The sequence below is a fragment of the Acinetobacter sp. GD03645 genome (genome assembly GCF_029845285.1).
Lineage (GTDB): Bacteria > Pseudomonadota > Gammaproteobacteria > Pseudomonadales > Moraxellaceae > Acinetobacter > Acinetobacter corruptisaponis.
Window position 1 is genome coordinate 1 of the sequence record NZ_JAOCLL010000009.1, and the last position, 57,671, is coordinate 57,671.

A 57,671-nucleotide genomic window follows, 5' to 3' on the forward strand; every position below is an offset into this window, starting at 1 on the left:
ATTCGTATTATGGAAATATCGGCTTAAACAAGATTCGGGTTACTAAAGTATAATTTAAAATAATAAAAAATTGTTTTTATTTCAATAAAATAATGTAGTTAATTTTCTTGTTGGTTAAAAAATACTTGAGTGTTTTGATCGGTAATAATATTAAATTAAATAGAAAACAATAGGTTAATTCTTTTTGAGTGAAAATGTTTAAAATCTGACAAAAATGCTGTGTTTTTATTTAAAAAATTTGTCGATATGATGTTTTTATTCACTAAATAACGTTGGTTTTCAGGTGGGGTGTGGGGATGAAGTGGTCTGTCGAATATAATACTGGAATAGACGTCATTGATGATCAGCATCGTCGTATTCTGGATTATATTAATGAAATTGCTGATTTAAAATATGCCAGTGATCGGGTAAAGATGAAAGGGATTCTGGATAATATTATTGATTATACCCAGTCACATTTTATCTTTGAGGAAAGCTTGCAGGAAGAGGCAAACTATAAATACCGTATACCACACAAACGTGTACATGACTTATTTATCAAGAAAATAGAGTCCTATCGAGAGCGTTTTGAGTTGGGGCATGACATTGACCAGGAACTGCATGAAGTCCTTTCAAAATGGCTGATTAACCATATTCGCCATGATGATGCGGATTATGTGGGTGCAGTCAAAGAAAATATGATGGGTATCATTAGGGAAAATGAAAAGAAAAAGGGGAAAAACTGGTTCTCCCGTTTCTTCTCATAATAATAAGACAATAAAAAAAGATCCCTTATGATAAGAAATAATAAGATGAATAGGCATGATAAATAAGGGATCGAACGAGTAAAATAATAAATGATGCGCAGCAAATCATCTGAATGGGTGATTTGCTTTTTTCTTTCGGCATCTTTTGTTTTGATTTTCAAGCTTGAGAAAGGCAAAATAGATTGAATATTTCATTGTAAGCTCCATAAAGAAGTGCAATGAGTTCAAGGATTTTTCAAGGAATGCATTATGCAGGACACCGCTCTGTCACGCTGGCTGGCTCCAGTGATGGCATTTTGCTTATCTTTTGTCATGATCACAACATTGGCCCCTACCGTTGGTATCCAGATTGATCGTCAATTTGACTTCTGGCTGTTGTGGTTGGGTACTATGTTTGTGTTGGCATTACCCATTGGCTATCTTGAAATTGCTTTAGCAAAGCGTTCACAGACCACAGCATTACAGGCACTTTCCAGCTTAACACGTGATGCGGATGCCTCACCTAGATGGCGTCTGGTTGGCTGGTTGGCTGTGATTTTTGTTCCCTTTTTTACAGGGAGTGTTTTAACCACAGCAACGCATGTGGTCGCTCTGCAACTTGCAGCAGATGTGTCCAGCCAAATTATTTTTGCGGTTTTGGCAATCATTGCTGTTGGCCTGTCCTTTATTCCACGTTTATTCTTAATTGCACTGACAGCAATTGGTGTGATTGCCGCATTTATCCTTGCCAATGTCATGGGAACCCAGTTACAGGCATGGCACTGGACGGGAGTCGAGTTTAGAGAATGGGGCAATGCAACCGTTTTGGCCCTGGTGGCCAGTGGTTTAGGTTTGGGGCTCTATTGGCAGAGCAGCCTATCTACAATTAAAAAGCAGGAAAATGCAACTTCAGCAACATTACCGATCTGGATAGCCCAGTTATTTGCCGTGATTGCTTTTGGATTCTTTTCAATTCAGGCCCAGCTTTCAGCTCTAGTTTGGGTATTTGCTGCAATCATGTCAGCCGCGTTATTGATTCAACTGGCGAAAGAACAGTTGGCACAACGTCAACTTGCGGTCATTGTGCAGTGGGTGATTATTGTTGCTGCCATTGCAGTTTGGATCATACCTCAGGTTGAGCAAATCTTTAATGTTTTACTGATGTTATGGGGACTGGTGATTTGCCTGATCTATGCCATTTTTGCAGGCTGGATCATGAAGATTAGCCATTTGCGTAAAGCCATGAATTTTAGCAATGAACTGTTTTATAACCTGTGGCGTATTGCCGTACGTCTGGTGTTGCCACTTTCCATTATTGTTGCGATGGTGGCCGTTATTGGACAAAGTCTATAATGGAACAGGGCAAGCAAGTCTGGGTTGCCTTTGCCAGCCCTGAGCAGCAATTTCATATCGCCGTTGCCTTTATTGAAGGCATGACTGCATTGCAGGCAATCCAGAACAGCGGCTTAGCTGATCAGGTCTGTTTACCTGAACCTTTGCAGTTGGGCGTTTTTGGTTCAAGAATTGAGGCTGAAACAATATTGCAGGCGGGGGACCGTGTTGAGGTCTATCGGGCTTTAACCATTAATCCCAAAGATATTCGACGTAAGCGAGCTGCAAAGAATCCAGTTGGTCGATTTGTAAAGGGTAATCGCTTTAGGCCATCACAGTCATAAATAAAACCCCTCACGAATGCTTCGATGAGGGGTTTTATTTTATGGGAAAGCGGTTATAGTGGGGGCGCAGTCAAGATGGCTTCTTTTGATGCTGGTAAACCAGGCTGTGATTCAGGGATGGTATCCAGGCCCTCAATACGTTGTACATTACCATTTTCGTCAAAGTAAACTTTTAAATGTTGGCCATGAGCTGCTGGTATTTTTGCTTTTTTTGCATAGGTACCTGGTATATAGTTGTAAATGTAGTCCCAGCGCTGTGGATTTAAAGGATCTGTCACAGTTGGACTACCCAGCAAGAAACGGACTTGCTGAAAGCTCATGCCGACCTGTACTTGAGATGCCTGTGCTTTGGTTAAGGGTGTTCCCTGTGGAATATCAACTTTATAAACACCAAAGACTGAACAACCGCTAAGTACTGAAGTGACGAACAACGCCAGCATGATTTTTTGCATTTTGCTACACTATCCTGATAAATGATGATGCATTTGATTCAAGGATAGATCATACTGCATCTAAACTCTATTGCCTATTCCAACTTAAGATTTGTTGAGAGACCTTTTTTCATGCCTATTTCCAACCAAGACTTACGTAAAGCTGGACTTAAAGTCACCCTTCCTCGTATTAAGATTTTGGAATTATTAGAAAATTCAAAGCAACACCATTTAAGTGCGGAAGATATTTATAAAACACTGCTAGAGCAAGGTGAAGACGTTGGTCTGGCAACGGTTTACCGTGTGTTAACACAATTTGAGGCTGCTGGAATCATTCAGCGTCACCATTTTGAAAACAACCACTCTGTTTTTGAAATTATGCAGGAAGATCACCACGACCACCTGGTATGCTTGAACTGCAACAAAGTCGTTGAATTTACGAATGATGTGATTGAAAAAGAACAACATTCAGTTGCAGATCAGCATGGTTTTGCCTTAACTGGACATTCGCTGAATTTGTATGGTTATTGTAGTGATGCTGAATGTCAGGAAGCTTTTCGTAAGAAATAAGTGTTCAAGCTTGTAAAGTTTTTTCAGCTAACCAAAAGCAAACAAATAAAAAAGAGAAAGTTGTTCACAACTTTCTCTTTTTTAATGAATTAAAAAATCGCTTATTGACCATCAAAGGTAATATTTTTGCTGGCACTGAGTAATTGGTCTGCACCTTCTTCTGAAAGTTTGATGGTGAGACGTAAATCGTTTGGCGAGTCTGCATGTTTAAGTGCATCTTTGTAGGTGATTTCACCTGCCTTATAAAGGTCAAATAAGGCTTGGTCAAAGGTCTGCATACCGAGTTCGCGTGAACGCTTCATGACATCTTTAATCTCATGAATTTCGCCCTTACGAATATAATCTGCCAATAATGGTGTATTGATCAAAATTTCAATGGCAGCACGGCGTGAATTACCGTCAGGGGTTGGAATAAGTTGTTGTGCGACCATTGCTCTCATATTCAGCGACAAGTCCATATAAAGCTGGCTATGGCGATCTGCCTCAAAGAAGTGAATGATACGGTCCAGTGCCTGGTTGGCGTTGTTGGCATGTAGGGTGGCTAATACCAAGTGACCTGTTTCCGCAAAGGCAATGGCATAGTCCATGGTTTCACGGGAACGAATCTCACCAATCAGGATGACATCAGGTGCCTGACGTAAGGTATTCTTCAATGCGATTTCAAATGAGTCAGTATCAATACCCACTTCGCGCTGGGTGATAATGCAGCCCGCATGTTGGTGTACAAATTCAATTGGGTCCTCGATGGTAATGATATGGCCTTTTGAATTGTGGTTGCGATAGCTAATCATGGAGGCCAGAGAGGTGGATTTACCTGTACCTGTTGCGCCGACAAAAATAATGATACCACGCTTGGTCATGGCAAGTTCTTTGAGCACTTCTGGTAGTTTCAGGTCTTCCATGCTTGGAATATGCGTTTCAATTTTACGCAGGATCATCCCAGGCATATCACGTTGCTGAAATGCGCTGACACGGAAGCGTGCTGTTTTTTCACGGTTGGTGATGGCAAAGTTACATTCACGTGTATCGGCAAATTCTTTACGTTGCTTGTCAGTCATCACTGAGTTGATCAGTTGACCGACAATTTCACCCGATAACTTGGTTTTGGCAACAGGCACAATTTGCCCGTTAATTTTCATCGACGGTTCAACATCTGCGGTGACAAACAGGTCCGATGCATTTTGTTGAATCATCAGATTAAGTAAATCATTAAAATCCATGTTATTTCTCTAATTCATTTATTTTTATAGGAATGATTCTGGCTGTTTTGCTGCGGTACGAGCAGTTTGAGTATTGATGATTCCCTTGGATACCAGTGTTTTCAGACTTTGATCCAGTGTGGTCATACCATAGTTTGCACCTGTCTGAATCGCAGAATACATTTGGGCAACCTTGTTCTCACGGACAAGGTTACGAATCGCTGGAATACCGATCATGATCTCGTGTGCTGCAACACGACCGCCACCATTCTTTTTCAAGAGGGTTTGGGAAATCACGGCTTGCAGTGATTCTGAAAGCATGGCACGCACCATGTCTTTTTCTTCAGCAGGGAATACGTCAATCACACGGTCAATGGTTTTTGCTGCTGAGGTGGTGTGTAACGTACCAAATACCAAGTGACCTGTTTCCGCAGCAGTCAATGCCAAGCGGATAGTTTCGAGGTCACGCATCTCACCGACCAGAATAATGTCAGGGTCTTCACGCAGTGCTGAACGCAGTGCTTCATTGAAGCCATGTGTATCACGGTGCACTTCACGCTGGTTGATCAGGCATTTTTTAGACTGGTGTACAAATTCGATTGGGTCTTCAACCGTTAAAATGTGGTCATAACGGTTTTCGTTGATATAGTCGATCATCGCGGCAAGTGTGGTTGACTTACCAGAACCTGTCGGTCCTGTTACCAGTACAATCCCGCGTGGATAATCACAGATTTCCTTGAAGATTGAACCAAGGCCAAGGTCTTCCATGGTCAAAACCTTTGATGGAATGGTACGGAACACCGCACCCGCACCGCGGTTCTGGTTAAACGCGTTCACACGGAAACGGGCAATGTTTGGAACTTCAAATGAAAAGTCTGTTTCCAGCTTTTCTTCATAGTCACGACGTTGTTTATCGTTCATGATGTCATACACCAGACGGTGTACATCTTTATGCTCAAGTGCTGGCAAGTTGATTCGGCGAACTTCACCATCCACACGAATCATAGGAGGCATACCCGCTGAAAGGTGTAAATCCGAAGCACCGTTTTTGACTGAAAAGGCGAGTAGTTCTGTAATATCCATAATTTCCCCGAAACAAACCAAAATGTCTCATTATTTTGTAGAATAATATACGGCTTTCATTCAGGCTTACCAACACCCTGAGTCCTATCAATGTAAAAAAAGATTTTACAAGTGAGAACTGTGTCAATGAATCAATCGCAACAATCCCGCCAATCCGTATTAGATCAGATTCAACTGGCGTGTGAGCGTGTTCAGCGTGATCCTGCATCAGTGCAGTTGCTGGCTGTTTCAAAGACCCATCCCAGCCAAAGCCTGCGGGATATGTATCAGGCTGGACAGCGTAGCTTTGGGGAAAACTATTTGCAGGAAGCGTTGACAAAAATTGATGAGCTACAGGATTTAGAGATCGAATGGCATTTTATTGGTCATGTACAGCGCAATAAAACCAAACATTTGGCGGAAAAGTTTGATTGGGTGCATGGGGTGGATCGCCTGATTATTGCTGAACGTTTATCCAGTCAACGTCTGGAAACGCAAGAGCCTTTAAATATCTGTATTCAGGTAAATATTGATTGGCAAGACAGCAAGGATGGCTGCCAGCCTAATGAGGTTGCTGAATTGGTTCAACAGATCAGTCAGCTTCCAAACATACGTTTGCGTGGGCTGATGGTGATTCCAGCACCAGAAAATAGTGCCGCATTTGCTGATGCAAAAACCTTGTTTGAGCAGGTTAGGTCACAACATGCACGGCCTCAAGATTGGGATACCTTGAGTATGGGGATGTCAGGTGATCTGGACGCGGCCATTGCAGCAGGTTCAACCATGGTCAGAGTCGGGACAGCGCTGTTTGGTGCACGGGACTATCATCATTAGAGCTTGGTAATTTGGGGTTTGATTTTGATCAGTTCGGCTGTTCCAAATAAAGAGGCAAAGGGTACATCTTTAGCATCCAGACCTGTACCAACCCTTACAAACTCATCAATCGCTCCCATATTTGTTGCATCAAACAGTATCCATTGTTGACCCAGATAAACTTCAAAAATGGCATGGAAATCAGGTAGTGCCTTGTAAAAAGGCATATAGCCAAACACGAAACGGGCTGGAATATTCAAGGCGCGGCAAATGGCAATACCTAAATGGGCAAAGTCACGACAGACTCCAGCCCGATTGATGAGAATATCTTTTGCAGAGGTTGTGTTGTTGGACGATCCAGATTCATAGTTAATATTGTTATAAATCCAGTCACAAATGGCCTGTACCCGTTGATAGCCTGTAGGGGAATTGCCAAAGGTACGGATAGCCATATTGACCAAAAGATCAGATTCACAAAAACGGCTGGGTGCAAGATAAAATAAGCTTTCAGCAGGAAGTTGAGCAATAGTATTTTCAACCGCATCAAGAGGACGTTGAGGAATGTTGGTTTCAACATGGGCGGTATAATGTAGGCGCACCCGACTGTTTTCTGCTGCTGAAATGCGTATTAATCGGTTGGAAGACTGATCCCGTTCAAAATGTTGTATGTTCAATTGAGCTGGTGTAATGGAAACATGCTCTGCAAGCGTATGTTGCCATTCATGTTGGGCTGCTTCGACTTGGAAAATAAACTCAGTGGCTTGAGAGACTGAATATTCAAGTAGGCAATCAATATGGAATTTTGACATAGTTAAATTCTAAAGTAATGAGCGAATCGTAACAGGTTAAGCTAAGCAAACAAAATGCCAAGTTGGATTTGCGAGTTTTTAAATCAAGCGTTGGGCTATTATTAACCCACCACTTCAATCCGACTTGAACCTGACCCGACAGGCTGGACCTGAATCTGTACAGGAATTCGTTCATGCATTTCCTGAATATGTGAAATTAAAATCACTTTACGACCCTGGCTTTGTAGCTGATCCAAGGCATTCATCACCATGTGCAATGAAGATGCATCCAGCGTGCCAAAACCCTCATCAATAAACAGTGATTCGATTTTCATGGAACCCGAAGCCATATTGGCAATCGCCAGTGAAATCGCAAGGGCAGTGAGGAAGGATTCTCCACCAGAAAGAGAAGCAACTGAACGGGTTTCGCCATCCATATCATGGTCAATAATTGCCAGACTGAGCGAGTTTTCCAGGCGCTTTAATGTGTAACGCTGTGACAGCATTGCCAATTGCTGATTGGCATATTCCAGCAAAATATCCAGATTATATTGTTGTGCCAAATCACGGAAATCTTTGCCTTTAGAATCGCCAATCAAGCTCGAAATCTTGTTCCAGCGATGTTCCTGCTGTTGCACCTGTTGAATTTGATCGGCAAACTGTTTTTGCTTGGCAAGATTTTGTTGATGTAATTCGAGTTGAACTTTATATTGATCGCGTTGTTCAAGTTGCTGTTGCAGTTTGTCCTGATTTGAATGAATCAGTTCGGTCAGTTGTTCATGTTGAATCTCAGGTTGCTGTTGCTGGTGTTCATTGAATAGCTGTTGCGCGGTTTTAAGCGCATAGGCGGCCTCACTCAAGACACGATCCGCATTTTGTAGCGTTAAGCGGATTTGCTGTTCCTGTGTGGAAGAAATGGCTAGCAATTGACTGAGTTGCTGTTCTTCAAAATGCACGTGCTGCGTCAACCATGCACTGATTTGTGTTGTGCATTGCGTGAATGCATGTTGATTGTGCTGGTGCTGTGCTTTGAGTTGCTCTAGTTCATTTTTTTGTTGCTCAAAGTTTTGTCGTGCCTGTTCGAAATTCTGTTTCACCTGCTGATATTGATGCTGCACTTGCTGACGTTGTTGATCATGTTGATGCAACCATTCATTGGCTTTCAATTCAGTTGAACCAGCCATTGCCAGAATGAGTTGATTGGCAGCCTCACTATTTTGTTGACCCTTTTTCGCAATTTCCTGCAATTGTTGATTCAGTTCAGTATGTTGTGTGCTTAAACTATTCAGATTTGATATTAATAAATTAAGCTGTTGTGAGCTGTACTGTTGTTGTTTGCTGAGTCCGTCCGCATGCTCAAGCTGTTGCAGGCGTTGTTTTAAACGTTGCACAATCTGTTGTGTTTGGTTAAGTGGTTGTTCCAGCCAAAGTGTTTTCTCATGTGAATCCAGACAGTCAACAATATGCTGAATCTGTCGTTGTAACTGCTGTATGGTTTCCAGTTGATAGGCCGTATTCTGGAGGGTCTGGTTTAAATGAAGCTGCTGTTTGCTGGCATGGCTGAGCTGTTGTAATTCCTGCTCAATCTGTTGTTTCGCTTGTGTAGATTGAGCGCTTAAGTGATGTAATACTGTCTCAAGCTCGTGTTGAGCTAAATTGAAATCGAGTTGAATATGACTTTGAGTCAAATATTGCTGTAACTCTTGTTGTTGAGCGTGTAATTTTTCCTGAGTTTGTTGCAAGACTGTTTGGCGCTGTTTTTGCTCAGATTGAAGTTGGGTAAATTGTTGCTGTGTATTCTGCCAAAGCTGGAAGCACTGTTGCTCTTGTTGTAGCGCCTGTTGTTCCTGCTGTTGCTGTAATGCATATAGGGCTTTCGAAACTGGACTTTCATCCTCACGATAGGGATGTTCAGTACTGCCACAGACCAGACACGCTTCACCTTGTTTCAGTTCAGCACGTAAATGTTCAATATTCTCTGCATGGAGTAAGCGTTGCTGTTGCAGGATGTGCTGCAATTGTTCCCGCTCGGTTTTTGCTGCCTGAAATTCACTTTCTGCTTTTTGAGTATTTTGCTCAAGCTGTTGATACTGGACTTCTATCGTATTTAGTGTGTGTTGCAGCTCTGCCACTTCTTTTTTTAATTGAAAATGATGTTGTAGTTTTTGTTGAATCACATCCAGTTGATTCAGCTGAGTCAACACTTGCTCTTTCTGTGCCTGTTTCTGCTCAAGGGTGCTATCAATCTGCTGCGTTGTACCAAACTGCGTGATTAATTGCTCAAGTTGGCTTTTATCTTGCTCAAGTTTGCTTTGAGCCTGTTGAATATTCCCCAGCGTATTTTCAACTTTTTGATAGTGTTGAATAAACTGCTCTAGTTGCTGCACATGGGCATACAGTCCCTTATCTAAAGCTGAAAAGTGGGCATTTTGCTGTAATTGCTCAAGGCAGGATGTCTGTTGTGTACTGATATTTTGTAGGTTCTGCTCAAGCTGTTGTTGCTGTTGTAGCAAAGGTTGTTGCTGGGTTTCGATGTGCGTCAGTCTGCTTTTGGTTTTTTTATAATCTTCGGCAATATAGTCACGTTCCTGAACGTATTTACGAACCTGACTCAACTCATCTTGATGTTGCAGCTCAAAATTCTGGAACTGTTGCAGCGCCGTTTCTGCTTGCGTATAGCGGACTTTTTCCTGCTCGAACTCTGTGGTTAAGCGACTAAAATGTTGCTGTTTTTGTTGAAGCTGTGGCTCAAGTTGTTGCAGTGTTTTTTGGATTTGCTGCTGTTGAAACACAACAGGACGAATCTCGGAAAAGATTTCCAATTGTTCAAGCAATTGACGATCTGTTGCGAGGGCCGTATGGGCATTGAGCTGCTTTTCATGCTGCTGTTGTTTGAAGATAATTTCACTTTCAAGCTTTTGTTGTTGCTCAAACCATTGCTGTTGTTGCTTGAGTTGTGTTCGCTCGGTTTCAAGCTGTTGGACCTGTTGTTGTGTCTGTTGAAATTGAGTTTGTAAGGCAGCAACTTCCTCATCGGAACGGATTTCGATATGACCTAAAACATTTTCCAGTTGTTTGCGCTGGTTGGTCATTTCACGGGTTTTTTCAAAAGCCAGTTGACCAATTTTGGCAAAGATACTGGAGTTGGTCAGGTATTCCAGCAATTCGCCTCGTTCAGTATCACGCGCCTTTAAAAAAGCGGTAACTTCCGATTGTGCCAGTAAAACGGCACGGGTGAATTGTTCAAAACTGAGCTGGGTAATTTGCTGGATATGGCTTTCGACGGCTTTGGTTTTATCTGCAACCACCACGCCATCGGTGAGGCATTTGAGCGAGCGCTGCACGCTTTGCAATTTACCACTGGCATTTTCACGGGCACGCTTAATTTCCCAACGGGCCTGATAATGTTTTTGGTCTTGTGCCACAAAACACAGTTCAGCAAAGCCATGTCCTGTACCGCGACGTAAAACGGTGAGGGGAGAGTTGGTCAGCAGTTCAGAACCGTCCACGTCCAGAAGCTTACCATCACTTTCTTTGAGGCGGGGAATTTTATTAAAGAGTGCCAGACACATGGCATCTAAAATGGTAGATTTACCTGCACCTGTTTTTCCGACAATCGCGATCAAGCCTGGATTGGCTAAAGGATCGCACTCAAAATCAATAAAGTGTTCACCTGCAAGAGATGCCAGATTTTTTAGTCGAATCGATAAAATTTTCATGGCATGTCCTTAGGAACTTTGATCATCTTCAAGTTTTTTCTGAGCTTCATTCACCAGACTTAAAAAATCTTTGGTGACTTCATCGTCTGCGTGATAACCCTTTTTCTCCCAGATTTGCTGAAATAATTTTTCTGGTGTGGGTGGCTCCAGGCTAATGCTCTGCTTGTTTTCAGCATTACTTTCATTCGATAAATATTGTCTGGAAATACGCACCAGACGGTAGCGATCCTTCGGCAAGGCATCTTCGAATTGTTGGCGCAAATTCGGCTGCGGGGGAATCGCGGTATGATATTCGATATCGACATATTCACGATGGTCGATATTTTCAATTGCACCCTGTGGTAGCTGCCGTAAACATTGCATGACTTCATTGAGCTCACCCTTGATTTTATGCAGTTGAATGCAACGGGGAATTTCAATGGCTTCAAAGCCACAGCAATTTTCCTGTGTTGATGGGTCAATAGTGACTTCAACCACTTGGTGCTTATAGTTGATCTCACTAAAGGAGAGGGGAATTGGAGAACCGCTATACCGAATATGATCTTGCCCAACTTTCTGCGGTTTATGTAGATGTCCCAGCGCCACATAATCAATGCTGTCATCAAACAGGCTGGTCGAAAGTGCCTCTTCATTGCCAATAATAATGGGCCGTTCTGAATCCGAAGTTTCCCCCCCTTGCATATAGGCATGTGACATCAGAATTAAAGCTTGCCCATCGGTTTTGCGCCGTTTGGCCTCGGCAATGAGTTGCTGATGTAAATAGGCAATGGCATTGTGGCTGTTGGTGGTGTGTTCATTAAAGCCTGTAATCTCCGCAGAACGCAGAAAAGGCAGGGCAATACACCATGCCACAATCTGTTTTTGTTCATCGTAGATTGGCAAAATTAAACGATCTAAATCTAAATTATTTTCTTTATTCGGGCGAATTACCCCGACTGTTTTGGCATTATATTTTTCCAATAATGGCTCAACCTGTTCGATGCGATAACCAGAATCGTGGTTACCTGCAATCATCAGGGTTTGCATGTGCGGTGCGCGTTCATGAGCATCGGCAAGGAATTGATACAGTTGTTTTTGTGCCTGTGAACTGGGATTGATCACATCAAAAATATCGCCCGCAATCAGCAAGGCATGGGGCTGTTTTATTTTGATCTGTTGCAGTAACCATGTCAGAAATTGTTCATGTTCATAATGGCGGGAGTGGTTATAAAAAAATTGCCCCAGATGCCAGTCAGACGTATGAAAAAAACGCACGGTCATGAAATCAAAAATCCCTATTTTTGTATGGGAATAAGGTAGCACGTATTTGAATGCAAAGGAGTGTCTTCTAGCGTACAAAAAGTAGTACAAGGCTCAGCTTGATCATTTTTAAGCTATCCTCTAATTTAGAGTCGAAGTTATTATTAAAAAACGAGGAAATACAAAAATGAGTTCAGGAAAAGTAAGCCGCGAAATTATTGATCATATTATGTTAATTGGTTTGGATCGGGTCGCAAAACGAAATGCCTTTGATAGTCATATGATTGAGGATTTATCGCTGGCTTTAACCGAATATGAGAACAATCCTGAATTACGTTGTGCCGTGATTTTTGCACATGGCGACCATTTCACGGCAGGTCTGGACTTGGTGGAATTACAACCCAAAATTCCACAGGGCATTTTTAATTTTGAGGAAAGCCAAATTAATCCCTGGGGTGTTGGTGGTCGGCACAGAACCAAGCCAGTGGTGGTGGCTGTGCAAGGCATTTGTTATACCGCAGGGATGGAGTTGATGCTGAATGCCGATGTGGTGATTGCCAGTGAAAACACGGTATTTGGTCAGCTTGAAGTGCTACGCGGGATTATGCCTTTTGGAGGCGCAACAGTACGTTTTGTGCAAGCCGCAGGTTGGCAAAAGGCCATGCCGTATTTGTTAACAGGTAAGACCTTTAATAGCAAAACGGCTGATCAACTGAATCTTGTGTCTGAGATTGTTGAGAATGGCAAACAATTGCAACGTGCCATCGAAATTGCCAAAGAAATTTGTATTTCTGCACCACTTGCTGTGCAGGCCTTGTTGGCTTCGGCAACCGATGCGGTGACACAAGGGCAGACTTTTACATTCCAGAACATGGACAGTTACCTCAGACCACTGTTTGCATCGCAGGATGCACAAGAGGGAGTGCGTGCCATGCTGGAAAGACGTTTGCCACAGTTTAAAGGGCAATAAAAATTAAAACCGACAATTCATGTCATTATGGATTGTCGATGAATACTTTTAAATCGAATTATCTTCGCTCAGGTTTATATTGTGACTGGATTTTCTTGAGGGCGTGGAACAGATAGTAATGCCGTTCCTGAGAAAGCCCTAAACCAAAACGTATAGGTTGAGCCGCATCAATAAAGACTTGTCCCTGCTGTTTGTTGGATGAGTTGGAGACATAATTCTCACGGATTCTGGTCACTTCATGCCATTGGAACGATTTAGATTTTCCTATTTTTCCAATGCCTGTAAAAACACGTCCACCTTGACGGTCAATGCTTAGTTCCACTTTACCGAATGTCACCATCAGGGTAATAAATCCAAAAAATAATGTGCCAAGAAGAAATGGAATTCCAAATAGGCTTTGTAAAAGGCTGAACTGCTGTTTCGCAATTTGAGTACCGTAAATGCCACCCAATGATCCGCCTGACCAAATTAGCATAAATGGCACAAGAAAGAACGCGATTGGACTTCTTAGCGTTGCCCCAAGCTTAATTTCCTGCATATTGTTTTTATACCAGGCCCCTTTAGGAGGCTGGTTCAGGTCAAATGCAAATGCAGGCCTGTCAAAATGTTCTGAAACACGAAACAGGTGGTTGCATGCTTGGCATTTTCCCATATCGCTTTGAATATTGATATTGTCGTTTGCCACTTCCATTTGACAGTTTGGACATTTCATTTTTTAAAACTTAACTATTTTAATTTTATGAGATTTTAGTATAGCACTGTCATTTTACATTCACATCAGTTTTGTATATTTCAAAGAGATTATTGTCCAAATCGAGAAATTAGCCTTGTCAGCACCAGTTTGAAACCGTAAATTTCAGGCAAATAAAAACCGACGATTCGAGTGATGATAAATCGTCGGTCAAAATCTTTATTCAAGGTTTTGGCTGCTAACAAAACCTTTGCAAAAGATGGAGAGTCATAATGAAAGGTCACCGAAAAATATTGCGGATGCCGTGCAATGAACATTCGGTTGCTGCGACCTTGTACCCTATATAACGGTGCTAGTTGAGGATTGGTTGACATAAAAATGAAAAAAAAGTGAAAAAAAATTATAATTATTTCTCGAAACCGCTCTAGCTAGGTTTATGTTGATGATTTCATTGCGTTTGTACTATATTTGGTTTTTTATTGTTTGTCTGGTTTCCACCCTGGTTGCTGGCGTACTGGCGGCGATTCTACCCAATAGTATTGGTGGTGTGCTCACCGCTGTGCCTTATTTAATCGCAATTATTTTTGTTCTGTTCAGGTTTTTAAAGCAACAGCACCGTGCTCCAACAGCACAGGAAAAGAAATGCCTGACTTTTGGATTTACCCTGATTTTTTGGGGATATAACATTTGTGGTTTATTGCTTGGTTTATTTATCTTTGCGCGTAAAGACCCTGAAATCTGGCAGAATTTTCTGCTCTACCTAAAACAGCCACAGTTCCTTATCACGGTGTTAGGGATGTGGGCGATACTTGCCATTCCACTATTTCTAATGACCTACTGGTTCTATGGTCCACAGGCGCAAAGAATGGCAAACAAGATGTTTAATTAGGATGAAAAAGTTTACTTGTAATTCACACTGATTTTGCCAAGACTGGGATACATATCATTTTTAATAGGTCGTGTGATGCAAAAATTGACTGTCCTGGTCACGGGTGCGAGTGGTTTTATTGGTTCCCATTTATTGCCATTTTTATTGGAAAGACAATATAAGGTCATTGCGCTCACTCGGCAAATGAATAAAGTTTCTGATCATCCCGATTTAGTCTGGGTCAATGATTTTGACCACATTCAAACGCAACAGATTAATTATGTCATTAATCTGGCTGGGGAAAATATTGGTGCAAAACGCTGGACGGAAGAGCGTAAGCAACAACTCATTGAAAGTCGTGTCTCTATGACCCAAAGACTGTATGAATGGTTAGAACAAAAGCAGATTTTCCCACAATGCATTCTTTCAGGTTCAGCGATTGGCTATTATGGCATTGATCCACAAGAACAATGGATTGCCATCTGTGATGAAAACACACCGTCTCAAACAATTTTTATGTCTGAGCTTTGTCAGGCTTGGGAACAAGCTGCACTGAAATTTAGTCAGCAAAATACCAGGATTATTCGATTGGGTGTTGTGTTTGGAAATGGAGGGATTTTGCCGCAAATGCTGTTACCCATTCGCTTAAATGCAGTAGGCAAGATTGGTTCAGGACGGCAGCCAATTGTCTGGGTTCATATTCAGGATGTACTCAATGCAATGGTTTTTCTGCTGCGATCGAATAGTAAGCAAAAGGTTTATAATCTGGTTGCGCCTGAGCAATCCAATCAGCAAGAATTTGTTCAGGTTGCAGGGCAGGTTTTAAAACGTAAGCCTTTTATTCCGATGCCGAAATGTGTCTTTGAACTGGCTTTGGGTGAGCAATCCCAATTAATTCTAAATGGTCAATTTGTAGCGCCTAAGGCATTGCTGGACCAAGGTTTCCAGTTTCAGTATCCTGACCTAAAATCGGCCTTGAGCGAAATTTTAGGAAGAGATTAAATCCTGTTTTTTTAAGCGTTCTGGTGAATAGGCGATTGGCGAAACAAGGGTTTTTTGTCCTAGCATTAACTGACGCAGTAAACGTGCCGATCCCGCACCCATACACAGCCCATTACGGAAATGTCCAAAATTAGCCCACAGATTTTCTATTTCAGGCATTGCGCCAATATACGGAATACCATGTGGTGAACTTGGACGTAACCCAGCCCAGCGTTGTACAATCGGGAACTGTTCCAGCTCAGGCACCATTTCCAGACACGCCGTTAAAATATCCTGCTGCGTTTGCTCATCCACTGCGGTGTTAAAGCCACAATCCGCCATGCTGGAACCACAGACGATATGGCCATCCTGACGTGGAATCAGGTACATCACCCGATTCATACACATGGTAGGCAACCAATTTTCAGGCGTTTTAAATAGCAACATTTGGCCTTGTATAGGATGTACAGGAATTTTTCGTTGTAGCTGTTCTGCCCAGTGCTGGCTCCATGCACCTGATGTAATCACAACATGATCAGTAAAGAAATTTCTGCCATCTACTGTTTGAATGCCTTGTACTTTTTTATTTTGAATGATCAGTTTTTTAACGGGGCAATGTTCAAAAAAGTGAACTGAGGGATGCTGTTTTAAATAGCTAATCAGCGATTGTAATAAACGTGGATTACGCACATTGGAGAGCTGAGGAAAATAAATGGCTTGTTGGAATTGGGCTGAAATATGTGGATTCACTTGTTCAAGCTGATAGCGATTGAGTAGATCACATTGCTGCATTGGCTCATGGTATTGGGTTGCGTAATTTAACCCTATGTCGAAATCTTCTCGGTCAAAAATCAGCATGCCCGTATCGTGGATTTGAAAATCAATCCCTGTAATCGGCAGTAGTTTTTCATTCCACATTTGATACAGTGATTTGCCATATTGGGCGAGGTGGTTGACTTCAGGTGCATATCGCCACGGATACATGGGGGAGAGGATACCGCCACCCGCCCACGAGGCAGCCTGACCCGCTTGGTGCTGGTCAAAAATATCAATTGAGCAGCCTTGTTCAGCTAGCTCCAGTGCAGTCATTAAGCCGCTAATCCCTGCACCAATGATGGCGATATGCATAAAAATTTAAACCAAAGTCATAGTTTAATTTCAGCTTAATTTAAACTATTTTAGAATTACTATTAATGATATGCATGGCGGAGTCTTGCCGAGTTCTCATTATATTTCAGGATAAGCCTTCGGCTGGACTTACTTTGGTTTCGCCCAAAGTAAGCAAAGGCATTGTCATCCGCAAAACTCGTTGTTTACCATCAACTCGTTTAGTTAATCGCAGAAACATCATTCTTTTAATGTTGTCCTGTCTCGAACAATTGCGGATGACGTTTCCGAGTATCCAATTTCAGTATAAGGTTTTATACCAAAATCAGATCAATCATTTCATCTCTTTCAGTTTACGCGCTGCTTCTTCAGCAAAATACGTCCAGATTCCATCGGCACCTGCACGACGGCAGCACATTAAGGACTCCAGAATCACATTGTCCGATAACCAGCCATTTTGAATTGCGCCCGCAAGCATCGCATATTCACCGCTGACCTGATAAATAAAGGTTGGAACACCAAAGGTATCTTTGACTTCACGCACAATATCCAGATATGGCATGCCTGGTTTCACAATCACCATGTCCGCACCCTCCTGAATATCAAGGGCGATTTCATGCAGGGCTTCGGCACGGTTGCCAATATCCATTTGATAGTTGTATTTATTGCCACCTTTCAGGTTGCTGGCTGAACCTACCGCATCACGGAATGGGCCATAAAAGCTGGATGCATATTTGGCTGAATAGGCCATGATATTGGTATAGATAAAACCATTTTGCTCAAGTGCTTGACGAATCGCACCAATACGGCCATCCATCATGTCACTTGGCGCGACCACATCCGCGCCTGCTGCGGCATGGCTCAGCGCTTGTTTGATCAGGCATTCCACCGTTTCATCATTCAGTACATAGCCTGTATTATCAATAATACCGTCCTGACCATGTGTGGTGTATGGGTCAAGCGCGCCATCGGTGATCAGCACCATTTCAGGCAATTCTTTTTTAAGCAGGCGGCAGGTGTTTTGAACCAGACCATCTTCATGCCAGGCTGCTTCAGCGGTTAAACTTTTATCTTGTTGTGGTGTTACGGGGAATAGGGCAAGTTTGGATACGCCAAGTTCCAGCAAACTTTCCGCCTTTTTGAGCAATAAATCGGCAGACAGACGCTGCACATTTGGCATGCTTGGAATGTCTTGGCTTTGTTGTTGTCCTGGTAGTACAAATACTGGATAAATCAAGTGATTAGCAGTGAGTTGTGTTTCGCTGACCATGGTACGGAGCTGGTCATTTTTACGGATACGGCGCATGCGAGTCGCAGGGAAAGCTGGACGATTGAACGTATAAGTCATAACAATCTCGATGTTCAGTATTACACTATAGGAATAATTGGCTCACTTAAGGCATGCTGGGGAGAGCTTGGCAGCCTGAACCAATGAAAGAACCTCGCTATTGTAGCCCCATAATTTTAGATTTGTACAAAATAATGGGATGTTTATCGTTCCTTTGGATGTTGGCAGCGTATGAATGATGTAAAGAAAAACTGGACGGGTAATATTCAGTTAGGTGTGGAAGTAGATCATGCTGTGGTGTTAAAGCAACTTTGTAAATCCTTTAATGCCTGTCCGTTCTTTAAATACAGTGGCATGGTGATGCGTGTGGTCGATGACCAGATTGAAGCCTATGTGGAAATGAAGCCTGAGCTGGTGGGGAACCTGGCCTTTCAAATCCTGCACGGCGGGGTGGCCGCAACCATATTGGATAGTATTGGTGGGATTGTTGCGATGGAACAGCTTTATCGTCATTCAACCCCTGAGAATTTGCCTGACACCATCAAAAAATTTTCCCGTTTGGCAACCGTTGATATGCGTGTGGATTATCTGGCACCAGGGCGTGGCCAGTTCTTTATTGCGCGTGCTGAAACATTACGTCTGGGGCGTAAGGGCTGTACCATGCGCATGACCATGGTCAATGATGAAGACAAGCCAATCGCAACCGCAATTGCCTCTTATGCGTACTAGGGCATTGAGCAAACATTTAAAGCGTCATTGGACGCTTTTTTTATATGTGAAATAAGGTTGATATAAAAAATAATTATCAAAATATGAGAATTGAACGCATCAGTTATTTTTTTTATTCTCGATATGTGATTTTTTGTCGTTAGAATGCTTTCTGGATTTTTGTTTGTATTTTGATCTTTTGTTTTAACATTCGGTTAAGTTTTCAAAATTAAACTGATCGGCTGATTAAACCAAAAGTTAAAAGTCTCTTTAATTTTCAGGAATAACTTATGACTGACGCCCAAGCAAATCAACAGGATGCTGCTTCAAACTTGGCATCAGATGATGCAATGAAAACAAAACGTAAAAAGTTTTTAGGATTTTTCGCGCTCATTCTCATTCTTGCAGCAATTCTGTATGGTATTTGGGCAATGTTCTTCAACCATTCAGTCAATACCGACAATGCCTATGTCGGTGCGGAAACCGCGCAGATTACCTCAATGGTCAGTGGACAGGTGGCTGAAGTCTTGGTCAAGGATACTCAGCAAGTGAAGCAGGGTGATGTGCTGGTCCGCATTGATGAGCGTGATGCCAAGATTCAACTGGCGCAGGCGCAGGCTGAACTGGCAAAGGCACAGCGTCAATACAAACAAAGTCAGGCCAACAGTAGTTCCTTGAACTCTCAGGTTGTGGTGCGTAATGATGAAATCACCAGCGCACAGGCGCAAGTCACCAAAGCCCAGGCAGATTATGACCGAGCAACCTTAGAGTTAAAACGACGTAATGAGTTGGCTGCATCAGGTGCGATTTCCAAGGAAGAACTGAGCAAGGCGCAAAGTGCGGTATCAACCGCGAAAGCAAGCCTTGAGTTAGCACAGGCAGGCTTGGCACAGGCAACCTCAAGCCGTAAGGCTGCGGAAAGCACATTAGCCGCAAATGAGGCATTGATTCAAGGCTTTAATGAAGCGTCCACACCTGATGTATTGGTGGCGAAAGCGCATGTGGAGCAGGCACAGCTTGATCTGGAACGTACCGTGATTCGTGCGCCAGTGGATGGAGTCATTACCCGAAAGAATATTCAGATCGGGCAACGTGTCGCACCAGGCACAGTGATGATGTCGGTGGTGCCTGTATCAGCACTGTATGTGGATGCCAACTACAAAGAAAGCCAGCTTGCCAAAGTCAAGGCAGGGCAGAAAGTCACGTTGACCTCTGACCTCTATGGGGATGATGTGGTCTATCATGGCGTGGTACAGGGCTTCTCAGGCGGTACAGGAGCGGCATTTGCCTTGATTCCAGCGCAAAATGCCACAGGTAACTGGATTAAGGTGGTACAGCGTTTGCCTGTACGCATTAGCCTTGATCCTAAAGAGCTTGCAGAACATCCACTGCGAGTGGGCTTGTCGATGCAGGCGGATATTGATCTGGCATCGAAGTAAACAGCCATGAAAACGCAAACACCTTTTGCAGAACTCAGTGGTGGGCGTTTACTGCTTGCCGCTTTTGTCATCGCCCTTTCAAATTTTATGGTGGTACTGGATACCACTATTGCTAACGTTTCCGTTCCACATATTACAGGCAATTTAGCCGTTTCCAGCTCGCAAGGCACATGGGTGATTACCTCATACGCAGTTGCAGAAGCCATTTGTGTACCATTAACGGGCTGGCTGGCAGGACGCTTTGGAACGGTTCGGGTCTTTGTCTTCGGGCTGATTGGTTTCACCATCTTTTCATTCCTCTGTGGTTTGGCGACCTCACTGGAAATGCTGGTTTTTTTCCGTATTGGACAAGGGCTTTGCGGTGGCCCGTTAATGCCACTCAGCCAAACTTTGTTGATGAGAATTTTCCCACCTGAAAAACACTCACAGGCGATGGGCATGTGGGCCATGACCACCGTGGTTGGACCAATTCTGGGGCCGATTTTGGGTGGCCTGATTAGTGATAATTTATCCTGGCACTGGATTTTCTTTATCAATATTCCTGTGGGGATTTTCTGTGCCCTGGCTGCAATTCGCCTATTGTCTGTGGCTGAAACCAAAACTGAAAAATTACGGATTGATGCGATTGGTTTGGGTCTATTGGTGCTATGGATTGGTGCCTTGCAGTTGATGCTTGACCTTGGGCATGAACGCGACTGGTTTAATAGTACGAGTATTATCATGCTTGCCTTGGTGGCAGTCGTTGGCTTCATTGTCTTTATGATTTGGGAGCTGACCGATAAACATCCCGTGGTCAACCTGTATGTGTTCCGCCATCGGGGCTTTGCAGTTTCCGTGCTGGCACTGGCGTTTGGCTTTGGTTCGTTCTTTGGCAGTATTGTGCTTATTCCACAGTGGCTACAGATCAATCTTGGTTATACCGCAACATGGGCAGGCTATCTGACTGCCACGATGGGCTTTGGCAGTCTAACCATGTCGCCGATTGTGGCAAAACTGGCAACCAAATATGATCCACGGGCATTGGCGAGTTTTGGTTTGGCCTTATTGGGTATTGTCACGGTCATGCGTGCATTCTGGGTGACCGATGCCGACTTTATGGCATTGGCCTGGCCGCAGATTTTGCAGGGCTTTGCTGTGCCATTCTTCTTTATTCCATTATCGAATATTGCAATGGGTTCAGTGTTGCCGCAGGAAATGGCATCTGCCGCAGGTTTGATGAACTTCCTAAGAACCATGGCAGGGGCGATTGGTGCATCGATTGCGGTGACGATCTGGGATGATCATGCCAAAGTGGCACGCAGTGAAATGGTGAATACCTTACATCCACAGGAAGTGCAGAATACCTTGCTGCAAAATGGTTTCTCTCCTGATGCGACCTTGGGTGTGATTGCGAATCTCGTTGATAAAGAGGCAATTACCATTTCAGCCAACCATGTGTTTATGATTCTGGCGATAGTATTTATCTTTGCGAGTGCTTTCATTTGGTTGAGTCCAAAACCGAAGCAGATTACAGGTGGGCCAGCACCGCATTAACTTAAATAGATGTTTATTTCCAAAAAACTCGGACTTATTAATCCGAGTTTTTTTATTTAAATCTGACATGAGGGTTATTCAGTCTTTGGATTTCTTATACACATCACAGTTTTGATCGTCTATCTGTTCCCAAAGTTTTAACTGTAAATCTTCCTCACATTTCGAGATTTTTTGATTTAAATATTTCATTGCAGATTTATGCTGATTTAAACCTTTACCGTGAAATGACCCAATTGCTTTCTGAATTTTTGCTTGCAAGTGCAAAAGATTAAACTCTTCATACGCTTCTTGTTTTGCTGAATAAGCATAAATTTTGTAAATAATTCTGATTAGTTCTAAAACGTTTGGATTTAGGGTTTTTAGCTCCTGTATATTATGCCATAGGATAAGATCAGCATAATTAAAATACACTGGGGATTGGCGGTTCGTACCGTACTTGATAGGACGTGGGAATGTTGCGTCTTGCTGTAGCAGTAGGCGTAAAGCATCTCGCTTGATACTTAATAATGCACATGCTTGGTTGTAGGTGATTCGGATAGGTTGCATTTGTTTAACTCCATAAGGCAGTATTTGATGGAGTTAGTATATTTTTGCTTTTATTTATTTAAATTTATATGCTTGCACATTGACTACTTTACTAGCATATTAACTCTTCTGCTAGCAGAAAGGTCACTTAACCTAATTGTTATTTCTTGGACCAGTTTCTTAGGATCTAAATCAATTTCTGTATTTGGGTTCTTTTTATAAAAATCTTTAATATAAAAATTTACACATTCTTTTTTACTGTTCCATCTATTACCAGTTTTTGGATTTATTTGAGTAAATAAAATAAAAACTTCCTCAAAAATTGGATTCATCTTTTCACGATACTTTTCAGCTTTAGCAAATCCACCTTTACTTGCAATTTTATTCAATAGAGATGCACTTATTTTATTTGTTTCAACAATAGTATCTAAGCATCCTAATAAATAAAATACTAACTGAATATTAGTAATAAATATGTTTAAATCTTCAAAAGTAATACTATTTCTAAAACGTTTAACGTGTATACCACCCATATGTATTGATTTATATGATCTTCGGATTAAATATATTATGTGGTTAGCCAGTTCTTCATTGTTATTAGACAATTCATTAAGACTTATTTTTTTTGTGAATTGCTTAAATTTTTCATCTAATTCATATACAACTTTATCTACGGGTTCATTATATCTTTCAAGTTCATCAAGTATTAATTCAAGATTTTTCTCTCCCCAGAGACTAGATATTTTATGTAAAAAAAGACTATTTGCTTCTGCTATTGACCTTTCCAGCCGATCTTCTAAAGTATCTTTCAAGTCTTGTTCTAAATCTAAAGTTTTTAATTCACCCATCACAATTTCCTCCCACATCATCCCAATAAAATAGTTAAGTCAATCCGATTGGGTATCAGACTTTCGGGAGTTAACCTAGAATTAACAAAATGATTATAAATTATACTTCACTATATATCAGAGTATTAATCTAAAAAGTACGTCACTTTTTGTCGTTATACTCTATTCCTCAAGCTTTTTAGCTAAATAATTCGATTATCTGCTAATAATGATAAGTGCTGGATATATTACCTAATAATTTTTTTACACGCATGAAAAAAGGCTTAAACCATTATAGCTTAAGCCTTTTTCTTTTATATACCATCATGTGACAGCATATAAATTTATATATTTGGTGGGGTGGCGACTACTTACTTTTTAATATAAATATATGATTTAAAATGATTAGTTTTAGTTTAAATTTATCCACCATACACCACACCATACAAGAGCATTCTTATTAGAAAAAATTCACATCCATTTCAATTCCACTTTTAAGAATTGAACACAAGACATTTTACAACATAACGCATTCATTTCATTTGTATGAATACTATTTGTCATTGTACTTTTCTATAGTATATTATTACAAATTCACCTGAATTTTATACAAAATTACTATTTAATTTTAAGAATATTCTAAAGCAACACGAGGATTCAATGAGAAATTTCAAAAAAGTAACATTCATATTTGCCCTGTTAATTTGTCAGCATTCAATGGCGAAAGATGTAACAAAAGAGATCATTAGCTATTGCCGTACTGAGATGGGTGAATATGGAGCTAGTATTGTCAAAGCTTGTGTTGATGAAGAAATTAGGGCACTCAAGGCATTGAATAAATATCCATCAAAATATAAGACTATCGTTTCAAGATGCATGGCTGATATGCGTGAGTTTGGTTTTATGACCGTTAAAGCTTGCGTTGATGAGGACATTGAAGCAGAGAAAGCATTAAGTAGATACTGAATATCTTAAATACTAGGAGCGGCATGATGACAATTGAAAATGAAATCTTAATTGAACAGAAAATTTCAAATAGTAAAAAATCTAAAGGAGTAGCCTATTTGCTTTTATTCATACTTGGTGGAATTGGAGCACATAGGTTTTATTTGGAAGCAATTCCATCTGCTTTAGTTTTATTAGCAGTTACCATTTGTTCTTTTGTGTTCACACCACTCCTCATTATTACAGGAATTTGGTTTTTTGTGGATTTATTCTTAATACCAAGTATTACTGATAAATACAACAATAAGCTATTATTGGATGCAAGAATGGATATTCTACGGTTGAGAAACGAAAAATAGATTGTTAGCAAATATAAGTTTAGCCATATCTTATACAATAAATTTTTTTGGAGTAACTCTGCATGGTTTTTTTATGACAATTAATAATAAGGAAAAACATAATACTCCAAATCAATACGGCAATAAAAAACGGCGGATTACCGCCGTGTCTTATCTCAACAAACCAATGTTTGTTCTTCACTTTCTTGTTTTGCTGCTGCAACTTGAGCATTCCACCAATGCACGATTGACTGATAATCATAGTAAACGGCAGCTTGTCTTGTCGTACCCTCTTTGATTGGTCTTGGGAATGTGGAGTCTGTTTTTACTAATTTATCTATTTTGTCACGACTAACAGACAGCAATTGACATACCTTGTCTTTTGTTAATCTTAATGGCACTAACCCCATCGTATTATTATTTTGATTTAAATTCACTTCTGTCACTTTAATTTACCCCTATCTATTCACTTAATTTTTTAACTTTTCTACGTTGTTGATTTTTAGATGATCAACAATACTGCTTGTGCAATCTTTAATAAGCCGATTAATTTCATCAAAACCATTAGCATCTGACATTAGAATTTCACGGATTAACAATCCTTTTGTCATACTTTCTAATGTTGGATAATATCCAATATCTTTATATTTAATGGGTCTAACGATACCTAAATCAGAATTGCTTTGTTTTCTTATCTCTTGTAGTATGAAGTTGAACTCATCTGTTACTATTCTATACTTATCATTTAAATCTAATTGCATTATTTCTCCTTTTTTACACATGCGTTTAAACCGTTATTTTAAGCGATTACAGCTATTTTAAATCTTAAAGGTAGGGTAGTACCATCACACCCTACAATCGAGCTATAACACGCTAAAAACATTATTTAAATTGATGTTTATATTAACTCTTAAAACAACTGCTTGCTTTATCTACAACCATTATAACCATTACTACCTTTAATTTTTTGACTTTCTGGATAAATCATTCATTCACCTTTGTTACACTATTAATATTGATTGCATATTCTTGCAAAAAGACTTTCTTGTATCGTTGAATTGTTCGATGTGAATAATGATTATTCATATCACCTTGTTTATAAGAATCGTAAAATCTACGATGTGCCATATTCTTAATCTCAATCATTTCTGTATTTCCATTTTGTTTAGGTAATATCATTTTAATTAAAATCCTTTCCATCAAGGATGCTACTACGCTACTACTCCATTGATGCCCAAAGATTAAATCCCATTCATTTAATTGTTTTGATCTGATGCTTACTTCTGCACGTATCATTAAGTCAGCATAAGCTTTCAAATCACCATTGATTTCGTATGCTAATTTCTCATGTTTTTTTACCTCTACACCTTTATGATAAAATTTTAAAACCCATCTTTTAGATTTCATTCCAAAATAAACACCATTGTCATAAACCACTTTCTGCCTATATGGATAGCTTGCATGTTGCTTCAACCTGTCTAAATATGCTGCTGCATCTTGCTTCGTATCAAACATGATTGGTTTATTTACATCCACTCTGAACAATCTAAACTTTCCTTGCCTGATGTTCATCAAATCAACTTCACTTGGATTAACACCGATACCCAAAGATTGTAAATGCACAATCAAACCAAAGACCAAAGCTTGTAAGTTGTCTGAACCTGTGATGTTTTGATGATTCAAGAACTTATAAAAATTACCCGATAATTCAATCGAGCCTGAGGTATGCGGTTTTATCCATATTGTGTCATCGTAGGAACTCCTCACCTTTTTAGGTTTATAGTTGTGTATAGCTGATTCAAAATCTAATTCATTGTTTAAATGAATCACTACACCACTCGATAATTGTTTTGGATCATGCTGTACTGTCACTAATGCATGAATCCAATCAATATTGCATCTTTCTTTCATCTACTATATAATCGCCTTTGTTATTAGATTTTTATTTAACAATAATCAAAACAATAAATTTAAAATGCAAAAAACCCTCAGAAGTGATAAATCACTAATGAAAGTTAAAATTCAAATAAGTTGTATTGCGTCATAATGTCGTAAAATGGAACGTTAATACTAGCACATTATACGCCTCTAATAACAATGGCTGAAAATACCATTTTATTGTCATTTTGTGCCAAAAGATTCAGAAGCACACTTTTACATCATGTTAAACAAACACCAAACATCAAGTATCAATCATGCATAATTGTTCACTGATATACACCAAAGAAACTAACGCCGTGTTTTATTACTAAGAGACTTATATTCCTTTAGAATTTCAATATCCACTCTGTTGGTTATATCCAATGATATATAAAAGTTGTATGCATTACTTATAATTACATAAACGAGAATTAATTCTCGTTTATTTGTGCGAGTGCCTAACACCATTATGCCGTTGGTTATAAAAATGAATGTTAGATTTTAAAATATCACCACAACCTGTAGCTTAAGCAATTTCTCTTTTCATCTCTGCATCCACCAAACCATCCAAGTAATCAGCCCATTTTTGTATCATTACTTTTCTTGGCTCAATATAAATCGCTTTATTATAAATACCCTCAACACCACCAACTTTATGAGCTAATGCGGCTTCTACGTGGTCACGAGTAAAACCCAATTCTCTTAACTGCGTTGAAAAGATATGTCTGAAACCATGTGGTGTTTGCTTACCTTGATAACCCAGCGATTTCAATGCTTTATTAAATGTATTGTTTGATACAGGTTTACTTGAATTACTGCGACTCTTAAACAAATAGGCACTACTACCACAATATGATTTCAATTCGTTCAGTAAAGTAATTGCTTGAGTTGGCAATGGGATTATATGCTCGATTCTTTTCTTCATACGTTCGGATGGAATAACCCATAACTCTTTATCGAGATTAAACTCACTCCACACAGCTTCTCTCAATTCCGTTGGTCTACAGGCTAACATGCTTAAAAGTTGTAGCCCTATCGAGGTTACACGGCTTGGGTATGCCCTAATATCAACAAGCAATTTTGGTAATTCATCAATCGTTACGTGTTCCATGTTCTTTTCAGCAGACTTCTCTATAAACTTTTCAATCCCTGATAATGGATTCTGATCAATTCGCCCCGTAACCTCTGCTAAGTCGTAAATGTCTTTGCATAACCCTCTTACACGTTCACCCATTTTTACAATTGGCGTACCTTTCGTTGGATGTAACTTTTTTTGAGTGGCTTGAATTAGGTCTAACCATTCTTTTTTAGTGATTTTTCTATAGTCACGATTGCCCATTAATGGATAAACATGATTTCTTAATGCACCTTCGTTTCGTGTCCGAGTACCTTTCACCCACGTTTTGCTGTTGCAATACTCAACCGCCAAACTCTTAAAGCTGAATTGATCACTGTTCAATAATGCTTGTTTTTCTTGGTCACGATGCTCTTTCGGGTCAATACCATCGGCAAGCAATCGCCTAGCTTCTGCTGCTTTTTGTCTAGCTAACTTACCACTTACTTCGGGATACGCCCCTAAACCCATGTATGTCCATTTTAAATTACTTGGTTTCTTGTATCTTAATTCCCAACGTTTGTTCCCTTTTGGGTGAACAACAAAATGGAGATTCTCACCGTCATTTACTCTATATTCTTTTAGCTCAGATTCAAGACTACTTAAAGTTGTGTCTTGCATTGGGAATTTTTTAATGTCTGCTTTTTTCATATTGATTCTTGTATGGTGAAAACAAGTGAACTCAAACCATACACGACACCATACAAACACACAAGCTATAAGTTACCCCATACAACACTATATAAAGGCATAAAAAAAGCCCTAACTGTTGATAGTTAAGGCTTTTAGTTTCATGTATCAGTATATAAAGTGATACAAATTTAAGAATATGGTGGAGGTGGCGGGAGTTGAACCCGCGTCCGCCAGCACTACACTCGAGAATACTACATGCTTAGATATCGTCTATTGTTTTAACACCAAGCGACCCGACGAACAGGGTACAAGGCGCGATCCTCTAAGTTTGGTATAAAGCCCCGAGGCTTGACTTTATACGGACTTGTGTGCGTGCGCTTCGGTCGGGTTCACTGACCACAAGTATTCAGTGAAGCGGACAAGCTGCCCTTAGGCAGCTAGAGCGTAAGTTTCGTCGTTTGCGACTATTAAAATGCAAATTTTATTTACGAGAGAAAATGCGCTCTCGGCATGCATCTATGAGCTTCATCACCAGCGTCGAAGCCAATAACACCCCCATATATGAACGGCTATCATAGCATAAATATTGAAAATTGACATCTAAATCTATAAATAAGGGGGTTAATGATTGAAATATAAGCAAGTGTTATAGCTGGATAAAGATGAAAGACTCAATAATTTGTGGATTGGAATTTTTTCAATAATTCAGTTTGATTTAAGCAGAAACAATTAGCCTAAGCATCTGACAACACTGTATCCATACAGTGACACTTTTCGCCACATCATCCCCGATGTGGTTTTTTTATGTCAGAAATCCTCATTAACCCGTTAATAGTTATAGAAAAATATGACTTTGTGGTTGAAATAAAACCAATTATGCATAATGATAACTATTATTCACTTGGTCATTTATTCTAAGGAGTGGATCATGATTGATGTGCAATATTCCCAAAACGTCTCGATACAGCAGTTATCGGATAACGCGTTCTTGTTAAGGGTTAATGATGCAAAAGTCTATCAATATTTATTGAGGCAATGTGGAAAGGGATTTGGTTGGGAGCGTTCCATACAAAAGTCGCAGAGTTTTTTAAATGGTGACATTGAATACCACATCAATGTTTCAGACATTCCTTTGGAAAACTTTGGACGGGACTTTTTTATGCTGGAGCCTGAACTGCTCAATAACATTGCAAAAAGTTAGTACAGAAATTTAAAGGTATTTATTCAGGATAGGTACTTTTTATAACGTAATTCACCCTTTCGCCACATCATATCCCCGATGTGGTTTTTTTATGCCTAAATTCCAGTTTTTAGTTTATAAAAATAAGAATAATAGTTGGCTAATACAGGTGGTGGAGGGTGAATCCATCATTTATATAGGGTGTTTTTGTAATAACTTATATCCTAAAAATGATATTTTATTCTTTGTTTATATCTATTGAGTTTTATGAATAATTAATGGGGTTATCTCAGCTCAAGTATTGGATTGTGGCTGAGCACGATTTAATCCTTTTGTTTTGAATATCTCAATGAAATTCAGGTGTTTGTGTTAAAAATAATTTTAATGCAATGAGTTGGAAGTGAAAAAAGAATGTCGTTAAATTTTTTAATAATGATTTTATAATTTATTCGGGTAAATGTTTCTAATTTTGTTGGGTTAATATTATTAATATAAAAGAAACAGTTTTTATGAACTTTATTACAATAAAGATAAGATTTATATCCTTATATTTTTCAGTGGATGTATTGATTAAAAATATATTTATTAAAATTAATATGGATGAGGAATAAACAATGCGTGCTCTTACTTATCACGGTGCAGAAGATGTCCGTGTCGAAACTGTGGCGGACCCCATTATTCAGGAACCTGATGACATTATTTTACGGGTTACCGCAACAGCGATCTGTGGTTCTGACCTGCATTTATATCGGGGAAAAATTCCCCAGACGGAGCAGGGAGACATTTTTGGACATGAGTTTATGGGCATTGTTGAGGAGGTTGGCTCGGCTGTAACCCATGTTAAAAAGGGGGATCGGGTGATTGTCCCTTTTGTGATTGCATGTGGGCAATGTTTCTTTTGCCAGCTTAACCTGACGGCAGCCTGTGAAAAAACCAACACGGGACGCGGAGCGATTTTAAACAAGAAGCAGATTCCCCCTGGAGCAGCGCTGTTTGGATATAGTCATCTCTATGGTGGCATACCAGGTGGACAGGCTGAATATGTGCGTGTTCCAAAAGCAAATAAGGGACCATTCAAGGTTCCAGGTTCATTGTCTGATGAGAAAGTCCTTTTTCTGACAGATATTTTGCCAACGGCATGGCAGGCGGTCACCAATGCAAACGTCACCACAGGTTCAACCGTAGCGATTTATGGCGCTGGGCCTGTGGGCTTGCTCAGTGCCGCCTGTGCCAAAATGTTGGGTGCGGAGAAGATATTTATTGTGGACCATAACCAATATCGGCTGAAATACGCCGCCGAAACCTATGGTGCCATTCCAGTCAATTTTGAGCAGGTCGATGCGGCTGAATATATTATCCAAAATACAGACAATTACCGTGGTGTGGATGCGGTTATTGATGCGATCGGGTTTGAGGCAAAAGGTAGTGTAATTGAGACCATTCTGACCAACCTGAAACTTGAGGGATCGAGTGGTGCGGTGTTAAGACAGTGTATTGCCGCTGTTCGCCGTGGAGGTGTGGTGAGTGTGCCTGGGGTATATGCAGGACCGATTCATGGCTTTTTATTTGGGGATGCCTTTGACAAGGGGCTGACCTTTAAAATGGGCCAGACCCATGTACACCAGTTCTTGCCCCAATTGCTGGAGTTTATTGAACGTGGTGACTTGTCTCCAGAAGCCATTATTACCCATCGCATGAAACTGGAAGATGCTGCGGAGGGCTACCGTATTTTTGACAAGCGGGAGGAAGAGTGCCGTAAGGTCATCCTCACCCCATAATAATCCAGCCAGCCTTATAACTTTAATAGGGATGGAATTATAAGGCTGGAACCATCATCACCCTACATCTTGGAACGGTTGATTTACAAGAGAGACAATCTGTTAAGCAAATCGGCTATATCTCAACGATGCTTCGCCTTATGCTTTCTGTAGCAACAAAAATAAAAATGGAGATATGAATATGGCTACCCAATTTGTCTTGTCTGTTACAGGTCTTAGTATTGTTCTGGTTCTTTCAGGCTGTACAACATCCTCCAAATATCCAATTACAGAGAGTTATGGTCCACAACCTGTACTGCCTGAACCGCAGTCAACTTTATTGCCTACGGTCAATATTGCACCCGCCAAGGGCTGGCCCAAAGGGAAAATGCCAATTCCAGCGGAGGGTTTAAAGGTTCAGGCTTTTGCACAGGGTCTTGAGCATCCACGCTGGCTATATGTATTGCCGAATGGTGACGTGCTGGTCGCTGAAACAGATGCCCCTCCAAAACCTGATGACAGTAAGGGCATTCGCGGAAAAATCATGAAAATGGTGATGCGGCGAGCAGGTTCATCATTTCCAAGTGCCAACCGTATCCGCTTGCTGCGTGATACAAATGGCGATGGCCTGGCCGACCAGAACACCATATTTCTACAGAATCTAAACTCACCATTTGGGATGGCTTTAGTTGGCAATATGCTGTATGTGGCCAATACTGATGCACTGCTGCGTTTCCCTTATCAAGAGGGTGCCACTCAAATTACAGCGAAAGGCACCAAGGTACTGAATTTACCTGCTGGCAAGCTTAATCACCATTGGACCAAAAATGTGATTGCCAATCCAGCGGGAAGTAAACTGTATATTACGGTGGGGTCGAACAGTAATGTGGCTGAGAATGGACTGGACAAGGAAGTTGGACGGGCGTTGATTCTGGAGTTTGATATTGCCAGTGCGCAGGCAAGGCCATTCGCTACAGGTTTACGCAATCCAAATGGCATGGCTTGGCAACCCCAGAGCGGTAAACTCTGGACCGTGGTCAATGAACGTGATGAGCTGGGGAGTGACCTAGTGCCTGACTATATGACTTCCGTCAGTGAGGGTGCCTTTTATGGCTGGCCGTATAGTTATTATGGGCAGCATGTGGATACAAGGGTAAAGCCACAAAACCCTGCGATGGTTGCACGTGCGCTTAAGCCAGACTATGCACTGGGTAACCATACAGCCTCGTTGGGGCTGGCTTTTTATGCGGCTGAACTTATGCCGCAGTATCGTGGGGGTGCATTGATCGGCCAGCATGGTTCCTGGAACCGTAAACCGCATAGTGGCTATAAGGTGGTTTTTGTACCGTTTAGAAATGGTCAGCCTTATGATCAACCACAGGATGTGCTGACTGGTTTCCTCAGTGACAAGGGGCAGGCTTTTGGACGGCCCGTGGGGGTGGCGGTTGATTTTTCGGGTGCCGTTTTAGTGGCGGATGATGTGGGTGGCATGATCTGGCGTGTGTCACCTGTGGGGCAGACAACTTATGAAAGCCCAATGCAACGGCGTTGAGAGGATACTCTGAGATAAATACTTAGGTGTGCTTTGACGATTTTAAATAATCCAGTTGATACTTTTCAGAACATAGTGCCTTTACCCGAGCCTACAGGGAATAGTCGGGTAAAACACTACAACAGGAACGTGATAAATTCAGGATTGAAGTCCCTCCATCGCTCTCATTCTAATCAGCTTTTTCAGCCAGTTGCATGGTTTTCTTAAGCCGTTTCTGATCGAAGCCTATAAACTCAATCAGGCTGCGGACGAGTCCTGGCGCACTGGCAACCAGCCTATTAATTTTGGGCACAATCACAATATCCTTGCGCTTTTCTATACCCTCAACCAGTTCCGCAACCACAGTTTCAATAGGCACGTATTTCCATATACCTGTATTGCTGTTCCATACCGCCTTGCCCGCTGGGTTAGATTGTACGGCATCCATCATCGGGGTCTGGAAAAAGGTAGGATGAAAACTGCCAACCCCAATATTCAGGTGCCTGAGTTCCAGACGCAGGCTGTCACACAAGGCCCAAACACCCGCCTTGCTTGAGGTATAGTGCGTATTTAAAGGGGAGTGGACAAAAGCGGCCAGAGAGGAAATAGCCAGCAGGTAGCCCTGAGTTTTTTTGACGTGGGGCAGTGCTGAACGGAATGTGCGGAACACACCGTTCAGGTTAATATCAATGGTACGCTCAAAGGTTTCTGGTGGCATGTGTTCAAGTGATGCTGGCGTTCCAACACCAGCATTGGCAATCACCACATCAATCTTGCCAAAATGCTGGACCACATTGGTCATTGCTTTTTCCATACTGTCCAGAGAACAGACATCCGCCACCCAGCCAGCCGCTACCTGACTGCCACCCAGTTCATTTGCCTGTCGCTCCACACTGTTCAGGTCCAAATCAAGCAGCGCCAGTTTTGCGCCTTTCCCCCTTAAAGCCCGTGCTGTTGCCTGTCCAAGACCGCCTGTTGAACCTGTAATCACCACAACCTTGTCTTTTAATTGATATTTACGCATGTTTTTTACTCCATCACACTGCCACGGTACGTTTTAGAAAATCAATCTGGTCTTTGACCACATGCTCAAAGGCATCGCCTACATAGATTTCGAAATGGCCGTATGAGTAAAGCTTGATCTCCTTGTGTGGTGTTCTTTTTGCATGGCGTAAGGTCATTTTTGTAGGGGCAACCGTATCGGTTTCACATACACAGAACAGTACAGGGGCCTTGATTTTTGTGGTTTGACGGCCTGGATAGTAGCGGATAATGTCGAGTGCAAAACGTGCCGCAACATAGTTGTTGTAGTCAGGGTCATTTTTGGTGATTTCCGATAATCCTGAAACAACATCAGCTGCATTCATCAGGGCGGTTTCACCTGGAGCGGCGGATAACGGAACCATAATCGGTGCGTTCCCGAATGCTGCCCCGATGCGGTCACGTACAGCCAAGGCGGTGAGCTTGGCAGAGGTAACGGGGTTCATCGCCAGGCTTGAAGCCAGGCCATCCGTGAATGGGCACTGGGAAATCACCGCACGAATGCCTGAATCCTGTGCGGCAGTTGACAACACATGCCCACCAGAAAAGGATGTTCCCCAAAGAATAATTTTTGAATGGTCTATATTCGGCAGACTACGTGCATAGTTAATCGCCGCTTTCCAGTCCTCAAGCTGGCGTTCAATGTCCAGCAACTGTCTTGGCTGTCCCTCACTGCCCCCAAAGTGGCGATAATCAAAAACCAGACAGGCATAGCCCTCGGCGGTAAAGCGTTCGGCAAATGCAGTCAGACGCATTTTTCTGGTGCCACCCAGCCCATGCGCCATAATGATGATTGGGCTAGGGGTCTGATGGTCTGGACAATATAAATAAGCACTACATCTGATTCCAACTGAATAAAACTGAATATCGGTGGGTTGTGCCAGGTGGTTTAATTTATTGTTCATGACGGTTTTCTCTAGATAGGTGGCTATAACCCTATCTTCAGGAAAAACGGAGTAATTAGCTTGACGAGAGCCGCCATGTCACTTGATATTTTGCGCCAAAATATGCATTCAGCTTTTATTCAACATGAGAAAAGTTCGTATCGAAGCTATCAGAGTTTTCTGCCCATCATAAAAATTGCCATATTTTGATAACGCCTGTCCGTTCTTCCTTTATAGACTCAAAAATGATCAAGGAAGGAGATCAGTATGGCAGAAGAAAATAAACTCCAGAAAGGAAGTCTAGGGCTGTGGTACGTGGTGTTTTTTGTTGTTGCCGCCGCCTCGCCCTTAACTGGCGTTGTCGGTGCCTTGCCTGTGGCCTTTATGGCGGGCAATGGTGCAGGGGTGGCAGGGACATTCATTGTTGCAGGCGCATTGCTGCTTATCTTTAGTTTTGGTCTGGTGGCAATGAGCCGCTATGTGGTCAATGCAGGTGCATTCTATTCCTATATCGTACAGGGACTGGGCGTGACCTGTGGGTTGGCGGGCTTTAATGTCGCACTACTGGCCTACGCCGCAATGCAGCTGTCATGCAGTGCCATGTTCGGTTTCTTTACGGAGCAGTTTGTCACCCGACATCTTGGGATCAGTTTGCCGTGGTGGGGATATGCCGCCTTGATGCAGTTGCTGGTAATTGCATTGGGCATTGCCAAGGTAGAGATTGGTGGCAAGGTGCTTGGCATACTGATGCTGCTTGAAATCGCCATTGTCCTGTTGATGGATCTGGTGTTTATGACTCGACCAGTCTCATGGGAGTTTAGTTCTTTTCAGCCGAGCACGGTTCTCAATGGTAATTTTGGCATCGCCATGGTGTTTGCAATCTGTTCTTTCATTGGTTTTGAGGCAACCGCAATTTATGCGGAGGAATGTCGGGAACCTAAAAAAATCGTCGCCAAGGCAACCTTTACCGCCGTTATCCTTATTACTGTGTTCTACGCACTAACCGCATGGGTGTTTGTACAGTATACAGGTGCCAATAATATTGTTGCAGAGGCAGCCAAAGACCCAGGCGTTTATGTCTACAATGTTGCGGAACAATTGCTGGGTGGTTGGTCAGTTGACCTGATTTCGATCCTGTTGATCACCAGCCTGTTTGCAGCAACCCAGGCCTTTCACAATTCATTGTCCCGTTATCTATTTACCATTAGCCGTGATGGTTTGCTATGGTCAAAACTGGCAAAAACCCACGCCACCTATAAAACACCCTATATCGCCAGTATTGCGCAGGGCATCTTTATGATTGTTGCACTGGTGATTTTTGGATTACTTCAGCTTGATCCAATGATCAATATTTTCGCATGGGCATCGGTGCTGGGCAGTATGGCCATTCTGGTGTTGCAGATCGGTGTTTCATTCGCTGTCATTAAATATTTTCAACAACATAAAGACCTGCCTGTGTCGATCTGGAGCCGTTTGATTGCCCCGATCATTTCCGCACTGGGTATGTTGCTGATGCTGTATGTGGTGATTGGCAATTTGGAAATGTTGAGCGGTTCTTCTTCGCCAGTGGTGCTGTTTTTACCGTGGTTACTGCTTGCCTGCATGCTCATTGGCATGATCACGGCCCGTATACTGAAACATATCAATCCTCAAAAATATGCAAATGTCGCAGACATTGTCACTCATTCTTAATGTCAGAATTGACAAGGAGTTTAACGTATGAATAGTTCAGTGGTTCAAAAAAATGATTACCAATTCTGGCATCCAATGACTCATCCAAACAACTGGGTAAACAAGGCGCCATTGCGAATCGTCAAGGGTGATGGACTGTTTGTCTGGGATGACAAAGGCCGCAAAATGCTGGATGGCTTTGCTGGGTTGTGGTGTGTCAATGTTGGCCATAATCGTTCAGAAGTCAAACAGGCAATTAGCCAGCAAATGGATGAGTTGGCCTACTACCAACTGTTTGATGGAGTGAGTCATCCAAAAGCTGAAGCCTTGTCCAATAAACTGATTGACATGACGGCTCAGGAGGATATGGCACGGGTTTTATATGGTACGGGTGGCTCAGATGGGGTTGAAACCGCCCTAAAAGTTGCGCGCCAATACTGGATTTTACAGGGACAGCCACAGCGTACCCGTTTTATCTCTCTGAAAAATGCCTATCATGGCGTGCATTTCGGTGGCACATCCGTGGGGGGCCTGTCCATTTACCGCATGAACTATGGTCCTGTGCTGGAGGGCTGTTCACAAATTGAGTCACCGTGGCTGTATCGCAACCCATGGAACTGTGATGATCCAGAACAACTGGGACGTCTAGTTGCCGAGCAACTGGAACGTGACATTCTCTACTATGGCCCAGACAGTGTGGCTGCATTCATTGCTGAACCTGTGCAGGGCGCAGGTGGGGTGATTGTACCGCCAGCCAATTTCTGGCCTTTGGTTCGCCAGATTTGTGATAAATATGGAATTTTACTGATCGCTGATGAAGTGGTGACGGGCTTTGGTCGTAGCGGCAATATGTTCGGCTCACGCGGCTGGGGCGTAAAACCTGACATCATGGTGTTTGCCAAGGCCCTGACCGCAGGCTATGTGCCACTGTCAGCAACTTTGATCAATCACCGAATTGAACAGGCCTTTTTACAGAACAAGGATCATCGTGGCATTTTGATGCAGGGTTATACCTATGGTGGGCATCCATTGGGTTGTGCGGCAGGACTGGCAGTTCTGGATATTGTGGAAAAAGAAGACCTGCCTGCCAATGCCGCCAAAATGGGCGATAGCCTGTTGACCCAGCTAAAAACCTTTGAGGAAAAATTTCCATCTGTGGGCAATGTACGTGGCAAGGGCTTGATGCTGGCGATTGATCTTGTATCAGACAAAAACACCCGTGAATCTATCGCACCTGACAACAATCTGGCTTGGCGTATTACCGAGGCATGTCGTGATGCGGGTGCCGTAGTGCGTCCAGTTGGACCGAAAATTGTGCTTGCGCCACCTTTGGTGCTTGATCAGGCGGGCTGTGATCTCTTGGTCAATGCACTACAGACCGCGTTTGAACAGGTTGACCGATAAAACCAGAGCTTCACTAGCTCAATTAAGGATCGGGTGTTGGCTTTATCAGCACCCTAATCCTGTTTATCTTGATTTATATTGCTGAAAAATATAATTTTTAAAGGTGTAATATGCATATTCTTGTTTTGGGCGCAGGGGTGATTGGCACAACCACTGCCTATTACCTTGCTAAGGCAGGACATGAAGTGATTGTGGTTGACCGTCAGCCTGATGTTGCCCTTGAAACCAGTTTTGCCAATGCAGGCCAGATTTCCCCAGGCTATGCTTCACCTTGGGCTGCGCCTGGCATTCCATTAAAAGCCTTTAAATGGCTGTTTCAGCATCATGCGCCTTTACGGCTGAAGCTGACAGGTGACATTTTTCAGTATCGCTGGATGCTGCAAATGCTGGGTGAATGCACGAAAAACCGATATAAGATCAATAAGGAACGCATGGTACGTTTGTCTGAATATAGCCGTGATTGTCTGGATGAACTACGACAGGAAACAGGCATCCATTTTGATGAGCGCCAGTTGGGTACTTTGCAACTGTTCAGGAAACAGGAACAGCTGGACAACGCTGTGAAAGATACCGAGGTGCTGAAAGAAGAGGGTGTTCCTTATCAACTGCTGGACAAACAGGGTGTGATTGAGGTTGAACCTGCCTTGGCGCATGCACAGGTTGATTTTGTGGGCGGATTGCGCCTGCCGAATGACCAGACAGGCGATTGCCAAAAATTTACCCAGAAAATTGCGCAGTATGCCAAAGAGCTAGGGGTACAGTTCCGCTTGAATAGTCGTATCCAGTCGATTCAGTCAGATCAACAAAAAATAAGCAAGGTGATACTGGAAGATGGTTCACAGCTCACCGCGGATGCCTATGTGATGGCGTTGGGGAGCTATAGCCGTGATATGTTGAAACAACTGGGTTTATTTGCACCAATTTATCCGCTCAAAGGTTATTCCATTACTACCGCCATTAAAAATGCGGAAATGTCTCCTGTGTCTACCATTCTGGATGAAAGCTATAAAATCGCACTGACCCGTTTTGATGACCGTATTCGGGTGGGGGGCATGGCGGAAATTAGCGGTTTTGATTTATCCCTGCATACCGAACGTGAAAACACCCTGAAAATGGTGTTACAGCAACTTTTCCCCTTGGCGAGTTCGATGGAGCCAAGCAATTTCTGGACGGGCTTGAGGCCTGCAACTCCCGATGGCACGCCAATTGTCGGTAAAACACCTTATAGCAACCTGTTTATCAACTCAGGTCATGGCACACTGGGCTGGACCATGGCATGTGGTTCTGCGCGTTTGTTGAGTGACATCATTTCCCAAAAGCCGACACAGATTCGTAGTGAGGGACTGGATATCTACCGTTACCAGAGCTAAATTTGAGTTTTTTCTCATATCAGTTGACCATAAATATTCAATATTTTTTAGGCGAAATGTGCTTGGATATACATTTGAAATAATTACATTTAAAGACTTGCCAATTAGGTGATTCGTTTTACAATAAAAACAGGACTGGGTTTTTTATTTAAACCTAACTATAAGATATTTTTACATTTTTAGGTCAAAGCGAGGCACGGATGTTAGTCGTTGAACCAGATGTAAATTCAGGTTTGCTGCATGCCTTTCAAATTCGGGAGTCGTTGCAGCATACCCAGATTTTAAAGGACTGGTCGCTATCCTATAACCAGCTTTCCTCAGGCCATTTTGAAAGCCACTTAAATGAACTCTGGCTGGATGACATTCAAATCTATGAAGAAAAAATCAGTCCCTCGATTTTCCAGAGTGGCGAAGGCAAAGCCGACTCACTGTGTCTAGGCGTGTTTTCCAACCTGTCCGACCCAGCCCTGTGGATGGGGCAGGCATTACAGGGTTCAGAAATTATTTCACTTTGTCAGGGTGGTGAAATCATGATGCGGACACCACCGCAGTCGTCTTTTTTGTCGCTGAGTCTGCCCATGTCTTTACTGGCCGAGGCAGGAGAGATTCCACAGGGTGCAAGCATGTTGACCCATCAACCCTTGGCACAGGAAATTTATTGCAAACTTTCGGTTTTATTAAATCAGCTCTCCAGACTTCACACAACAAACCTGGCCAGTATGCAACAGGCAAAATCCGAGATTCTGGATCTGGGCTTTCAGTATGTTCAGGCCTTGCAACAGCAACGCAACGAGATTCGGACCTCTGCACGTAAGGCCAAGATTGTGGTGCAGCGTGCACTCGATGCCATGCAGTCCTGCCATGATAACCCACCCACAATGGATGAGTTGTGCCAACTGACCTATACCTCCCGCCGTACCTTGCAGAACTGTTTTGAGCTGATCACGGGGCAGAGTCCTGCACAGTTCCTGAAACATTTACGTTTGAATGGGGTAAGGCGCACCTTTATCCAGAATGCTGAATCGGTGTCGGTCAGTGAGGTGGCGAGTGAATGGGGATTCTGGCATTTATCGCAATTTGCCACAGACTATAAAAAGTTGTTTGGTGAAACGCCGTCACAAACATTGGCGCAGTGTAAATAGGTCGTATTTTTTGTTTGGTCTTGGAATGAGATAACAATAAAAAGAGAAAGAATTATTTTTAGAAACTTTATTGAAAAAGGGTTAATTTAAAAACACCAAAGCCAGTCAGTTGACTGGCTTTATGTTGTGGATTGATCGGTTCAATGTGCTAAGGAGTTTGCCTGCCCACTGTTTTGATGTTTACGGAACTTGCCATTCAATAGGGTCACCAGAACCAAGGAGATGACAAACATCGCCATGGCATACATGATTAGGGTGTTAAAGCTTGCGGTTTGTTCAATAATCTGGCCTGAGATGCCAGGGCCAACGCCCATACCAATCGCAATCATCAAGCTGACATATTTCATAATGCTGCCTGTATGATCCATCATGGCGAGGCTGGCAAGGATAAATGGGAATGTAAACATCCATGCAAACTTGAACACCACAATTGAGGTCATAAAGGTCGATGCTGCAATGGTGCCGAGCATGAGGAACAGGGAAATAAAGAACAGGATAAAGCCAATAATCACCACCACAATACGGCTGACCCGATGCCCAATAAAGGTGGCAACAAAACAGCCCAAAATTCCAAATAAGGTGGCAAAGGATAAATAGCCATTAATGGATGCTTCTGGAATGTTGGAGTTCAGGCCAATACTGGTCAGGAATGTCCAGATACTGCTGATCGACATAAAGAAAGACAGCACCGATGCAACCCCAATAATGCTCCAGATGATGGAAAGGCTGGATGGATGGTTGGCATGCTGTTCGGTTTGCTGGGGTGCCTGCGGAACTTCATTGCTGAACTGTTTATAAAAAGGTGTTGCGATCAGCATCAGTACAATCAACAACACAAAGAATGCCTTTAAACCAAACTGGGCGAACAGGTGTGGCAATACCAGAATGGCGAGGGCACCAAAAATGGTTTGTCCAAGCAGCCACAGGGCAAAGGTTCGGGCAGGTTTGGAGGTCATGCTACATGCTGCCATGGTGACAATCATGATGCTGCCAGCCGCAAAGGCAGCGGATGAACGGGCCAGCACCAGCGTGGTCAGGCTATTGGCAAACAGGGACAGGAAATTTCCCAGTATAAATAGCAAAATAAACACTTTCATGACTTTTTGCGGTGAATAGCGTTTTGCCCAGTAAATCGCAGGTAAAGCGGCAACCCCCATAAAGATTTGTTCATAGAAGAAGAACGTGCCGACCTGTGATGGCGCAAACTGCCATTCAGTTGCAAGTTGATAGGCCAGTACAGGCGTGGTCATCATCACCAGTGGGCCAATGGCGGCAAACAGGCACAATGCAAAAATATGTCCCTTGGAATCAAAAAAAGCCTGAGTATTCATAATTTTTCTCCCAAGTTTTTGGTCTTTTTGCTGCGCCATTCAGTCTTGAATCGGGTGAAATGAAAAATAGGTAAGAAATACAGCCGTTCAGCACGATATTGGGTTTGCCTGTCTGGAACCACCCAGACATAACACATCCGATCTAACATGACATACTCCTTGAAGCCGTTTGCTTCCTTGCAATGAAGCGTTGAGTTATGGGGTTGAATTTATTTTTTGCGCGAGCTGATCAATCAGCTGTTTCTGGAACTGGTTAAAGGGGGCGCTGGGTTGCTGTAATTTGAGCAGGTCAATACATGGATCTTCAACGCTGGTTCTGATACCACTCAGCGCCTCAACCACCGCCAAGCCACAGAATGGAACATAGGATTCGGCATAGCCTCCCTCATGCACCATCACCAGTTTGCCCTGACATAGCTTTTCAGCTGCCTGTTTGGTCAGTTCGGCCAGACGGCGGAAAGTTTCACTGGTCAGTAACAGACGGGCGAGTGGATCGAATGCATTGGCGTCATAGCCACAGGCGACAATGATCATGTCGGGTTGGAACTTTTCCAGTGCAGGCAATACAATGCTTTCAAAGGCATACAGATAGGCTTCATCGCCACAGCCTGGCAACAGTGGAATGTTGATGTTATAGCCCAGTCCTTTTCCCTCACCCAGATCGTCAGCGCCGTGGTAGCCAGGCGGGAAGCAATGTTCCTGATGCAGGGAAATGGTCAGTACATCATCCCGTTCATAATAGATATGTTGCGTTCCATTGCCGTGGTGTACATCCCAATCAATCACCGCGACCTTGTTTAGGCCAAATTTGGCTTTGGCCCGTTCAATGGCAATGGGGATATTGGCAAGGAAACAGAAACCCATGGGTTTGTCTGGCAGGCAGTGATGACCAGGTGGACGTGAAAGGGAGTAGGCATTCTGTAATTCACCGAGCAATACCTTTTCAACCGCCTCACAGGCAAGCCCTGCCGAAACTTTGGCAATTTCATAGCTGCCAGGGCCAATGGGTGCATGTTCATCCAGCAAGCCACCGCCCTGATCACTTAGATTTTTAAATTTGCTAAGATAGTGCTGGGGATGAACACGTAATAGGTCTTCCTCTGTGGCGGGAGAGGCCGAACGGGCATCCAGCTGTCTGGTCAGGCCAGACACATCCATTAAGTTCTTAAAGCGGCGTTTTGATTCAGGTGATTCCGCGTGTGCTGCACTTGATGGAGCCTGTACCCAGCCACCGACTGGCAATACCGTTGCATGTAGGCCTGTGGTGTGCCAGAAACACCACTCATCAAAGAAAAATCCAGTTTGCTTCTGTTCCATTTTTAACTCCATCTATTTTTATAAAAATCCCGTAATATGGGATATATAGTACTTTATTGAGAAATAAACAATAGTAAAAAGATAAAAATTCTTATATTTCGATAAAAAATTTAAAAATTCTATATTTTGGTGCAGCCTGCACAATCATACAGCACCATTTTGCATTACAATAATGCATAAATATTGAAAAATACCGTAATGTGTAAATATTTAAAAATATGTGTTGTTTTTGTGATTATTTAAATATATAAAATCCCATAATATGGAAAAAATTGTTTTTCATAGGTTGAAACCCCAAAGATGACATCGCCTCACATACATTCAGGGTGGACTGATGAGGCAAACAACAAGGATGAAAAGGAGAAGAATATGAAATATTCAGTTTTAGCTGCCATGCTGGCTCTAGGATGTGGACAGGCGGTACAGGCAGATACAGGAACATCAGCTCCAGCAGCATTTATGGATCAGTTTTCTGTACATGGAACTTTAACCTTATCCTCAGATTACCGTAGTCGTGGTTTTTCTAAGTCGAGCCATAAGCCATCGGTACAGGGAGGGATGATTCTGGCGCATCAGTCAGGTGCCTACTTGATGCTATGGGGGGCAAGTGCCACTACACCCAATGGCGGCAGTATGGAGGCCGATGCCATCGTAGGTTACACATGGCGTATTGATGACAAGAACAGCCTGGACTTCTTTTATGCGGATGTGAATTACCCAGGAGGAGATTTCAGTCCAAATGGTAAGTCTGCTGATTTTGGTGAATATGGTGTGATGTATAAGCGCACAGGCACACTGGTTGCTCAGGATAACTTGAGTGCGGCAGTTTACTATTCTCCAGAATATCTGTTTGGCTCAGGTAACGAGTATTACTTTAGTGGAGAATACAGTTTCCCTGTGGTTGAAAACGTACGGTTGTTTGGTTCAGCGGGCTATACCAAACAGGACAGCGTTGCTGAGTTCCAGCTAGGTTCGGTTCCCGATGGCAAAAAAGACAATTACTTCGACTACAAGGTGGGGGTACGTGGTGACTATAAGGGCGTAACCACTGAACTGGCCTGGGTAGGCAATAATATTGACAGCCAGTTTGATATGTACGATGACCGTCTATATGTCAGTGTGACCAAGAATTTCTAAACGCTGTGGCTCCTCTTTGTGAGGTGGGTAGGATGGTTTGGCTGCCTCACTTTTTTAGGGAGTGAAGTATTACTGAAACGGGTAATAGGTCCAAAGGAGAACTCATGCAAGTTAAGGAATTTGATTATATTGTCTGTGGTGCGGGATCGGCTGGCTGTGTGGTCGCCACACGTCTGATTGAACAGAATAAGGGAACAGTATTATTGCTCGAAGCAGGCGGCAGTGATCAGGACTTTAATTACAAGATTCCAGCAGGTATTCCCGTGGTGATCAACTCCACCTGGAACTATACCACTGAACCCGATGCCCGAACCCATCATCGGGAAATGTCCTGTGCGCAGGGCAAGGTTTTGGGTGGCAGTAGCTCCGTCAACGGCATGATTTATCTGCGTGGACAGGCTGAAGACTACGATGAATGGGCCGATGTGTATGGCTGCACAGGCTGGGATTTTCAGTCCATTCTGCCTTATTTTAAAAAATCTGAAAACAATGAAAGCCTGTCAGGTGAGTATCACGGTACACAAGGGCATTTTGTGATCAGTGACACCCGACTCAAACATCCTTTAACACGTGCCTTTATCAAGGCGGGACAGGAACTGGGCCTGCCTTATGTGAATGACTTCAATGGACAGTCACAACAAGGTGTAGGTTTTTATCAGCACAACATCAAAAATGGCGAACGTGGCAGCACTTCAAGAACCTATCTGGCTTCGGTACGCCACAATCCACAATTAACAGTGCAGTTGAATACACAGGTGGAGAAAGTTCTGGTTGAGCAGGGCAAGGCCACTGGAATTGAATGCCGAATTAATGGCACCAATACAGTCATTAAAGCCAGAAAAGGTGTGGTACTCAGTTCAGGTTCAATCGGCTCAGCAAAAATCCTGCTCCTTTCAGGCATTGGGCCGAAAGAGCATCTGGATAGTCTAGGGATTGAGGTCAAGCAGGACCTGCCAGTCGGAAAAAATTACCACGACCATCTCCACACTTCAATCAATGCCACTATTAAGCGTCCAATTTCCCTGTTTGGTGAAGACAAGGGGCTGAAACGCTATAAGCATGGTTTGCAGTGGCTCCTATTTAGGGAGGGGGTGGTTGCCTCCAGCGTATTGGAGGGTGGTGCATTTATGGATAGCAACCATGAGGGCCGTCCCGATGTACAGGCCATGTTCCTGCCTGTTCTGGATGTGTTTGATGACCCAAGTGGTCAGGGTAAAAACTATACCCATGGCATTACCCTGAAAATGTGTCATTTACGGCCTAAGTCGAGGGGACAGCTTTATCTCCGTAGTAAAAACCCAGATGATGCGGTTAGGATCGAGGCCAACTTGCTGGAACATCCAGATGATTTAAAAGGTCTAATTCGGGCCACCCAGTTCGGTCTGGACTTGCTACAGCAACCCTCATTATCCAATGAAATTGACGAGGTTTTTGCCCCTGACCACACGGTAAAACGGGATGATGTAGTGGCCTTGGAAAGCTTTGTACGGGAATATTGCAAAACCACCTATCATCCTGTAGGAACCTGTCGAATGGGGCAAAGTCCGCAGGATTCGGTGGTGGACTTAAACCTGAAAGTACATGGAATTGATCAGCTCAGTGTGATTGACTGTTCAGTATTTCCATCCATTCCGAGTGCCAATACCAATGCGCCAACGGTTGCCATTGCTGAAAAAGGTGCGGATTTATTGATTCAGCACAGCTAAAGCCATGTGGTTTGATTTATTTTAAAAGTGAATTTACGGCTGTTTATTTAAATAGAAGTGACAGCCGTAGACTGGATATGAGTTGTTATTCCAGATGCTCAACCTCTTCCCGTTGAATCTGTTCCTCATTGACCTCAATTGGCGTATTCACTGATTTAGGCGAGGACACAATGGATTTGGTCAGGTTTTTTGCGGTTTCCAATAAAATCTCAATAATGGTTTCCTGACGCAATAAATTAAATTGTTGATCAGACCCCACCACACAGACGCTATAAGTCACTTCCTTTGAATCAAAATCTGAAAAGATTGGCGCTGCAATCCCGATATTACCGATATTCAACTCGTTATTGGTGGCACAGTAGCCATCCTTACGAATGGTCTTGGCAATTTTCAGCACTTCCTCAAGTGAATAAGGGTTTTGTGGGTCTTTAGAAATTTGAGTCTCATAAAGCTCCCTGATTTTTTTAATGCTTCTATAAGAGGTGAGAACCTTGGCCTGTGCGCCCCTGAACAGCGGTAAAGGTCGCCCACGACCAAAGCTAAAGTGCATTTCATTGTTGGGGCTTAGAATAAAGGTGTTGATGATCTTGCTGTCATAAAACGCGCTGACAAAAACGGTAAGGCCTGTAATCTGGCTTAAATTTTCCAGATAGGGACGACCTGTGCTGAGCACAGGGTCATATTTTCGCATCATCCAGTCCAGCTCAATCACACGGGGACCCAGCGCATAACCACCTGGCCCACGCTTGGCAATCAGTCCCGCATCACATAGTTCTTTTATATAGCGATAAGATGAAGTTCTTGATAAATCAAATTTTTGCGCGATAAGTTCAGCATCAATTTCTAATTGTTCAGGGCCAAACAGGTTAAGTACGTTCAGTATCCTGGCCAGACTGCTATTCATATTGTCTCGATTAAAACTGCAAATTATTTTTCATATCTTTCACCAGTTATGCAGTCTGGTCAATTGAAATGTTAAAAAATATAAAAAATCCCGTAATATGAAAATAATTGTTGAAATTATAAATTTTATGTTTTATAAATCTCTTAATAAGGGAATAATTAATTTTTGGTGAGAGAGATGATCGGTGCGGAATACTTTGTAAAAACGGCTGCGCAACTTGGCTTTGAATATTGTTTTGCCAATCCAGGAACCACAGAAATTCCGATGGTTGCGGTGATGGAGTCAGAAACAAGAATTAAGCCAGTGCTGTCTCTCTTTGAGGGGGTATGTTCTGGGGCGGCTGACGGTTATGGTCGTGTGGCGGCAAAACCTGCCTTGACCCTGACACATCTGGGACCTGGTTTCGCCAACAGTATGGCAAACCTGCACAATGCCCGCCGTGCCAATACCCCAATCGTTAACATCATTGGTGATCATGCTTCATGGCATGTCAACTATGATCCACCGTTAGCCAGCGATATTGAAAGCATGGCGAAAACTGTGTCAGGCTGGGTGCGTATGACCCGTAATGCCAACAGTATCGGTGATGATTTGCAGGATGCAATGAAAGCGGCCTGGCAAGCCAAGGGACAAATTGCCACCCTAATTTTACCAATGGATTTTCAGGCTCAACAGATTCAGGACTTGGGTAAAAAATTCCATGTGGCTGCACCACAACGTCATTTTGTTGCCACTCAGGTTGAAGCGGTGGCAAAACAGTATCAACAGGGCAAATCTCTGGTGTTTATTGTCGGTGATACTGGCGTAAACGAAGAGGGATTGAAAGCGGCAGGACGTTTGGCAAATCTGGATCGAGTCAAGATGTTTGCCGAAACATTCCCTCGGATTAGCCATCGTGGCGGTGGCTTGCCTGATCTGGACCGTTTGCCGTACTTCCCTGAAAAAGCCATTGAAGTACTGGAACAGTATGATTATGTGGTGTGTGCAGGCGTGATTGACCCGATCAGCTATTTTGGTTATGAGGGCTTGCCATCCCGTTTGGCGGAACCCGACCGTTTACTGTATTTGGTAGATGTGGGTGAGGATGTGCCTGCGGCACTGAATGCACTGGCCGATGAACTAAATGCACCCGCCTTTGTTGCTGTTCCAGCTAAAGCCATCGAGTTGCCCCCTGCACAGGCTGAACTCAGTCCAGCATCGGTTGCCAAAGTATTGGCTGCCAGTTTGACTGAGGACTGTATTGTATCCATTGAGGGTGGAACCTGTGGCTATCCATTTTTTACCGCCTCCAATGATGCGGTCAAACATCGGGTGATTACCAATACAGGTGGTGCCATTGGACAGGGCATCCCCGCAGGCTTTGGTGCGGCACTGGCTGAACTTGGCAATCGGGTGTTCTGTTTACAGTCTGATGGTAGTGCCCAGTACACCATTCAAACATTATGGAGTATTGCCCGTGAAAATCTGCCGATCACGATTTTAATTGCGGCCAACCACCGTTATGCCATTTTACAGAATGAGCTTCGTCGCTTTGGCGTAGAGAAGTTTAGTGAAACGGCACTGTCCCTGACTGAACTGAATCAACCTAAAATCGACTGGACGGCATTGGCACAGGCTTATGGGCTTGAGTCTACCGTGACCCGAACCAATCAGGAATTACAAGCGGCATTGACCCGAAGCACTCAATCAATGCAACCCCACCTAATCGTAATGGAATTATGAGGTATTCAACATGGCTTTAAATACGGTTTTTCCAGAAGTACATAATTTTTTATCTAAACCAACGCAATTGTTTATTGGTGGTCAATGGGTCGATGCGGTGAGCAAGCAGACCTTTGAGGTTGAAAATCCAGCCACCCAGCAGGTGATTGCGCATGTGGCAAAAGGTGATGCTGCCGATGTTGATCTGGCGGTGGAGGCTGCCAACAAGGCGTTTAAAACATGGCGTTATGAGATTCCAGCCACCCGTGCCAGATTATTGTTTAAGTTGGCAGATTTGGTTGAGAAGCATACTGAGGAACTGGCACAAATCCTGACACTGGATAATGGTAAGCCATTACTGTATTCACGCCATGAGTGTGGTGCGGCAGCGCATATCCTGCGTCACTTTGCAGGTTTTGCCACCAAGGTTGAGGGCCGTCAGGTGCCTGTTTCAGGCGCACCAAATGGCGCATTCCTGAACTATACCTTGCGTGATCCTGTGGGCGTGTGTGGCCTGATTGTACCGTGGAATTTTCCACTGACCATGTGTATCTGGAAGCTTGCGCCAGCAATGGCGGTGGGTTGTACCGCCATTCTCAAACCTGCCGAGCAAACCCCACTGATTGCGGTGCGTTTGATGCAGCTTTTTGAGGAAGCGGGCTTCCCAGCAGGTGTGGTCAATCTGGTGACAGGCATGGGTATTGATGTGGGGCAGCCGCTGAGTGCACACATGAATGTCAATAAGGTGGCATTTACAGGTTCAACCATGGTGGGTAAAGCCATTGCCCAGCAGGCGACCTCCAATATGAAGCGTGTCACGCTGGAACTGGGTGGGAAATCACCCAATATCATTTTACCAGATGCTGACTTGAGCAAGGCGATTCCAGGCGCAGCGCAGGCGATTTTCTACAATCAGGGTCAGGTCTGTACCGCAGGTTCTCGCTTGTATGTACATGAAAAAGTGCTGGATGAAGTGCTGGATGGTTTATGCAAACAGGCACAGGGCATGAAGATTGCCAATGGTCTGGATGAAGCATCGACCATGGGGCCACTGGTGTCTGAACGTCAATATGACCGAGTCAATCGCTATATCGAGCAGGCCTTGGCAGATGGCGCTGAGTTGCTGACAGGTGGCAAGCGTCCAGAGGGCTTTGATAAGGGCTATTACCTTGAGCCGACCATTTTTCTTGACCGTGAAGAAAAAGCCTGTATCTCCAAAGAGGAAATTTTTGGCCCTGTGCTGACTGTGATGAGCTGGTCGGATACTGACGAACTGGTCGAGCGTGCCAATAACTCAATTTATGGACTGGCGGCAGGCATCTGGACGCAGGATTTATCACAGGCACACCGCATTGCTGCACAGCTTGAAGCGGGTTCGGTGTGGGTGAATTGCTATAACGTGGTTGATCCCGTGTCGCCATTCGGTGGTTATAAACAGTCAGGCTGGGGCCGTGAAATGAGCCATGACGTGATTGAAGCCTATACCGAAACCAAAAATGTGTGTGTGAATTTGTACTAATCAGAGCATAGAGAAAAGGATTAAAACATGGATTTAGAGCTAAAAGACCGAGTGGCGATTGTAACTGGCGGTGGCATGGGCATTGGTAAGGATGTTGCCCGTTTTCTGTCACAGGAGGGCTGTAAGGTGGTGATCTGCGCCCGTCGTATGAGCTATCTGGAAGAGGCGGCCAAAGAAATCTCTGCTGAGACTGGTAATGAGGTGTTGCCATTGTTCTGTGACACCACCGATATGCAGACGGTACAAAGTATGGTCGATCAAACCATGCAGCATTTTGGTCGTATTGATATTTTGGTCAATGGCGCAGCAGCGCCGTCAGGTGTGGTACGCAATGATATTGAACACGCTGAAGACCATGAATTGCTGGGTGATCTGGATACCAAAGTTATCGGTTATTTCCGTTGTACCAAGGCCGTTACCCCACATATGAAAAAAGGCGGCTTTGGTCGGGTGATTAATATCGGTGGTTTAACAGGTCGTGGCAGTAAGGTGATGTCGGGTATGCGTAACCTTGCGATTGCCCATATGACCAAAACCCTGTCAGACCAGCTTGGGCCATCTGGCATTACGGTTAACCTGATTCATCCTGGGGTGGTGGATACGCCGCATATTCAGGAACTGTATGAACGTGAGGGCGTGAAGCAGAACAAAACGCCTGAACAGGTGCGTCAGGGTTATATTGAGAATACGCCAATCCGCCGTACCCTTGCACCGATTGAAATGGGTTATCTGATTGGCTTCCTTGCCTCGCCTAAAGCGGGAGCGATTACGGGCGAGTCCATCGGGATTGATGGTGGCCTGACACGTGGCATCTTTATCTAAGGGAGAGCGGTTATGTCAAATGGAACATGGTTGGTTGCCACCGTTGGTCAGGCGGTCATCCGTAGTGGCGATGATGGTAAGTCATGGCACCGTCTGGGTGTCGGGCAAGACTTGGAGTTTGATGCCATTACCCGCTCTCTGTCACAAGACCCTGAGCAACATGAAATCATTTATGCAGGCACGGATATTGGTCTCTGTGTCAGCCATAACTGTGGTGGTAAATGGGAGCAAATGGATACCCCATTTAATGGACAAACCGTCTGGAAAGTTGCGGTTGACCCACAAAACCGACAAAGAATCTTTGTGGGGACAGGCGCACCCTCCCGTGCAGTGCTATGGCGGACGCTGGATGGTGGCAAGAGCTGGGATCGGGCACCTGTTGAAATTCCAGAGTTCTGTGAAGGAGTAAACCGTCCTCGCTTATTAGCATTTGCCTATGACCCAACCGATGCCAATAAAATCTGGTTCGGTCTGGAAGAAGGTGGCTTGTTTCACTCACAGGATGGTGGTGATACATGGCAGCGTTTAGATGACCGTTTACTTTGGGACTTTAACTCCGACATTCATACCATTGCGGTATTGCCAAACTACGGTCAAAAAGTGGTGGTGGTGGTCTGTGTCAATGCGGTGTACCGCAGTTTTGATGATGGACAGACATGGACAGGAATTATTGCCAAGGAAGAATTTGGCCTGTACTACATTCGAGCCATGTCAGCGCATCATCAAACACAGGACAGGGTCTATCTAAGCATTTCCGATGGTACGCCAGGCACCACCAGTAAGATTCTGGTATCCAAAGATGCCGCTGCAACATGGGAAGTGTTACCGTTACCGCAGCAACCTAACTCATGTATCTGGGCAATTCAGCAGAATTTTAACAACCCTGATCAGGTGATTGCAGGCACCAAATATGGTCATCTGTTCATCAGTGAAAATGGTGGCAATAGCTGGGTCAAGCAATGGCGTGAATTTAGTGAAATTGCTGATGTGCTATGGACACCTGCACAAACTGAAATCAAGGCATTGCATCAGTCGGTGATTCAAAAATAAGGGGAACCAGAAGATGAAAATCAAGGTATTGCGTACCCATCTTTCACTGTTTGTTCGTGATCCAGAACTGTCGGCCAAATGGTATGCCGATGTGCTAGGTATGGTTGAGCATGCCCGTGGCCCTGCATGGGTGATGATGAGTTTTGGCATCAAGCACCATGACATTGCCCTGATCAAGGCTGCTCCCGATGCACAGCAGGGCGGACTCGGCTTGCAGCACTATGGACTGGAAATCGAGGGCACATTTGAAACCCTGCAAAAACTGCATGGCATGCTGATCCAGAAAGGCGTTGAGGTGGTTAAGACTACAGACCATGCAGTGGGAAATGGCCTGTATTTCAATGACCCTGATGGCAATCGTCTGGAGTTCTTTCTGGAAACCATCCATGACGATGCTGAGGCGATCAAGGCTTTTCATGATGCGGGTGCGCCAAGCAACCCAATTGAAATTAAACCTATTTTTTAAACGGTTCTGATATGAAACAAGCAAATTTTGAACATTACCATATCCGTAAATGGTACAGCTTTGTAGAAGAAACGCTGGCGAATGAAAGTGGTGTGCTGGCAGATGGCGAACCAATTTATAAATATGCGGTTGCTGCTGCCATTCATAACCCGTTTGCAGGTCAATTCCAGCAAGACCTGAATACACTGATTGAGAAATCACCTGAACTGGGACGTGAGTTTGGTCGCCGCATACAGGATTTGGCCCAGGGCCGTGCCATTGAAAGTTATGGTAAAGCGATATTGGTCGGTATGAACAGTGAATATGAACACGGCAATGCTTTCCTGACCAATCCTGCGGCTAACCCAGTACGGGATGCGATTGGTGGGGGTAAGTCATGGGTGCCATCAACAGGAAAACGGGGTGTGGCGGGCACCATCATTGATGTGCCACTGGCCCATAAAGATGCGCTGTATGTACGTTCACACTATGACACTTTTTCTTTATCGTTTAATGATGCGCCCAACAACGATGAGATTATTGTGATCTGGGCCTTTGCTACCCGTGGACGTTTACATGCCCGTTTAGGTGGTTTGAAAGCCTCTGAAATCAAGGGTGAAGATGGGTTGAATTAAAACGCCAATTTTCATCATTAACTGAACCTGAGTTCGGCAAGAAATACGATACTCGGAAACGTCATCCGCAACTGTTTGAGGCAGGACTTCATTAATAACGTGTTGTTTCTGCGATTGATTAAGTGAGCTGACGTTAGTCAACGAGTTTTGCGGATGACAATGCCTTTGCTTACTTTGGGCGAAACCAAAGTAAGTCTAGCTGAAAGCTTATCCTGAAATTGGATGAGAACTCGGCACGACTCCGTAAAGACCTGTATTTATTTCAATAGATTTACAACAGAGCTGACTTAATTAATTTCAAGGCAGGACATTATGCAAACAGGAAGTCATTTTTTTAAAAATCGTAGTGGGCTAAAACTGCATTATTTAAGCTGGGGACAACCTGAACAGCCTGTCATCATCATGTTGCATGGCTTACGCTCCTATGCAGCCACATGGCATCTGCTTGCACCATTGCTGGCAGAACGATTCTATGTGGTGGCACTGGACCAGCGTGGGCGTGGACAAAGCGACTGGGCGGAATATTCCACTTACCAGACGGAATACTATGTGCATGACCTTGAAGACCTAATGGCAGAATTAAACATTGATCAGGTCATTCTGTTGGGCCACTCTTTAGGAGGCACCAATGCACTTGAATTTACCCGCTTACATCCTGAACAGGTGCGGGCGCTGATTGTTGAGGATATTGGGCCAGGCTCATCCATACAGGGCGATGGTGCGGAACGAATCCGACGTGAAATGCAGACCACACCACTGTCCTTTAACTCATGGGATGAGGCGGCTGCATTCTGGAAAAAGCTGCGTCCATTGATTGATGAGCAGGGCATTCAATCCCGCCTGCAACATACGCTGGTGGAAAAACAGGGGCAGATTCATTGGCGACATGATCAGGAGGGCATTGCCAAGGCACGTTTGACTTTTCCCTCGATTGACCTGTGGCCTGCGGTTGAAAGTTTGAATTGTCCGACCTTATTCATCAAAGGTGGCCTGTCTGATTTTCTGTCTGCTCAGACGCTTCAGCAAATCAGGGCAAAGAAACATCATGTGCAGGCGGTGGAAATTGCGGGTGCATCGCATTATGTCCATGATGATCAAACTGAGCAGTTCAACCAGACGGTACAGGATTTTTTAAATCAACTGGCTTAGCTGGCACAAAGACAAAAGGAATGGAGCAATAGGCATGAAGCAGGAACAAACACAGGTTGTCATTGTAGGTGGTGGGCCAAACGGTATTGCGCTGGCGCATTATATGGGCATGTATGGAATTCAGAGCATTGTGCTGGAAATGAATCCAGACATTTTGCCTTATCCCCGTGCGGTGGGCATGGATGATGAAGCCCTGCGTGTATTGCAAACCATTGGTGTGGCGAATGAAGTGGTGAAAGACATGATCCACAATGTGCCATTGCGCTACTACAATGCCCGTGGTGTTTGTTTTGCCGAGGTCAAACCCTCTGTTGCCGACTATGGCTGGCCAATGCGAAACATCTTTATGCAGCAGCTTTTAGAAAAATCCATGAGGGAGATGTTGCAGCAATACCCGCATGTTGAGCTGCGTTCAGGCCATGAAATGCTGGACATTTCCCAGACCGATACAGAGGCCACGGTTGAGGTCAAAGACCCGAATGGTGACATTTACCAGATTTCTGCCAAGTATGTGATTGGTGCGGATGGTGGCCGTTCCAGTGTGCGTAAAAAAGTCGGCATACAATTGAATGGTCTGACCCATCCACATAAATGGATTGTGGTCGATGCTGCCCATGATTCGCTGGATGCGCCTTATACCGCCCTGCATGCTGATCCAGACCGTCCATTTGTCTGCATCTATCTGCCTTATCAGCAGCGTCGCTGGGAATTTATGCTGTTTGAGGGTGAAGATGAAGAAAGCATGTGCAAGGAAGACAATATTCGTCAATTGATCCGTAATCATATTGGCGATGCAGTGGATGAGCTGGACATTATCCGTATCCGTGCCTATACGCATAACTCACGGGTTGCCAACCGCTTTATTGATGGGCGGGTCATCCTAATTGGTGATGCGGCACATATTACCCCACCGTGGGCAGGTCAGGGACTTAATTCAGGTATTCGTGATGTCGGCAATATCGCATGGAAACTGGCTGCGGTGTTAAAAGGGTATGCCTCGGAAAAAATCATTGCCAGCTATGACGATGAACGACGCACCCACGCCACAGAACTGGTTGCCTTGGCGGATAATATGGGTATGGTACTGGGTCTGACCAATCCATTGATGGCAGGGGTACGGGACTGGTTATTTCAGGCCTTTAACAATGTTGATGCCTTACGGAGCCATCTGGTTGAGTTTAAGTTCAAGCCGAAACCATTTATCCATAAAGGTCTGGTCTATCATCCACGTCCACATATCAAGGAAACTGATGTGGTGGGGAAAATATTTATTCAGCCGCAAGTGGAAGATCATTCCGCACATAAGCTGAAGTTTGATGAAATTCTTGGGCAATGGTATGCGGTGATTGCATTTCGTAAAGACCCTCTGTCCTCACTTTCTGAACAAACCCGCCAGTTCTGGCAAAGCCGTAACACCCGTTTTATTCAGGTCAACCGTGCCAAAAGCGGTTTCAACCGCAACCAGCCTTTAACTGCTTCGCAGCAGGTCATCTGTGTCGAAGATGTGGAACGTAAACTGGAAGACTGGTTTGAAAATGCCCGTGATGAAGTGGTGATTGTCCGTCCAGACCGTTTTATTGCAGCCACCTGTTCCATTGAAAAACTTGAAGAGACACTGGAGAAACTGGCATGTCAACTGATCAACTAACCGAGTTGCAACATCGTTTACTGGATGCTCGTATGGAGCGACACTGTCTCGATGCAACCGTGTTTGAATCCGTTGCAATGGATCAGGCCTATGCCATTCAGTCGCAGTTGATTCAGCAATATTGCCATGAAACTGCAAGTACGGTATCTGGATGGAAAGTTGCATTGTCTGGGGCGCCCGCCAAGGCCAAATACGGATTACAACAGCCTGTTTATGGACATCTTTGTGCCGATATGCAACTGGCAAATGGTAGTTGTATCGAACTTGCCCAATTGTACCAGCCTAAACTGGAAGTTGAATTGGCCTTTATTTTAAAGCAAGCCCTCAGCGGTGCGGACTGTACCGATGCCGAGTTGCTGGCAAAAGTGGGGTCAATCCGCCCAGCCATTGAGATTGCGGATACACGCTGGCTGAACTGGCAATTTAATCTGGGGCAATTTCTGGCGGACAATTCGGCAGCACAGTTCTATGTGCTGGGCGATGAAGTGGATGTATCAATCCATGATTTAGATATTCATTCACTGATTGAACATGCCAATGTCGAGCTAACCGTCACCACCCAGCCAGAAGATCAACCCATCCGTAACTATCTCTGGCTGGTTCGTACCTTATTGGCACAGCATAAAAGCCTACAAGCAGGTGAGGTGATTCTCACAGGTTCAATCATTCGTCCGATGGACTTAAAGGCTGGGCAATATCAGTTTCAGGTGCTTGGACAACAAGTTTCACTAAAGGTCACTTGAATCAGTCAGGATTGCTGTTAAAAATAAGAGAAGCTCAATGTTTGACAATAGGGAAACAAGAATATGGTACAGTTGAATGATCACGGTTTATTAAAGTCACAGGCATTGATCAACGGTCAGTGGCAGGATGCAATCTCTGGTCAGACCCTAAGCGTGACCAATCCCGCGACAGGCGAAAGCATTGGCACTGTACCCAAAATGGGCAAACAGGAAGCGCTGGATGCGGTTGCTGCGGCTGAGCAGGCATTGACCTTTTGGCGTAAAAAAAGTGCCAAGGAACGTAGCAAGATTTTACGCCAGTGGTTTGACCTGATCATGCAGCATCAGGATGATTTGGCCTATATTCTCACTCTGGAACAGGGTAAGCCCTTGAGTGAAGCCAAAGGTGAAATCGCTTATGGTGCAGCCTATATTGAATGGTTTGCCGAAGAAGCCAAACGGGTGTATGGCGATATCATTCCCTCAAATGGTTCTGATCAAAAGATTCTTGTGAATAAGCAACCGATTGGTGTTTGTGCTGCAATTACGCCGTGGAATTTTCCCAATGCCATGATCACCCGTAAGGTTGCACCAGCATTGGCGGCAGGTTGTACCATCATTGTCCGTCCAGCCTCGCAAACCCCATTGTCTGCCTTTGCGATTGCAGAGCTTGCCTTGCGTGCAGGTATTCCAGCAGGGGTATTTAATGTCATCACAGGTGGTTCCACCGAAATTGGTGAAGTACTGACCACTGATGAGCGTGTGCAGAAGTTTAGTTTCACAGGTTCAACCGAGGTGGGTAAAAAGCTGATTGCTCAATGCGCCTCAACAGTTAAAAAAGTCTCGATGGAACTGGGTGGCAATGCACCGTTTATTGTGTTTGATGATGCCGATCTGGATGCTGCGGTAAAAGGCGCGATTGCCAGCAAATTCCGTAATGCAGGCCAGACCTGTGTCTGTGCCAACCGTATATATGTGCAGTCAGGGATTTATGACCTGTTTATAGAAAAACTCTCTGAGGCGGTAAAACAGTTCAAGGTCGGTAATGGTATGGAGGCTGGGATAGATTTTGGCCCAGTGATTGACAGTGCGGCGATTCGCAAAGTGGAAGAACATATTGAGGATGCAGTCAGCAAGGGCGCTCAGGTGGTGCTGGGTGGAAAACCCCATCCTTTGGGCAAACTGTTCTTTGAACCAACCATTGTCAAAGATGTTACGGCTGACATGAAAGTAGCCAAAGAAGAAACCTTTGGCCCTTTGGCACCTATATTTAAGTTTGAAACTGAGGAGGAAGTGGTGGGCTATGCCAATGATACCGAGTTTGGTTTGGCATCCTATTTCTACACTCAGGATTTAGGTAGGGCAATGCGTGTTTCTGATGCGCTGGAATACGGCATGGTGGGGCTGAATACAGGGATTTTGTCCAATGAAGTCGCGCCGTTTGGTGGAGTCAAGCAATCAGGTTTAGGGCGTGAAGGCTCTAAATATGGCATTGA

53 protein-coding genes, 1 other RNA gene and 1 pseudogene (1 of these 55 running past the window's edge) are annotated in these 57,671 nt (G+C 43.6%); 32 read left to right on the plus strand and 23 right to left on the minus strand.

All coding sequences use genetic code 11. From position 1 onward, the window contains the following. The first annotated feature begins 290 nt into the window (after positions 1–290). The 3 genes from N5J47_RS08705 (at position 291) to N5J47_RS08715 (ending at position 2,401) form a co-directional block, all read left to right on the plus strand. Positions 291–746, plus strand: a complete 456-nt coding sequence (locus N5J47_RS08705) for a bacteriohemerythrin (protein ID WP_267980240.1) — start codon at positions 291–293, stop codon at positions 744–746. A gap of 249 nt (positions 747–995) precedes the next feature. Then, positions 996–2,078, plus strand: a complete 1,083-nt coding sequence (locus N5J47_RS08710) for a hypothetical protein (RefSeq protein WP_279959581.1) — start codon at positions 996–998, stop codon at positions 2,076–2,078. Continuing rightward, on the plus strand, positions 2,078–2,401 hold the full coding sequence (locus tag N5J47_RS08715) for an RnfH family protein (RefSeq protein WP_279959582.1): 324 nt from the start codon (positions 2,078–2,080) through the stop codon (positions 2,399–2,401). The genes N5J47_RS08710 and N5J47_RS08715 overlap by 1 nt, the downstream gene beginning before the upstream one ends. A 53-nt stretch (positions 2,402–2,454) precedes the next feature. On the opposite strand, the gene bamE is transcribed toward N5J47_RS08715, so the two are convergent. Then, positions 2,455–2,853, minus strand: coding sequence for an outer membrane protein assembly factor BamE (gene bamE, locus N5J47_RS08720; RefSeq protein WP_004676608.1), 399 nt, complete (start codon positions 2,851–2,853; stop codon positions 2,455–2,457). A gap of 111 nt (positions 2,854–2,964) precedes the next feature. On the opposite strand from bamE, the gene fur reads away from it, so the two are divergent. After that, complete coding sequence (fur, locus tag N5J47_RS08725) at positions 2,965–3,402, plus strand: ferric iron uptake transcriptional regulator (RefSeq protein ID WP_004682786.1); 438 nt, start codon at positions 2,965–2,967, stop codon at positions 3,400–3,402. Between the two features lie 101 nt (positions 3,403–3,503). On the opposite strand, the gene N5J47_RS08730 is transcribed toward fur, so the two are convergent. After that, positions 3,504–4,622 carry a PilT/PilU family type 4a pilus ATPase gene (locus N5J47_RS08730; RefSeq protein WP_279959583.1) on the minus strand — a complete coding sequence of 373 codons (1,119 nt, stop codon included), beginning with the start codon at positions 4,620–4,622 and terminating at the stop codon, positions 3,504–3,506. A 24-nt stretch (positions 4,623–4,646) separates the two neighbouring features. After that, positions 4,647–5,684 (minus strand): type IV pilus twitching motility protein PilT, encoded by a 1,038-nt coding sequence (locus N5J47_RS08735; RefSeq protein WP_267980244.1) that lies wholly within the window; start codon positions 5,682–5,684, stop codon positions 4,647–4,649. Between the two features lie 126 nt (positions 5,685–5,810). On the opposite strand from N5J47_RS08735, the gene N5J47_RS08740 reads away from it, so the two are divergent. Beyond that, positions 5,811–6,497, plus strand: a complete 687-nt coding sequence (locus N5J47_RS08740) for a YggS family pyridoxal phosphate-dependent enzyme (protein ID WP_279959584.1) — start codon at positions 5,811–5,813, stop codon at positions 6,495–6,497. Here the strand turns inward: N5J47_RS08740 and N5J47_RS08745 are convergent. From N5J47_RS08745 to N5J47_RS08755, 3 genes are all read right to left on the minus strand, one after another. Then, positions 6,494–7,285, minus strand: a complete 792-nt coding sequence (locus N5J47_RS08745) for a transglutaminase family protein (protein WP_279959585.1) — start codon at positions 7,283–7,285, stop codon at positions 6,494–6,496. The two genes, N5J47_RS08740 and N5J47_RS08745, sit on opposite strands and share 4 nt — an antisense overlap. Positions 7,286–7,386: 101 nt before the next feature. Beyond that, a complete protein-coding gene (locus N5J47_RS08750; protein WP_279959586.1) occupies positions 7,387–10,983 on the minus strand; it encodes an AAA family ATPase in 3,597 nt (1,198 codons plus the stop codon). A 9-nt stretch (positions 10,984–10,992) separates the two neighbouring features. Further along, positions 10,993–12,255, minus strand: a complete 1,263-nt coding sequence (locus N5J47_RS08755) for an exonuclease SbcCD subunit D (RefSeq protein WP_279959698.1) — start codon at positions 12,253–12,255, stop codon at positions 10,993–10,995. A 154-nt stretch (positions 12,256–12,409) separates the two neighbouring features. On the opposite strand from N5J47_RS08755, the gene N5J47_RS08760 reads away from it, so the two are divergent. Next, positions 12,410–13,192, plus strand: coding sequence for a crotonase/enoyl-CoA hydratase family protein (locus N5J47_RS08760; RefSeq protein ID WP_279959587.1), 783 nt, complete (start codon positions 12,410–12,412; stop codon positions 13,190–13,192). 58 nt (positions 13,193–13,250) lie between these two features. Here the strand turns inward: N5J47_RS08760 and N5J47_RS08765 are convergent, their stop codons facing one another. Continuing rightward, complete coding sequence (locus N5J47_RS08765) at positions 13,251–13,904, minus strand: hypothetical protein (RefSeq protein WP_279959588.1); 654 nt, start codon at positions 13,902–13,904, stop codon at positions 13,251–13,253. 421 nt (positions 13,905–14,325) lie between these two features. Here N5J47_RS08765 and N5J47_RS08770 point away from each other — a divergent pair, with 421 nt between their 5' ends. Next, positions 14,326–14,772: an ABZJ_00895 family protein gene (locus tag N5J47_RS08770; protein ID WP_279959589.1), complete on the plus strand. Its 447-nt coding sequence runs from the start codon at positions 14,326–14,328 to the stop codon at positions 14,770–14,772. A 75-nt stretch (positions 14,773–14,847) separates the two neighbouring features. Next, positions 14,848–15,753, plus strand: a complete 906-nt coding sequence (locus tag N5J47_RS08775; protein ID WP_279959590.1) for a TIGR01777 family oxidoreductase — start codon at positions 14,848–14,850, stop codon at positions 15,751–15,753. On the opposite strand, the gene thiO is transcribed toward N5J47_RS08775, so the two are convergent. Both thiO and hemB read right to left on the minus strand, forming a co-directional pair. Then, a complete protein-coding gene (gene thiO / locus N5J47_RS08780) occupies positions 15,739–16,860 on the minus strand; it encodes a glycine oxidase ThiO (protein ID WP_279959591.1) in 1,122 nt (373 codons plus the stop codon). The two genes, N5J47_RS08775 and thiO, sit on opposite strands and share 15 nt — an antisense overlap. A 313-nt stretch (positions 16,861–17,173) precedes the next feature. Further along, positions 17,174–18,187, minus strand: a complete 1,014-nt coding sequence (gene hemB, locus N5J47_RS08785; protein WP_279959592.1) for a porphobilinogen synthase — start codon at positions 18,185–18,187, stop codon at positions 17,174–17,176. Positions 18,188–18,358: 171 nt separating this feature from the next. Here hemB and N5J47_RS08790 point away from each other — a divergent pair, with 171 nt between their 5' ends. The 3 genes from N5J47_RS08790 to N5J47_RS08800 all read left to right on the plus strand — a co-directional run bounded on the left by N5J47_RS08790 (position 18,359) and on the right by N5J47_RS08800 (position 21,807). Next, positions 18,359–18,856 carry a thioesterase family protein gene (locus N5J47_RS08790; RefSeq protein WP_279959593.1) on the plus strand — a complete coding sequence of 166 codons (498 nt, stop codon included), beginning with the start codon at positions 18,359–18,361 and terminating at the stop codon, positions 18,854–18,856. Between the two features lie 269 nt (positions 18,857–19,125). Next, positions 19,126–20,274, plus strand: coding sequence for an HlyD family efflux transporter periplasmic adaptor subunit (locus N5J47_RS08795; protein WP_279959594.1), 1,149 nt, complete (start codon positions 19,126–19,128; stop codon positions 20,272–20,274). Positions 20,275–20,280: 6 nt separating this feature from the next. Then, complete coding sequence (locus N5J47_RS08800; protein ID WP_279959595.1) at positions 20,281–21,807, plus strand: DHA2 family efflux MFS transporter permease subunit; 1,527 nt, start codon at positions 20,281–20,283, stop codon at positions 21,805–21,807. Positions 21,808–21,885: 78 nt separating this feature from the next. Here N5J47_RS08800 and N5J47_RS08805 read toward each other — a convergent pair whose 3' ends face one another. From N5J47_RS08805 to N5J47_RS08810, 3 genes and pseudogenes are all read right to left on the minus strand, one after another. Next, entirely contained in the window at positions 21,886–22,194 is a 309-nt protein-coding gene (locus N5J47_RS08805) for a hypothetical protein (protein WP_347815011.1), read from the minus strand. Beyond that, a pseudogene (locus N5J47_RS18105) lies at positions 22,171–22,353 on the minus strand (hypothetical protein); the annotation flags it as partial. The gene N5J47_RS08805 and the pseudogene N5J47_RS18105, both read right to left, overlap by 24 nt. An 83-nt stretch (positions 22,354–22,436) precedes the next feature. Next, on the minus strand, positions 22,437–23,180 hold the full coding sequence (locus N5J47_RS08810; RefSeq protein ID WP_279959597.1) for a hypothetical protein: 744 nt from the start codon (positions 23,178–23,180) through the stop codon (positions 22,437–22,439). Between the two features lie 639 nt (positions 23,181–23,819). On the opposite strand from N5J47_RS08810, the gene N5J47_RS08815 reads away from it, so the two are divergent. After that, positions 23,820–24,125 (plus strand): hypothetical protein, encoded by a 306-nt coding sequence (locus N5J47_RS08815; RefSeq protein ID WP_279959598.1) that lies wholly within the window; start codon positions 23,820–23,822, stop codon positions 24,123–24,125. Positions 24,126–24,148: 23 nt separating this feature from the next. After that, positions 24,149–24,463 carry a TM2 domain-containing protein gene (locus N5J47_RS08820; protein WP_279962410.1) on the plus strand — a complete coding sequence of 105 codons (315 nt, stop codon included), beginning with the start codon at positions 24,149–24,151 and terminating at the stop codon, positions 24,461–24,463. A gap of 155 nt (positions 24,464–24,618) precedes the next feature. Here the strand turns inward: N5J47_RS08820 and N5J47_RS08825 are convergent, their stop codons facing one another. From N5J47_RS08825 to ssrA, 5 genes are all read right to left on the minus strand, one after another. Continuing rightward, positions 24,619–24,852, minus strand: coding sequence for an AlpA family transcriptional regulator (locus tag N5J47_RS08825; protein WP_279959699.1), 234 nt, complete (start codon positions 24,850–24,852; stop codon positions 24,619–24,621). Between the two features lie 60 nt (positions 24,853–24,912). Further along, positions 24,913–25,203: a hypothetical protein gene (locus N5J47_RS08830; protein ID WP_279959600.1), complete on the minus strand. Its 291-nt coding sequence runs from the start codon at positions 25,201–25,203 to the stop codon at positions 24,913–24,915. A gap of 223 nt (positions 25,204–25,426) precedes the next feature. Then, positions 25,427–26,353, minus strand: a complete 927-nt coding sequence (locus tag N5J47_RS08835; protein ID WP_279962409.1) for a phage/plasmid replication protein, II/X family — start codon at positions 26,351–26,353, stop codon at positions 25,427–25,429. A 535-nt stretch (positions 26,354–26,888) separates the two neighbouring features. Further along, entirely contained in the window at positions 26,889–28,127 is a 1,239-nt protein-coding gene (locus N5J47_RS08840) for a tyrosine-type recombinase/integrase (protein WP_279959602.1), read from the minus strand. Positions 28,128–28,306: 179 nt separating this feature from the next. Beyond that, positions 28,307–28,666, minus strand: a transfer-messenger RNA (tmRNA) gene (ssrA, locus tag N5J47_RS08845). 371 nt (positions 28,667–29,037) lie between these two features. Between ssrA and N5J47_RS08850 the strand changes: the two genes are divergently transcribed. From N5J47_RS08850 to N5J47_RS08860, 3 genes are all read left to right on the plus strand, one after another. Continuing rightward, positions 29,038–29,310: a hypothetical protein gene (locus tag N5J47_RS08850; protein ID WP_267980260.1), complete on the plus strand. Its 273-nt coding sequence runs from the start codon at positions 29,038–29,040 to the stop codon at positions 29,308–29,310. A gap of 593 nt (positions 29,311–29,903) precedes the next feature. Continuing rightward, positions 29,904–31,067, plus strand: coding sequence for a glutathione-dependent formaldehyde dehydrogenase (locus N5J47_RS08855; protein ID WP_279959603.1), 1,164 nt, complete (start codon positions 29,904–29,906; stop codon positions 31,065–31,067). Positions 31,068–31,248: 181 nt separating this feature from the next. Further along, positions 31,249–32,598 carry a sorbosone dehydrogenase family protein gene (locus N5J47_RS08860; RefSeq protein ID WP_279959604.1) on the plus strand — a complete coding sequence of 450 codons (1,350 nt, stop codon included), beginning with the start codon at positions 31,249–31,251 and terminating at the stop codon, positions 32,596–32,598. A gap of 169 nt (positions 32,599–32,767) precedes the next feature. Here the strand turns inward: N5J47_RS08860 and N5J47_RS08865 are convergent, their stop codons facing one another. Next, positions 32,768–33,601 (minus strand): SDR family NAD(P)-dependent oxidoreductase, encoded by an 834-nt coding sequence (locus N5J47_RS08865; protein WP_279959605.1) that lies wholly within the window; start codon positions 33,599–33,601, stop codon positions 32,768–32,770. A gap of 13 nt (positions 33,602–33,614) precedes the next feature. Next, a complete protein-coding gene (locus N5J47_RS08870) occupies positions 33,615–34,523 on the minus strand; it encodes an alpha/beta hydrolase (RefSeq protein ID WP_279959606.1) in 909 nt (302 codons plus the stop codon). 246 nt (positions 34,524–34,769) lie between these two features. On the opposite strand from N5J47_RS08870, the gene N5J47_RS08875 reads away from it, so the two are divergent. The 4 genes from N5J47_RS08875 to N5J47_RS08890 all read left to right on the plus strand — a co-directional run bounded on the left by N5J47_RS08875 (position 34,770) and on the right by N5J47_RS08890 (position 40,089). Next, positions 34,770–36,194 (plus strand): APC family permease, encoded by a 1,425-nt coding sequence (locus tag N5J47_RS08875; RefSeq protein ID WP_279959607.1) that lies wholly within the window; start codon positions 34,770–34,772, stop codon positions 36,192–36,194. A 27-nt stretch (positions 36,195–36,221) separates the two neighbouring features. Continuing rightward, positions 36,222–37,577: an aminotransferase class III-fold pyridoxal phosphate-dependent enzyme gene (locus N5J47_RS08880; protein WP_279959608.1), complete on the plus strand. Its 1,356-nt coding sequence runs from the start codon at positions 36,222–36,224 to the stop codon at positions 37,575–37,577. A gap of 110 nt (positions 37,578–37,687) precedes the next feature. After that, a complete protein-coding gene (locus N5J47_RS08885) occupies positions 37,688–38,947 on the plus strand; it encodes a D-amino acid dehydrogenase (RefSeq protein ID WP_279959609.1) in 1,260 nt (419 codons plus the stop codon). A 200-nt stretch (positions 38,948–39,147) separates the two neighbouring features. Next, on the plus strand, positions 39,148–40,089 hold the full coding sequence (locus N5J47_RS08890; RefSeq protein ID WP_279959610.1) for a helix-turn-helix domain-containing protein: 942 nt from the start codon (positions 39,148–39,150) through the stop codon (positions 40,087–40,089). 140 nt (positions 40,090–40,229) lie between these two features. On the opposite strand, the gene N5J47_RS08895 is transcribed toward N5J47_RS08890, so the two are convergent. The 3 genes from N5J47_RS08895 to N5J47_RS08905 are packed head-to-tail and all read right to left on the minus strand — an operon-like array spanning position 40,230 to position 42,737. Beyond that, positions 40,230–41,420: an MFS transporter gene (locus N5J47_RS08895; protein ID WP_279959611.1), complete on the minus strand. Its 1,191-nt coding sequence runs from the start codon at positions 41,418–41,420 to the stop codon at positions 40,230–40,232. Next, positions 41,417–41,569, minus strand: a complete 153-nt coding sequence (locus N5J47_RS08900; protein ID WP_279959613.1) for a hypothetical protein — start codon at positions 41,567–41,569, stop codon at positions 41,417–41,419. Before N5J47_RS08900 ends, N5J47_RS08895 begins: the two co-directional genes overlap by 4 nt. Before the next feature lie 46 nt (positions 41,570–41,615). After that, on the minus strand, positions 41,616–42,737 hold the full coding sequence (locus N5J47_RS08905; protein ID WP_279959614.1) for a class II histone deacetylase: 1,122 nt from the start codon (positions 42,735–42,737) through the stop codon (positions 41,616–41,618). Between the two features lie 369 nt (positions 42,738–43,106). Between N5J47_RS08905 and N5J47_RS08910 the strand changes: the two genes are divergently transcribed. Both N5J47_RS08910 and N5J47_RS08915 read left to right on the plus strand, forming a co-directional pair. Continuing rightward, entirely contained in the window at positions 43,107–43,874 is a 768-nt protein-coding gene (locus N5J47_RS08910; protein WP_279959615.1) for a TorF family putative porin, read from the plus strand. A 104-nt stretch (positions 43,875–43,978) separates the two neighbouring features. After that, complete coding sequence (locus tag N5J47_RS08915; protein WP_279959616.1) at positions 43,979–45,580, plus strand: GMC family oxidoreductase N-terminal domain-containing protein; 1,602 nt, start codon at positions 43,979–43,981, stop codon at positions 45,578–45,580. 85 nt (positions 45,581–45,665) lie between these two features. Here N5J47_RS08915 and N5J47_RS08920 read toward each other — a convergent pair whose 3' ends face one another. Beyond that, the gene (locus N5J47_RS08920; RefSeq protein ID WP_267980279.1) at positions 45,666–46,484 is read right to left on the minus strand and encodes an IclR family transcriptional regulator C-terminal domain-containing protein; all 819 of its coding nucleotides are present in this window, start codon (positions 46,482–46,484) and stop codon (positions 45,666–45,668) included. Between the two features lie 177 nt (positions 46,485–46,661). Between N5J47_RS08920 and N5J47_RS08925 the strand changes: the two genes are divergently transcribed. The 10 genes from N5J47_RS08925 to N5J47_RS08970 all read left to right on the plus strand — a co-directional run. Continuing rightward, a complete protein-coding gene (locus tag N5J47_RS08925) occupies positions 46,662–48,206 on the plus strand; it encodes an acetolactate synthase large subunit (RefSeq protein WP_279959617.1) in 1,545 nt (514 codons plus the stop codon). A 10-nt stretch (positions 48,207–48,216) separates the two neighbouring features. Further along, positions 48,217–49,704, plus strand: a complete 1,488-nt coding sequence (locus tag N5J47_RS08930; protein WP_279959618.1) for an aldehyde dehydrogenase family protein — start codon at positions 48,217–48,219, stop codon at positions 49,702–49,704. Between the two features lie 27 nt (positions 49,705–49,731). Then, complete coding sequence (locus N5J47_RS08935) at positions 49,732–50,526, plus strand: SDR family oxidoreductase (protein WP_267980282.1); 795 nt, start codon at positions 49,732–49,734, stop codon at positions 50,524–50,526. Positions 50,527–50,538: 12 nt separating this feature from the next. Further along, positions 50,539–51,576 (plus strand): YCF48-related protein, encoded by a 1,038-nt coding sequence (locus N5J47_RS08940; RefSeq protein WP_279959619.1) that lies wholly within the window; start codon positions 50,539–50,541, stop codon positions 51,574–51,576. A 13-nt stretch (positions 51,577–51,589) separates the two neighbouring features. Then, on the plus strand, positions 51,590–52,042 hold the full coding sequence (locus tag N5J47_RS08945; protein WP_279959620.1) for a VOC family protein: 453 nt from the start codon (positions 51,590–51,592) through the stop codon (positions 52,040–52,042). 11 nt (positions 52,043–52,053) lie between these two features. Continuing rightward, entirely contained in the window at positions 52,054–52,656 is a 603-nt protein-coding gene (locus N5J47_RS08950; protein ID WP_279959621.1) for an amino acid synthesis family protein, read from the plus strand. A gap of 312 nt (positions 52,657–52,968) precedes the next feature. Then, the gene (locus tag N5J47_RS08955) at positions 52,969–53,805 is read left to right on the plus strand and encodes an alpha/beta hydrolase (protein WP_279959622.1); all 837 of its coding nucleotides are present in this window, start codon (positions 52,969–52,971) and stop codon (positions 53,803–53,805) included. A gap of 34 nt (positions 53,806–53,839) precedes the next feature. Further along, complete coding sequence (locus N5J47_RS08960) at positions 53,840–55,453, plus strand: bifunctional 3-(3-hydroxy-phenyl)propionate/3-hydroxycinnamic acid hydroxylase (RefSeq protein ID WP_279959623.1); 1,614 nt, start codon at positions 53,840–53,842, stop codon at positions 55,451–55,453. After that, on the plus strand, positions 55,435–56,196 hold the full coding sequence (locus N5J47_RS08965; protein WP_279959624.1) for a fumarylacetoacetate hydrolase family protein: 762 nt from the start codon (positions 55,435–55,437) through the stop codon (positions 56,194–56,196). Before N5J47_RS08960 ends, N5J47_RS08965 begins: the two co-directional genes overlap by 19 nt. A 63-nt stretch (positions 56,197–56,259) precedes the next feature. Beyond that, positions 56,260–57,671 carry the 5' portion of an NAD-dependent succinate-semialdehyde dehydrogenase gene (locus N5J47_RS08970; protein WP_279959625.1) on the plus strand. 52 nt of this gene lie beyond the right edge of the window, so only the first 1,412 of its 1,464 coding nucleotides appear in the window; its start codon is at positions 56,260–56,262; the stop codon falls past the right edge of the window.

Excerpts from the sequence above, each read along its gene's own strand:
- N5J47_RS08880 (WP_279959608.1), top strand. The coding sequence starts at position 36,222 with ATGAATAGTTCAGTGGTTCAAAAAAATGATTACCAATTCTGGCATCCA.
- N5J47_RS08820 (WP_279962410.1), top strand. The coding sequence starts at position 24,149 with ATGATGACAATTGAAAATGAAATCTTAATTGAACAGAAAATTTCAAAT.
- N5J47_RS08850 (WP_267980260.1), top strand. The coding sequence starts at position 29,038 with ATGATTGATGTGCAATATTCCCAAAACGTCTCGATACAGCAGTTATCG.
- N5J47_RS08825 (WP_279959699.1), bottom strand. The coding sequence starts at position 24,852 with ATGGGGTTAGTGCCATTAAGATTAACAAAAGACAAGGTATGTCAATTG.
- N5J47_RS08835 (WP_279962409.1), bottom strand. The coding sequence starts at position 26,353 with ATGAAAGAAAGATGCAATATTGATTGGATTCATGCATTAGTGACAGTA.
- N5J47_RS08715 (WP_279959582.1), top strand. The coding sequence starts at position 2,078 with ATGGAACAGGGCAAGCAAGTCTGGGTTGCCTTTGCCAGCCCTGAGCAG.
- N5J47_RS08855 (WP_279959603.1), top strand. The coding sequence starts at position 29,904 with ATGCGTGCTCTTACTTATCACGGTGCAGAAGATGTCCGTGTCGAAACT.
- N5J47_RS08795 (WP_279959594.1), top strand. The coding sequence starts at position 19,126 with ATGACTGACGCCCAAGCAAATCAACAGGATGCTGCTTCAAACTTGGCA.
- thiO (WP_279959591.1), bottom strand. The coding sequence starts at position 16,860 with ATGCATATCGCCATCATTGGTGCAGGGATTAGCGGCTTAATGACTGCA.
- fur (WP_004682786.1), top strand. The coding sequence starts at position 2,965 with ATGCCTATTTCCAACCAAGACTTACGTAAAGCTGGACTTAAAGTCACC.
- N5J47_RS08905 (WP_279959614.1), bottom strand. The coding sequence starts at position 42,737 with ATGGAACAGAAGCAAACTGGATTTTTCTTTGATGAGTGGTGTTTCTGG.
- hemB (WP_279959592.1), bottom strand. The coding sequence starts at position 18,187 with ATGACTTATACGTTCAATCGTCCAGCTTTCCCTGCGACTCGCATGCGC.
- N5J47_RS08740 (WP_279959584.1), top strand. The coding sequence starts at position 5,811 with ATGAATCAATCGCAACAATCCCGCCAATCCGTATTAGATCAGATTCAA.
- N5J47_RS08760 (WP_279959587.1), top strand. The coding sequence starts at position 12,410 with ATGAGTTCAGGAAAAGTAAGCCGCGAAATTATTGATCATATTATGTTA.
- N5J47_RS08950 (WP_279959621.1), top strand. The coding sequence starts at position 52,054 with ATGAAACAAGCAAATTTTGAACATTACCATATCCGTAAATGGTACAGC.
- N5J47_RS08920 (WP_267980279.1), bottom strand. The coding sequence starts at position 46,484 with ATGAATAGCAGTCTGGCCAGGATACTGAACGTACTTAACCTGTTTGGC.
- N5J47_RS08885 (WP_279959609.1), top strand. The coding sequence starts at position 37,688 with ATGCATATTCTTGTTTTGGGCGCAGGGGTGATTGGCACAACCACTGCC.
- N5J47_RS08930 (WP_279959618.1), top strand. The coding sequence starts at position 48,217 with ATGGCTTTAAATACGGTTTTTCCAGAAGTACATAATTTTTTATCTAAA.
- N5J47_RS08860 (WP_279959604.1), top strand. The coding sequence starts at position 31,249 with ATGGCTACCCAATTTGTCTTGTCTGTTACAGGTCTTAGTATTGTTCTG.
- N5J47_RS08750 (WP_279959586.1), bottom strand. The coding sequence starts at position 10,983 with ATGAAAATTTTATCGATTCGACTAAAAAATCTGGCATCTCTTGCAGGT.
- N5J47_RS08925 (WP_279959617.1), top strand. The coding sequence starts at position 46,662 with ATGATCGGTGCGGAATACTTTGTAAAAACGGCTGCGCAACTTGGCTTT.
- N5J47_RS08830 (WP_279959600.1), bottom strand. The coding sequence starts at position 25,203 with ATGCAATTAGATTTAAATGATAAGTATAGAATAGTAACAGATGAGTTC.
- N5J47_RS08965 (WP_279959624.1), top strand. The coding sequence starts at position 55,435 with ATGTCAACTGATCAACTAACCGAGTTGCAACATCGTTTACTGGATGCT.
- N5J47_RS08890 (WP_279959610.1), top strand. The coding sequence starts at position 39,148 with ATGTTAGTCGTTGAACCAGATGTAAATTCAGGTTTGCTGCATGCCTTT.
- N5J47_RS08770 (WP_279959589.1), top strand. The coding sequence starts at position 14,326 with ATGATTTCATTGCGTTTGTACTATATTTGGTTTTTTATTGTTTGTCTG.
- N5J47_RS08955 (WP_279959622.1), top strand. The coding sequence starts at position 52,969 with ATGCAAACAGGAAGTCATTTTTTTAAAAATCGTAGTGGGCTAAAACTG.
- N5J47_RS08870 (WP_279959606.1), bottom strand. The coding sequence starts at position 34,523 with ATGAACAATAAATTAAACCACCTGGCACAACCCACCGATATTCAGTTT.
- N5J47_RS08960 (WP_279959623.1), top strand. The coding sequence starts at position 53,840 with ATGAAGCAGGAACAAACACAGGTTGTCATTGTAGGTGGTGGGCCAAAC.
- N5J47_RS08790 (WP_279959593.1), top strand. The coding sequence starts at position 18,359 with ATGAATGATGTAAAGAAAAACTGGACGGGTAATATTCAGTTAGGTGTG.
- N5J47_RS08945 (WP_279959620.1), top strand. The coding sequence starts at position 51,590 with ATGAAAATCAAGGTATTGCGTACCCATCTTTCACTGTTTGTTCGTGAT.
- N5J47_RS08730 (WP_279959583.1), bottom strand. The coding sequence starts at position 4,622 with ATGGATTTTAATGATTTACTTAATCTGATGATTCAACAAAATGCATCG.
- N5J47_RS08710 (WP_279959581.1), top strand. The coding sequence starts at position 996 with ATGCAGGACACCGCTCTGTCACGCTGGCTGGCTCCAGTGATGGCATTT.
- N5J47_RS08865 (WP_279959605.1), bottom strand. The coding sequence starts at position 33,601 with ATGCGTAAATATCAATTAAAAGACAAGGTTGTGGTGATTACAGGTTCA.
- N5J47_RS08810 (WP_279959597.1), bottom strand. The coding sequence starts at position 23,180 with ATGGGTGAATTAAAAACTTTAGATTTAGAACAAGACTTGAAAGATACT.
- N5J47_RS08940 (WP_279959619.1), top strand. The coding sequence starts at position 50,539 with ATGTCAAATGGAACATGGTTGGTTGCCACCGTTGGTCAGGCGGTCATC.
- N5J47_RS08735 (WP_267980244.1), bottom strand. The coding sequence starts at position 5,684 with ATGGATATTACAGAACTACTCGCCTTTTCAGTCAAAAACGGTGCTTCG.
- N5J47_RS08745 (WP_279959585.1), bottom strand. The coding sequence starts at position 7,285 with ATGTCAAAATTCCATATTGATTGCCTACTTGAATATTCAGTCTCTCAA.
- N5J47_RS08775 (WP_279959590.1), top strand. The coding sequence starts at position 14,848 with ATGCAAAAATTGACTGTCCTGGTCACGGGTGCGAGTGGTTTTATTGGT.
- N5J47_RS08840 (WP_279959602.1), bottom strand. The coding sequence starts at position 28,127 with ATGAAAAAAGCAGACATTAAAAAATTCCCAATGCAAGACACAACTTTA.
- bamE (WP_004676608.1), bottom strand. The coding sequence starts at position 2,853 with ATGCAAAAAATCATGCTGGCGTTGTTCGTCACTTCAGTACTTAGCGGT.
- N5J47_RS08900 (WP_279959613.1), bottom strand. The coding sequence starts at position 41,569 with ATGTTAGATCGGATGTGTTATGTCTGGGTGGTTCCAGACAGGCAAACC.
- N5J47_RS08935 (WP_267980282.1), top strand. The coding sequence starts at position 49,732 with ATGGATTTAGAGCTAAAAGACCGAGTGGCGATTGTAACTGGCGGTGGC.
- N5J47_RS08915 (WP_279959616.1), top strand. The coding sequence starts at position 43,979 with ATGCAAGTTAAGGAATTTGATTATATTGTCTGTGGTGCGGGATCGGCT.
- N5J47_RS08800 (WP_279959595.1), top strand. The coding sequence starts at position 20,281 with ATGAAAACGCAAACACCTTTTGCAGAACTCAGTGGTGGGCGTTTACTG.
- N5J47_RS08895 (WP_279959611.1), bottom strand. The coding sequence starts at position 41,420 with ATGAATACTCAGGCTTTTTTTGATTCCAAGGGACATATTTTTGCATTG.
- N5J47_RS08910 (WP_279959615.1), top strand. The coding sequence starts at position 43,107 with ATGAAATATTCAGTTTTAGCTGCCATGCTGGCTCTAGGATGTGGACAG.
- N5J47_RS08815 (WP_279959598.1), top strand. The coding sequence starts at position 23,820 with ATGAGAAATTTCAAAAAAGTAACATTCATATTTGCCCTGTTAATTTGT.
- N5J47_RS08875 (WP_279959607.1), top strand. The coding sequence starts at position 34,770 with ATGGCAGAAGAAAATAAACTCCAGAAAGGAAGTCTAGGGCTGTGGTAC.
- N5J47_RS08765 (WP_279959588.1), bottom strand. The coding sequence starts at position 13,904 with ATGAAATGTCCAAACTGTCAAATGGAAGTGGCAAACGACAATATCAAT.